The organism is Bacteroides sp. OM05-10AA, assembly GCF_003439055.1.
Taxonomy (GTDB): Bacteria; Bacteroidota; Bacteroidia; order Bacteroidales; family Bacteroidaceae; genus Bacteroides; species Bacteroides intestinigallinarum.
In genome coordinates, this window is sequence record NZ_QSUR01000037.1 from 1 (window position 1) to 57,671 (window position 57,671).

Below are 57,671 nucleotides of genomic sequence, written 5' to 3' on the forward strand. Positions count from 1 at the left end.
AAGATTTTGAGATAATTGATACGATGATTGAGTTGTGCAACAGGCACATGTGCTGACACCCGGGTGTCGGACAACTAATCTTCGCAATAAAAGAAAAGGCAGAATATACCGGAGTATTTCTGCCTTTTAATCATTATCAAAACTAAAAATCTGCATTAAAGAAATATGTGATTCAAAATCACTAAGTTTTATATAGTTAAGGTTTAGCGGAAGTCTTTCAACTCTTCCTGTAATTTCTGGCGCGTGAAGAAAATACGGCTTTTCACTGTACCCAACGGGAGGTTCAGTTTTTCCGCAATTTCACGGTATTTGAATCCTGAAACGTGCATCGCAAACGGAACTCTGTATTCTTTGGGGAGTTTGTTAACTACACGGTGCATCTCTTTCAGGTCGTATGCTCTTTCTGTATTTTCAGAACTTCCATCCTGTGGCAAATTCAGATGATAAAGATTATCAGTCTGGTCGATGAATGTCTGGTCGCGGACTACCTTGCGGTAGTTGTTTATGAATATATTGCGCATGATGGTATACATCCATCCTTTGAAATTTGTATCAGGGGTATATTTATCTTCATTATCTAATGCTTTTAATGATGTCTCCTGCAACAAATCGTTTGCTTCTTCACGGTCAGTTGTCAGTTTATAAGCGAAGCGTAGTAATTCATCTTGTACTCCTACTAAGTCTTTTCTGAAGCTTAAACTTTTCATAATGTGTTGCTTTTTAAAGGTGAATATTCGTTTGTTATTTTCGATGTTGCAAGTTTACATGAATTTTTGAAACCCGGTAGGGGAAAAACTGACGTTTTTTTACCCGAAAACTATCCGCGGATAGTTTTTAGGTCATTTTTGATAGTTTTTGGGTGGTGTTTTTTTATGTTCTGAACTTAAATCCTGCATTTTCTACCAAATTATTGCGATTAATAAAAAAGAACCGTTAATTTTGTGCCATCATTTTTATTTGAAAAGAATGACTGATGACTCTTTATTTTTGATCGATGTCGATAAGATACTTCGGACGAAGGCTCCGAAGCATTACAAGTACATCCCTAAGTTCGTGATTTCTTATCTGAAGAAAATTGTTCATCAGGATGAAATTAATGTATTCCTGAATGAGTCGAAGGATAAACTGGGAGTGGACTTTCTGGAGGCGTGTATGGATTTTCTGGATGCGAAAGTGGACGTGAAAGGCATTGAGAATTTGCCAAAGGATGGTCTGTACACTTTTGTTTCCAATCATCCGTTGGGCGGACAGGACGGTGTTGCGCTTGGTTATGTGTTAGGAAAGCACTATGAGGGAAAGGTGAAATACCTGGTGAATGATCTATTGATGAATCTACGCGGGTTGGCTCCCCTTTGCATACCTATTAATAAAACCGGCAAGCAGGCAAAGGACTTTCCGAAGATGGTGGAAGCCGGATTCCAGTCCGACGATCAGCTGATTATGTTTCCTGCCGGACTGTGTTCGCGCCGTCAGAATGGAGTGATTCGCGACCTGGAATGGAAAAAGACATTTGTAGTAAAGAGCATACAAGCAAAACGTGATGTAATACCCGTGCATTTTGGGGGCAGGAATTCTGACTTCTTTTACAATCTGGCAAATGTTTGCAAGGCACTGGGCATTAAGTTTAACATTGCTATGTTGTATCTTGCGGATGAAATGTTTAAGAATCGCCACAAAACTTTTACTGTCACTTTTGGCAAACCTATACCCTGGCAGACTTTTGATAAATCGAAAACTCCTGCGCAGTGGGCTGAATACGTAAAGGATATTGTTTATAAACTGTAACTGATAGAACAACTATAACAAGGAATATGGAAGAGATTATTAAACCGGTAAGCAAAGAACTGCTAAAAGCAGAATTGACGGAAGACAGACGCTTACGAATGACGAATAAGAGTAATAATCAGATTTATATTATTACTCATCAGAATGCTCCTAATGTGATGAGAGAGATTGGTCGTTTGCGTGAAATAGCTTTCCGTGCTGCTGGTGGAGGTACAGGTCTGTCAATGGATATTGATGAATACGACACGATGGAGCACCCCTACAAGCAGTTGATCGTATGGAATCCGGAAGCGGAAGAAATTCTGGGTGGTTACCGGTATTTGCTTGGTACGGACGTGCGTTTTGATGAAAAAGGTGCTCCGATTCTGGCTACTTCACATATGTTTCATTTCTCTGATGCCTTTATTAAGGAATATTTGCCACAGACAATTGAGTTGGGACGTTCGTTCGTTACGCTTGAATATCAGTCTACCCGTGCCGGAAGCAAAGGTTTGTTTGCCTTGGATAACTTGTGGGATGGATTGGGAGCGCTGACTGTAGTTATGCCGAATGTGAAATATTTCTTTGGAAAAGTGACCATGTATCCAAGCTATCATCGTCGTGGCCGTGATATGATTCTTCATTTCCTTAAGAAGCATTTTTATGACAAAGAGAAACTTGTCACCCCGATCGAGCCTCTGAAACTTGAAACTTCCGAGGCAGAGCTGAAATCTCTCTTCTGCAAGCATTCTTTCAAGGAAGACTATAAAATATTGAATTGTGAAATCCGTAAACTGGGATATAATATACCTCCGTTGGTAAATGCATATATGAGCCTAAGCCCTACGATGCGTATGTTCGGAACAGCTATCAATTATGAATTCGGCGATGTGGAAGAGACCGGTATTCTGATTGCTGTAGACGAAATTCTCGAAGATAAACGGATTCGACACATCCAGACGTTTATTGAAAGCCATCCGGATGCGTTGAGATTGTCTTCTTGTGAAGGGGAAGAAGTGTTTACTCCTAAAGTGGTTACACCGCAGGCAGACTGTTCCCGTTAATTTTACGATAAAGATCAAGAGCAAAGACGTCGGTCATTCCCGATATATAATCAAGTACCGCCTGTATTCTTTCATAGAGTACGGGCGCTTTTATATTGTATTGACTGGAAACCCGGTCGATCAGGAGTTGGGAATAAGTCTTTTCGGGTGAGGTTACGGCGTCTATCATCAATTCGAGCAGGGTGCTGATGATGCGGAATCCCGCCAGTTCAACATCCAGTACGTCCCGTGAACGGTAGATTTTATTGATAGATACTTCGACGCTGTGTTTATAGGCTGCTGCCGGACGCTCGGCTATGCGCTTGATTAGTGATCCTTCGAACGTGCCGGACAGGATTTCTTGTTCATGATCTAAAAAGACACGGGTACACTCCCGGATCAATAAACCGATGACGGAAGAACGCAGGTAAGCGATTTGTTCGTTGACATCGTTGACGATCAGGAATGTTTTCCGGAGATGTTCCTGACGCTCTTCGCTGAAATAGGCCATTAATAGCTCCTTAGTCTCTTCTGTGGTGAGAATCTTCAGTTTATATGCATCCTCAATATCCATCATCTGATAGCAAATGTCGTCTGCCGCTTCAACCAAATACACTAACGGGTGGCGTGCATACTTCAAAGGATGTTCGTTGAGCAATATCAGTCCTAATTCTGTTGCAATTTTGCGGAAGCTTTCTTCTTCGCTGACGAAAAAGCCAAACTTGGATTTTGTTCCTGCAAGGCTCGATGAAAAGGGGTATTTTACGATAGAAGCCAAAGTGGTGTATGTTAGAACGAATCCACCTTTACGACGTCCCTCGAACTGGTGTGTAAGTATCCGGAAGGCATTTGCATTTCCTTCAAAATGTGTCAAATCTTCCCATTCCATCGGAGAAAGTTGCTCTCCGTTGGGCTGTTTCTCTTTCAAGCGAACTCCTTTCCCTTCAGAGAAAAAAGTGGAAATGGCCTTTTCGCCTGAATGACCGAAAGGCGGATTACCCAAATCGTGTGCCAGGCAAGCAGCCGAAACGATAGAACCGATCTCCGGCAGGAAAGAATCCTGAAGTTCCGGATGACGTTCCAGAAGTGCTTTGGCAACATCGTCCCCGAGTGAACGGCCAACGCTGGCGACTTCGAGACTGTGCGTAAGTCGGTTGTGTACAAAAACGCTGCCCGGTAGAGGGAATACTTGCGTTTTGTTCTGTAATCTGCGGAAAGGAGCCGAAAAAATAAGACGGTCATAGTCCCGTTGGAATTCGGATCGGTTTTCCTGTCGTTCCTCATGGAATTCTTCCATTCCGAAACGTTTCGCTGATATTAATTGGTTCCAATTCATCATTTTTATTTACGATTTAACGATTTGCGATTTGATGATTGATGAATGTGTCAATTGACAGTTGGTACATTAGCACCTTGCCTTATTAGCACATTATTTATTATTTAACTGCAAACTTAACTATTTTTCAGTTCAAAATGTGTATTTTCGCTTGTTAAATCTGCTGTCCGAGATATTTGTCGTTAAAGATAAAATAGGTTCGGGGGTTTGACTGAATCGGCGGTAGACTTGATCTGTATTAACCTTTTTACTTCTTATTTATATGAAAAAACAGGTTACAGCCTTTATCTGTATAATCGTTTTCAATTTTGAAGCCATATTCGCTTCTACTGATTTCTCTTTTAAAAGGTATCAGGTGGAAGACGGACTTTCGCACAATACGACTTGGTGTTCGATTCAAGATAGCTATGGCTTTTTGTGGATTGGCACAAGTGATGGACTGAATTGTTATGATGGTTGTGGCAACAGGGTGTATCGGAATGCTTTGAATAATAAATATTCTTTGGGTAATAATTTCGTCAGTTCCCTTTTGGAAGAAGGGGAAAATATCTGGGTAGGAACAAATTCGGGACTTTATATCTATGACCGTTCTACTGACCGCTTTTCTTATTTTAATGAAACAACACGGTATGGCGTATTTGTCAGTAGTGAGGTGAAGAAAATCATAAAAACTCAAAGTGGTTTGATTTGGATTGCTACGTTGGGGCAAGGTGTGTTTATTTATGAACCAGTGACAGGTGTGCTGACACAGAATAGTATTCATACTTCTTTTGTTTGGGATATCTGTCAGAGTGCAGATTCCCGTATTTATGTTTCTTCAATGCAGGAAGGACTATTTTGTTTTGATGAGAAGGGAACCTTTCTGCAAAATTATCCGGTTCTGTCAGATTCAAACATAGGCAGTCAGAGAATCAATTGTCTCTATAGTATTAAGAATGAAATATGGTTTGGCGTAGGTACTAATTTATTAGGTTGTTATCAGGAAGGAAGCCCGGATTTGAAAATTTATGATGCGTCTGCACAGAATTTCGGTGCTATTCTCTGTTTGATGGATTATAACGAAAAAGAATTGTTAGTTGGTACGGATAATGGACTGTATCTGTTCAATCGCGACCTTAAAACATTTCGTAGAGGCGATTCTCCCTTTGGCTTGCGAGCATTGGGCGATCCAACTGTTAATGCAATGATGTGGGATGCCGAAGGTACACTTTGGGTGATGACTAACTCCGGCGGAGTGAGTTACATGACTAAGCAATTGAAGCGTTTTGATTACTATTCCCTTATCTCATTATCAGGTACATTAGAGCTTGGCAGGGAGATCGGCCCTCTTTGTGAAGACCAGAATGGAAATATCTGGGTGGGAACCCGGAACGGGTTATGTTTTTTCAATACACAAATTCATTCACTTTCGGAGTATACTTTAAAGAATGTGGATGCGAGATATGACATTCGTAGCTTGCTGCTAGATGGCGACCGCCTTTGGATAGGAACCTATGCGGAAGGGTTGCATGTGCTAAACCTGAAAACTGGAGCAGTAAAGAGTTATGTCCATTCTCGCGATATTCCCTATACAATTTGTAGTAATGATGTCTTGAGTCTCTTTAAAGACCGAAAAGGAGATGTTTTTGTTGGAACAAGTTGGGGGTTATGTCGTTACAATTCGCAATTGGATAATTTTGTGACAATCATTCATGTCGGCTCTATGGCTTCTGTAACTGATATTTATGAGGATATGTACAATAGTCTTTGGGTTGCGACCTCAAATAGTGGTGTCTTTCGTTATAATACAGTGAACGATCGTTGGGAACATTTTGAACATATACGTGAAGATACAACAACTATTACCAGTAATTCTGTGATTACATTGTTTGAAGATATGAAAGGAACAATGTGGTTTGGAACCAATGGAGGAGGATTATGCTCATTCTCCAAAGATACGGAGACTTTCATTGACTTCGACCCGGAAAATACATTGTTGCCTAATAAGGTAATTTTCTCTATAGAACAGGATCGGACCGGTGATTTTTGGATTTCCTGTAATGCCGGATTATGCCGCATTAATCCCGTGTCTCAAAAGAACTTTCATTTATTTACCGTAAATGATGGTTTGCAAGGTAATCAGTTTACTGCACAGTCTTCATTGAGATCGTCCACAGGGAAGCTCTATTTTGGAGGAATCAATGGTTTCAATGTATTTGAACCGGGGCGGTTTACGGATAATACCTATCTTCCCCCTGTTTATGTTACTGATATTAGTTTCCCTTATTTGACAAATGAACAAGAAGTGAAACGGCTGCTTCGTTTAGATAAGCCCTTCTATAAAGCGGATAAGATCCAATTACCCTATGCAAATAATAGTTTTACAGTACGTTTTGTAGCACTTAGTTATGAAGATCCACACAGAAATCGTTATACTTATATGTTGAAAGGTATTGATAAGGAGTGGATACATTCATCTAATAATACGGCCTCATACACCAATCTTCCAGCTGGGGAATATGAGTTTTTAGTTTGTGGCTCTAACAATGACCATCACTGGAATGAGAAAGCGGCTTCCTTATGGATTGTGATAACTCCGCCCTGGTGGCGGACTAGTGTCGCTTATTTTATGTATATACTATTATTTCTGTGTACAGCTTGCTATATTGGTTGGCGTTGGAATCTCTATGTCAAGCGTAAATATAAACGTCGTATGGAGGATTATCAGGTTGCCAAGGAAAAAGAGATGTATAAATCGAAAATCAATTTTTTTATCAGTCTGGTACATGAAATACGTACTCCTCTTAGTCTGATTCGGATCCCTCTGGAAAAGTTGAGGGAAGAGGAAAAAGAAGAAAGAAAAGAAAAATACCTTTCGGTGATGGATAAGAATGTAAATTATCTGTTGGGAATAACGAATCAGTTACTTGATTTTCAGAAGATGGAGAGTGGAGCATTGCAACTTAGCATGAAGGAGTGTAGTATTAATGCGTTGGTGAGTGATATATTCAATCAGTTCAATGGTTCTGCAGATTTGCAAGAGTTAACAATCTGTCTTAGTTTACCTCCTGAAGAAATTAGTATGATGATTGATTCGGAGAAAGTTAGTAAAATTTTGGTAAACTTGGTAGGAAATGCTATTAAATATGCAAAATCTCAAGTCGAGATGCGGCTAATATTATTGGGCGATAGGGTAAATATAATAGTGAGTGATGATGGCCCCGGAGTCCCTGAAGGTCAGCAAAATAAGATATTTCAGGCTTTCTATCAATTGCCGGATGATCCGGTGGCAACGTCTACAGGTACAGGGATTGGTTTGGCATTTGCCAGATCTTTGGCAGAAGCTCATCATGGAACTTTATCATTAGAAAATAGGATGGAAGGTGGTTCCTCATTTATATTGTCTTTGCCGTTGGAAACAGTAGTAACGGAAAGTATTCCGAATGAATTTGCTGAAATGCAGATGATAGATGTGGAAGGAAAAAAAATGCCGGATTCGGAGTTTGGAAATAAGAGATTCATTGTTTTGTTGGTGGAAGATAATGTCGAGTTATTAAATTTGACCAGAGAATCTCTAAGTGATTGGTTTAAAGTTTTTTCTGCCTGCAATGGAAAAGAAGCACTGGAAATACTTTCACGTGAGAGTATTGATGTCATTGTAAGTGATATTATGATGCCCGAAATGAATGGTCTTGAACTATGCAACTATATAAAATCAGATCTAGTTTACTCTCATATTCCCGTTATCTTGTTGACAGCGAAGACAACGTTAGACTCAAAAGCGGAAGGTTTTGAAAATGGTGCTGATGCATATATTGAGAAACCATTCTCTATTAAGCAGCTCCATAAACAAATTGAAAACTTATTAAAACTGCGACTGGCCTTCCATAAGTTGATGATTAATCTTTCTGGAAGTCCGACTTCTTCATTGGCGGATTTTGCTCTTTCACAAAAAGATGTAGAATTTATAGAGAGGGTAAATACGATTTTGTCGGAACTGCTTTCTGATGAGAGTTGTTCGATAGATTTGTTAGCAGAGCAGATGAATATGAGTCGTTCTAATTTTTCCCGGAAGATAAAAGCTCTGTCTGGTATGCCGCCTCATGATTATATAAAGAACTTTCGGTTGAATAAGTCGACTGAACTAATCATGAGTGGTATACGAATAGCTGAAGTTGCCGAACAGTTAGGGTTTACTACTTCTTCGTATTTTGCAAAGTGTTTTAAAGAAAAGTTTGGGGTATTACCGAAAGATTATAAAGGATAACAGCTAGTTCCTATCACTCATGGGGGTGCCAGACGGCTTTTGAAGCAAGGTGCTTTCCTTTTGGGGGATTCCTAAAATGGGAATTCCATTTTCATCCCATTCTATCTTTTGTATGCGTGTTGTCCGACCGTCCAAAACGAACATGTCACGAAGGGCGTTTCGAGCGTGGTAAAGTATATACCATTCTTTCTTGTCGGGTGAAGGTATGAAACACAGGCTACCGGGGCCATACACATGATTCTCTGGTGCTTGTTTGAATACAGGTTCCAGAGATTTCTTCCATGAATTCGGGTTGAGAAGATCGCTGTTAGCATCAGCTGTTAATAACCCTACACAATAATAAGGTGTCCAGTTACCGCTTGCAGAGTAATATATTAATAATTTGTCTTTGTTTTTGGAACGGAAAAATTGTGGAGCTTCATTCACATGAATAGGATAACCGGTTTTATTGCCATCTATACTGATCCATTGACATTCCCATTCGTATTCAGGTTTGGATATTAATATACGGTCTGAGGCTAGTGTCCATGGATTTTTCATTTCAGCGATATAGATACATTGGGTTTCTTGATAAATTCTTCTGGTTTCCCATCCGCACCAGATTAGATAACGTTTGCCATTATGCTCGAAAGGATTAGCATGAATAGCCAAGTTATTATTTTTATCGGTCGATATTCTTCCTTTCATGACAAACTCTCCTTTCATGGGATCGGGAGATTCATTTTCTAGCACATATATCTGACGATTGTCTATATTACCATCATCAGCAGCGCAATAGATATACCATTTATTGTCCATATAGTGTATCTCTGGTCCCCAAAGATGAGATATACCCGAGGCATTTTGGGGCGAATATACGTTTTTTTTTGCTGCTTTTGCCAGTTGTGTAATATCGTCAGTTTCCCATAATATGATACAGTCTGCTAAACTTTGAGTATAGTAATATTTTCCTTCATGAAAGATGGCCCATGGCTCGGATCCTCCACCTATGACAGGATTTGTGTAGAAAAGTGTAGAGTCAATGCCTGTTTGTTTATCAGTCTTTTTGCTTTGGCATGATAGACAAACGATAAGCAATATTAAAAATAAGCAATTTTGAAATTTCATAGTGCTTTCTTTACTAAGATACTTGCAAAGAAAGCACAAATTATTTAATTCTGGAGCTGTTTGATTGTTTTTTATTGTTTGTTAGTTAGAAATTAGCCTATAATTAATACTCTCATTTCTAAATTTGCATTTAATAAAACCTTTGGATCTATTGGCTATTAATTTTTTATTAACTAAATTTATTATTATGATGAACAGGAAAGGAAAAAGAATGAATGTTGTTAAGGCATTTTGTTTATTTACTTTGCTTGGGTGCTTCATTGGCTGTAAAGACGATGAAAAGAAGAAAGAGCAAGCTTTTAATAACGATTTGCCTATTGAAATTGTGGGTTTTGAACCTCAAGAAGTTACTTCGCGCACGCAACTCCTTATCTATGGAAAAAATTTCGGAAATGACCCCTCTTTGATTCACTTGAAATTAGGAGGTGTGGATACAAAAGTGGTGGGTTGTAACAATGAATGTCTATATTGTATGATTCCTCGTAATTCGAATAAGGGAACTATCGAGATTTCTATTGGTGATCAGACCGCTATGGCTAACGATCGATTTACTTATATCTCGAATACACAGGTTACTACATTGTGTGGCTATGTAGACGAGACTGGACGTTATGAAGTAAAAGACGGTTCGTTCGACGAATGTGGCTTGAAGTGCCCGGCTTGGCTAAGTATTGATCCTCAAAATCCGAACCATATTTATATGATTGAAGAGAATAATAGTATCCGTTTGATAGATGTGGAAGCGGAAAAAATGTCTACTGTTATAACGGTAGGGCAGATGAATATAACGAGTCCGCGTACTTTGAGTTGGAGTCTGACCGGTGATACTCTATTTGTGAATAACTGGGCAGATTCGGAAGCAGCTCCGGCTATTGTTATGCTTTTGAGAAAAGACGAATTTAAGAAGCCACATGTACTTCTTTCTGGTCGTAAATTTATTATTGCGGCAATTACCCATCCAAAAACTGGTGATATATACTTTACTCAAGAATCTAATGGTAGCGTTTATCAGTATAGTATATCAACGGGAGAGGTGAAACAAATGTTTACGGTAGGAGGATCTTGGATATGGATATATCCTTATTTTCATCCGTCGGGCGACTTTGCCTATATCGTTCGGCCGCGTGAAGGTACTATTTTAAAATCTAAGTTTGATAAAGAAACCAATCAGTTGGAAGATCCCTCTGTTTTTGCGGGAAACTGGCATTGGGGGCATAGAGAAGGGGTAGGAACCAATGCTAATATGGGAGTTTTGTGGCAAGGAGCTTTTGTGAAAAATGAGAAATATGCGAATCAACATAAGGAGGACATATATGACTTTTATGTAGCTGACGGAGAGTTATATGACACACATCCGGGTGATTTGATATGGCGGGTCACTCCTACAGCTGAAGTTATCCGCTATGCCGGTCGTGGAAGCACGGGCATGGATGGTAACCATTGGGGCTATGTGGACGGTGATTTGCTTAAGGAAGTTCGGTTCAATGGTCCGCACAGTATTGCATTCGATGAAGAAAATAAAATCTTTTATATAGGTGATCAGTTTAATCACCGTATTCGTCAGATTATTGTTGAATAATAAAATATCCTGTAAATTATGAAACAAAAACTATGGGCTATCATAGCTTTTCTATATTGTTTTATGTTAGGAATAACTGCCCAGCAGAATAACCAAAAACAAATTGTGGTGTCCGGGGTAGTGACCGATGTCAATAATGAACCGTTGATTGGTGCTAATGTGACGGTGAAGAATGTGCCGGGATTAGGTGCTATCACTAATATTGATGGAAAATATACCATTAAGATGCAACCCTACAACCGCTTGGTGTTCTCCTACATCGGTTATGAGACTCAAGAGATTTTAGTGAAAGAGGAACATACTGTCAATGTGGTGATGAAAGAGAATAAGGAGACAGCCTTGGATGAGGTAGTCATCACTGCTACCGGTGCGCAGAAGAAGTTGACAGTGACGGGTGCAGTTACTACCGTCAATGTAGACCGGTTGAAGGCGTCACCTTCGGGTAGCATTTCCAACTCACTGGCAGGAAACGTGGCGGGTGTGATAGCCCGTCAGACTACTGGCCAGCCGGGAAAGAATGTTTCTGAATTTTGGATTCGCGGTATCTCTACCTTTGGGGCTGGGGCAGGTGCATTAGTTCTGGTGGACGGATTTGAACGTGACATGAATGAACTGAACTATGAAGATATTGAATCGTTCACCGTGTTGAAAGATGCTTCCGAAACTGCCATTTACGGTTCGCGCGGTGCTAACGGTGTGGTATTGATTACCACTCGCCGTGGTAAGGTAGACAAGATTACCATTGATGCCAAGGTAGAGACCATGTACAACACCCGTACTTTTACGCCTGACTTTGTGGATGGCATTACCTACGCCTATATGGCGAACGAGGCACGCCGTACGCGCAATCTCGAACCTATCTACACCGGCAACGAGCTGCAAATCTTGAAACAGGGTCTCGACCCCGACTTGCTACCCAATGTAGACTGGATGGACGAATTGCTGAAGAAAGGCGCTATGAGTTATCGTGCCTCGTTGAATTTGAGTGGTGGTGGACAGAATGCACGCTATTTCGTTTCTGCCAGTTATCTCGATGAAGGCGGTATGTATAAGGTGGACAAGTCTTTGAAAGACTATAACACCAACAGTAACGCCAAACGTTGGAACTATCGTATGAATGCGGATATCAATATTACCAAGACTACCCTTTTGCAGGTGGGTATCGGTGGTGCGTTGAAAAAGATGAACGAATCGGGCTTGACTTCGGATCAAATTTGGACCAGTCTGTTGTTTCAGACTCCCACTAGTATGCCCAAAATGTATTCCAACGGTTACGTGCCAACTGATGCGGGTGGTAACCTTAATCCTTGGGTGGCATCTACTCAATGTGGATACAACGAACAGTGGTGGAACAATATTCAGACCAACGTCACTTTGAATCAAAAATTGGACTTCATCACCAAAGGACTGAATTTTGTGGGACGTTTCGGCTTTGATACAGATAACTACAATTATATCCGCCGTTTCAAATGTCCTGAGTTATGGAGTGCTGACCGTTATAGAAAGGATGACGGTTCCATCAACTTCACCCGCCAAAAGAAAGAGCAGGTGATGGATCAGACTTCAGGCAATAGTGGAGAGCGCAAAGAATATTTTGAAGCGGAACTTCAGTATGCCCGCAATTTCAAAGGACATATGCTGAACGGAACATTGAAATACTCGCAAGACTCCAAAGTGAGAACACAGGAAATCGGTAAAGAAATCGTCAATTCGCTTCCTTTCCGTCATCAAGGGTTGGCCGGTCGTATTGCCTACAACTGGAACTATCGTTATTTCTTGAACTTTAACTTTGGCTATACTGGTTCAGAAAACTTTGCTTCTGGTCATCAGTTTGGTTTCTTTCCCGCCTATTCGACTGCCTGGAACATCGCCGAAGAACCTTTTGTCAAGAAGAACCTGAAGTGGATGAATATGTTTAAAGTGCGCTATTCGTGGGGTAAAGTAGGCAACGATAAAATGTATGAGCCCAATGGTGTACAGATACGTTTCCCTTATCTCTACACAATAGGTTATGGCGGTGCCCCTGCTAATTTTTGGGGAGATCATAACGGATATTATTCTGCGTTTGGAGGATATAACTGGGCGGATTATGGTTATGGAAGTCCTGGTACTACTATTTTTCAAGGTTTGCGCTATACATCGTATGCTAACCCGGGTGTGACTTGGGAGATCGCCACCAAACATGATGTAGGTTTGGACATGAGCATCTTTGATGACAAATTCATGCTGACTGTGGATTATTTCCAGGAAAAGCGTAAAGGCATCTTTATGTATCGTAAATTCTTGCCTGCTACCGCCGGTATTGAGGGCGGGATGACCAATCCGAGAGCTAATGTGGGCGCAGTATCCTCTAAAGGTGTCGACGGTAACATGACCTACAAGCAACAAATTGGCAAAGTGCTTTTGACTGCACGTGCTAATGCCACGCTCTCAAAGAACGAAGTGAAGGAAAAAGATGAACAAGAGAACATTTATCCTTATAGGATGGAGCGTGGCTACCGTGTCAACCAGGCTAAGGGATTTGTTGCATTGGGCTTGTTCAAGGATTACGATGACATCCGTAATAGCCCCAAACAGACTTTTGGCAATTATATGCCGGGCGACATCAAGTATAAGGATGTCAATGGCGATGGTATCATCGACGATCAAGATCAAGTGGCTGTGGGGGCTACTACCGTACCCAACTTGGTATATGGTATAGGTGTCTCCGCACAGTGGAAAGGTTTGGATGTGAATGTCCATTTCCAAGGAGTCGGGAAGTCTTCTTTCTTTATTGATGGAGAGGGGGTGCGTCCTTTTGCTAGTGGCAACCGGGGTAATTTCTATCAGGAAGTAATAGGCGGACGTTGGATTTCAAAAGAAGAATCGGGTACAATAGCTACGGAAAATCCGCATGCCAAATATCCTCGCTTGAGCTATGGCTACAACGGCAACAACAACCGCAACTCATCTTACTGGTTGCGCAATGGGGCTTATCTGCGTTTGAAAACGCTGGAAGTGGGCTACACACTGCCCAAAAAGATCGTAAATAGAATCCACTTCAACAACATTCGTATCTACATGATTGGCACCAATCTGATTACGTGGTCGAAGTTCAAGATGTGGGATCCGGAAATGAACAGCAGTAATGGTGCAACCTATCCGTTGGCCAAGTCTGTCACTGTGGGATTAAATGTTAACTTATAACAAAATGAAAGATATGAAATGGTTATATAATATGGTTATCACGTTTTTTGCTGCTGGCTGTTTGACGGCATGTAGTGATTATTTGGAGGTAGATTCCAATTTCAAAGACCGCTTGACAATTGAAAAAGTATTTACTGATAAGGATTATACGGATGCGTGGCTTTCCAATACTTATTCTTATTTGCGAGGCCAAAATCAAGATGTGGGTGGAAAAGAGAGCGTGCCTACGAATTTTGCCGATGACATTTATTGGGCGGATTGGAATGATGCGGGAAATGGTAAATCTACCAATGGTAGTTATTATTCTTTTTTCAGAAATGTGGAATACAATGAAAATTGGTATCAGGATTCTTATAAAGCGAGTTATTTAGGAATCAACAAGGCCTGTGTTTTCTTGAATAATATCCACATGAACCAACAACTCACAGACGAAGAACGGGCTGATTATGCGGCACAGGCGCGTTTTGTCCGCGCCTATTACTATTGGTTGCTGTTACGCAAATACGGTCCAATCCCTTTGATTCCTGATGAAGGTGAAGACTATATGCAGGACTATGATGGCTTGGCTCGTCCGCGCAACACCTACGATGAGTGTGTGGAATACATCACTTCCGAATTGGTGAAAGCGGCACAAGATCTTCCGTTGGAACGTGGAGCCAACAACATCGCACGTCCCACCCGGGGTGCTGCTTTGGCTGCTCGTGCTAAAGTCCTCTTGTATGCCGCCAGTCCGCTAATGAATGGCAATACTGGCTCTTATGCGCAGCAAATGGTAGATGACAAAGGTAACAGACTTCTTGCTGCTGAATACGATGAATCGAAATGGGCTAAAGCTGCCGCTGCCGCCCGAGACGTAATGGAATTACCGGGAAATAATGATGGTCATCGCTACCAATTGTATGTAAAGAGCCGCATTACAAGTGGAACCGAAGATTATCCGGAAACAATAGAACCGTTTAAGGATAGAAATTTCTCGGAAAACAACTGGCCATACGGATATGCGGACATTGATCCGTTTGAGTCATATCGTTCCGTCTTCAATGGCGAACTCTCTGCTTCTGAAAATCCGGAGTTGATCTTTTCGCGTGTGGATAATATAGCTGTTAATAATACATCAGCAGGAATCACTTCACCGGATGCTATTGCAAATATGGTGCTTCACCAATTGCCTACACTGGCCGGAGGTTGGGGTGTTCACGGAATGACTCAAAAGCAGTGTGACGCGTATTATATGAATGATGGTACGGATTGTCCGGGTAAGGATAAAGAGATTGGAAGAGGAGATGGAAGCAGCCGGCTAACCGGTTACGTGACTTCTGATGATGTGGATGCCGGTCGTTTCAAACCGCTGCGTGCAGGTGTGTCTTTGCAATATGCTAACCGTGAGCCTCGTTTCTATGCGTCAGTTGGTTTTAATGGCAGTGTATGGAATATGACTTCATTCGGTGGCAAGCAAGGAGCTCCCCAGCCTAATCAGCAAGTCTGGTACTATCGAGGGACTTCAGAAGGATATAATGGTGGTAATCGTATATTTACAGGTATCGGCATCAAGAAATATGTGAATCCTTATGATGCCAAATATCAGAATGAGCTTTTGTACAGACAAAAAGCAGAACCGGCTATTCGTTATGCAGAAATTTTATTGATTTATGCCGAAGCGTTGAATGAATTGGGAGAGGGAGCAAGCTACGACATCCCTTCTTGGGATGGAAGTATTACCTATACAGTTAGACGTGATGTGGAAGAGATGAAGAAAGGTATTCAGCCTGTTCGTATTCGGGCCGGTGTTCCTGATTATTCACCTACAGAATATCAGAATCAGGATGTTTTCCGAAAGAAGCTGAAACGCGAACGTCAGATTGAGTTGATGGGCGAGAATCATCGTTATTATGATTTGAGACGCTGGAAGATAGACGCTCCTTTAGAGGAAGAAACGTTGATTTACGGATGTAATATGCTGATGGATGACGGTCATAAAGATCTATTCCATACACCTGTGGCTATTATGTCATTGCCTGTTCGCTTTGTGGAGAAAAGCTATTTCTGGCCATTTAGTCATGAACAGTTGCAACGTAACAAGCGTCTGACGCAAAACCCGGGATGGACTTATTATGATTAATCTTTATATGACAATGAATATGAAAGAAAAAATATATTATCTGTTATTTGCCGTGTTGATGGCTTTGTTTTGCACGGCTTGTAATGAAGAATGGACCGATGAACAATATGAGCATTATGTTTCGTTTAAGGCACCGATGGATTATACGAGAGGTGTAACTGATATTTATGTGAAATACAAGCTGAATGGTGCGGTGACTTATCAACTGCCGGTTATTATGAGTGGCTCTACATTGCCCGGACACGATACAGAAGTGCAGATAGCGATAGACTCGGACACGTTGAAAAGTATCAATTGGGAGTATTTTCACAATCGGACAGATCTATATTATAAGGAGCTTACCTCCGATTATTATGAGGTGGAGAACATGAATGTGGTAATTCCGGCAGATGATTGTATGGGATTGTTGAATGTCAATTTTAAATTAGGTGGGATAGACTTGGTAGATAAGTGGGTATTGCCGTTTACGATTAGAGAAAGTCCTACCGGCAGTTATACTCCTCATCCTAGAAAGAACTACAAGAAAGCATTGTTGCGTGTTGTTCCTTTTAATGAATATTCCGGTATTTATTCAACAACCACAATGGAAGTCGGTTTTACTGATTCAGGGAATAAAATGACTACTAATACGCGTACGGCATCTGTAGTGGACGAACATTCTGTTTTCTTCTATGCAGGCTTGATGAATGAAGAAGAACTGGAACGTGGAAAGTATAAGATAATCTTCAGGTTTAACGATGACGGGACGGTTACGCTTTCTGCACCTGATCCGGACATTCGTTTCAATCCGATAAAAAATCCAACTTGGAAATTGGCGGAAAAAATGGACGTTTCGTTGCCATATCTAAAACATAAAACGATTACTATAGAAGGATTTAAATATGAATTTGATGATGTCACATCTGTTCCTGGTACTCCTATAAGATATGTAGTTGAAGGGACTGTGAATATGGAACGTAAAATTAATATTCAGATTCCGGATGAAGATCAAGCAATCGAATGGTAATAATTTGTAAGTCGGAGTGATATGTATAAATGGATTATATTAATGTTGGGATTATTTGCGTCACTGACCGCTTGTGCCAAAGTTAAGTTATCTCCTTTATTTTCCGATAATATGGTACTTCAGCAAGAGGCTGAAGTACCTGTTTGGGGAAAAGCATCTCCAGAAATGCGAGTTATAGTGATTCCTTCATGGAGTGGGGAGAAATATGAGAATATAGCTGACAGGACGGGTAATTGGAAAGTAAACATCAAAACCCCAAAAGCCGGGGGACCTTATCATTTAGAAATAACGGATGGAGAAAAAGTAAGATTGGAGAATGTAATGATTGGTGAAGTATGGCTTTGTTCCGGTCAGTCGAATATGCAAATGCCAGTAGAAGGATGGGGCAAAGTGAAAAACTATCAACAAGAGGTGGCACAGGCCAATTACCCGGATATACGCTTGATGACTGTGAGTAATACTATTAGTCTAAGTCCGTCGCAGGAGTTTACTGCTGTCGGAGGAGGATGGCAAGTGTGTTCATCGGTTACTATCCGGGAGTTTTCAGCAACAGCCTATTTTTTCGGTAGGGAAATAGCACGCACGCAGCAGGTACCGGTAGGACTTATCTGTGCCCATTGGGGCGGTACTAATATAGAGTCGTGGATAAGTGCTCAAGCATTGGGCGAAGTTCCCGATTTTGTTGAGCAATTGAAGCTTATCCGAAGGTTGGGAAACAAGGATTGTGATTTACAGGCGGAGGAAGAACAAAGGCAGGCAAAGATTTTGTCGTTAGATAAAGGAATGAGAAATGGAAAGCCTTTTTGGAATACTCTTTCTCATAATGATGAAGGATGGATATCTCATTCTTTCCCCGGAAATATCGAAAAGACTTTTCCTGATTTTGATGGTATTGTTTGGGGGCGAAAGACGGTGGATATTCCAGAACAATGGGAGGGAAAACCGTTGAGTTTACACATGGGGTATGTGGATGACGAGGATATTACTTATTTTAACGGAATCGAGATAGGGAGCACGAAAGGATATACTCGTTCCCGTACTTATGAAATACCGGGTAATTTAGTAAAAGCGGGCAAAGCTGTAATTACTGTTCGTATCGTGGATACTGGAGGAGGGTGTGGCATCGGAGGTGAAATGAAGTTAAGCAAAGATGTCGGAGACTGGATTCTTATATCTGGTGAATGGAAGTGTAAAGTTGCCGCTCAATCTCATATTGACCCAGTGTTTGAGATGAATCCGAATGTGCAAACTGTGCTTTATAATGGGATGATTCATCCATTGGCACCTTACAAATTTCGTGGGGTTATTTGGTATCAGGGAGAGAATAATGTAGGGCGTGCTACACAATATAGGATATTGCTTCCATTACTTATTCAGAGCTGGCGTGAGGAATGGGGGAATGATTTTCCTTTCTACCTTGTGCAATTGGCTAATTATTTAGAGAGAGTAGATGAACCGGGAGACTCACAGTGGGCTGAATTACGAGAAGCGCAGCGTCAGACAGCTTTGTATTATGACAATGTAGGTATGGCCGTTACCATAGACATCGGCGATATGAATGATATTCATCCCAAAAACAAACAGGAAGTAGGGCATAGACTTGCCTTATTAGCACGTACCGATACCTATGGTGAGCGGATTGTTTGTAGTGGTCCGGTTTATCAGACCTACCGTGTGAAAGGAGACAGAGTTATCCTTTCTTTTGAGTGTGCAGACGGAGGATTAAAAACGTCTGATGGGGAAACTTTGACAGGGTTTGCCATAGCAGGGATAGACGGAAAATATCATTGGGCGGAAGCTGAAATTTGTGGAAATGAAATCATTGTATCATCGGAAATGGTAAAACATCCTTTGGCTGTTCGTTATGGATGGGGAGATAATCCTGCATGTAACTTAATTAACGGTGCAGGATTACCAGCCTCTTCATTTCAAACTTTACGTTAAACTTAAAAAACAAGAAAAATGAAGAAACTTAACTTTTTATTTTTAGGCTTATTATCTTTTATGCCAATCTGGGGATGTAACAATGATGATTCATTACCGGAGGCTGTTGTTGAAGTCAAGGAAGTGCATAATGAAGATATTGTATCAGTCATTGATTATGATATTAAGAATGATGGAACACAGATTGGTTCTCAACTTAATAATTTGGTCGGTCAGTCTTATGGGAAAACGCTTTATTTTCCTGCCGGAACTTATAACCTGACGGAGCCTATCGTTCTGCCATTGGAATATACCAAAAATGTAAACCTTATTTTTGATAAGAACGCAACGGTTAAAAGTGATGTCCATTTAGAGGCACTCATTAAAGTAGGCTACTCTGAAACCTATTTTACAGATGTTTCACTTCGGCGGTTTTCTTATATTGAAGGAGGAATCTTGGATTGTTATAATGCGGACAATGGGATTCTTATTAATGGCAGAAAACAGATGGTGCAGATACGTACGATGAGTTTAGTGCGAGGACGCAATACACATATACGAATACATGTTCCGGAAGGTGTTGGAACAGGGGGAAGTGGTAGCTCAGATACTAAAATCGACAATGTGACCATTCAAGGAATTTCATCGAATGACAATGTATATGGCATTTATATAGATCAGTCTTGTTGTGATTGTAAGATTTCTGATACTTTTATTTATAGTACAAAAGAGGCTATTGTGACGAAATCGGCTGGTCATATATTGAACAATGTACATATTCTCTCTTGGGATACTACTGGGGGGACTCATCTTGAGGATGGTAAGAATTATCGTTCAACAGTTGGAATACGTATAGCTAGTGGTGGATTCTTCGTTTTCAACCAAGTCTATTATGATACGATTGATAGAGGAATCGTTGTGAATGAGGGTTATAGTCCTGATTTGATGTTAGACCAACAAATTTCTTTTTCATATTTGAATAATTTTGGAACCAGCTTTATTCAGGCAGGAGGAAATAACTCGGATTTGAAGGTGAAGTTATCCAATTCTACTTTTACTATTTTGAATGATGATTTTAGAATTTTAGATTGTCCTGAAGTTTTAGTGGGATGGGACATTGCAGATAAATTTTCTTTCTTGAATTGTGTAGTTGCGAATCCGCAACGTTTGTATCCGTATGAAATGACTTTGATGCAGAAGCTTAGAGGAGTAAGTTCAGACGGAATTATATGGACGACTTTAGCTAATTGTGATACTAATTGGTATGTGTTGGGTGCTGTTATTTCTTCTCCGATGCGAAGTTCTTTAGAAATGGATTTTACCGATGATTTGACTGCTAAACTCAATTTTACGTTCAAGGGTGGTACTCCTTTTTTGCAAGGCTATGAATTGCAGGGGAAGGAAGCTGAGAATGTAGAACTTGGATATGCTGTCTCCGGTCAGTTCTGTGTATTATTATTCAGAGCAAAAAAGAATGCTTCTTTCAATCCGATCATCTATGATGTATTAGGCTCCGGACGGTTTATGCCGACTCCATATAAAGGTAAAAAGTATACGCCTGCTGATTATGGAGTGAGTGATTCGGATATTAAGATTTTATCTCGTAAGTGAGTGACTAAATAATAAAATGAATATATAATGACGTTGTAAATATGAAGCGTAAATATTTGTTGTTAAGTGCTTTATGTGTATTGCTGCTGTCTTCTTGTTCATCGTCTCTTAAAGAGGGTGATAAGGAAATGGATCAATATATTACAAATTTGATGGGAAAGATGACACTGCACGAAAAGTTGGGACAGTTGAATCTTCCTTCTGGTGGTGATTTGGTTACAGGCAATGTAAATAGTGAAGAGTTGGAAGGATTGGTTCGTAATCAGGAAATCGGTGGTTTTTTTAATGTGAAAGGAATAAGAAAGATTGTTGATTTGCAGCGTATAGCTATCGATTCGACCCGTTTGGGGATTCCTTTGTTGGTAGGGGCAGATGTTATTCACGGCTATGAAACCATTTTCCCGATTCCACTGGCACTTTCCTGTAGTTGGGACACGCTGGCTGTCGAACGTATGGCACGTATCTCCGCCGTTGAAGCCAGTGCGGATGGCATCAACTGGACATTCAGCCCGATGGTTGACATTTGCCGGGATGCCCGTTGGGGGCGTATTGCGGAAGGAAGCGGGGAAGATCCTTACCTGGGTTCTTTGATGGCTAAAGCGTATGTGCGTGGCTATCAGGGAAACAACCTGCAGGGAAACGATGAAATCCTTGCCTGTGTGAAACATTTCGCACTTTACGGAGCGTCCGAGTCGGGGCGTGATTACAATACAGTGGATATGAGCCGTTTGCGTATGTATAACGAATACCTGGCTCCTTATAAAGCTGCCGTTGATGCTGGTGTAGGCAGCGTTATGAGTTCTTTTAACATCGTTGACGGTATTCCAGCCACAGCCAACAAATGGTTACTGACCGACCTGCTCCGGAATGAATGGGGCTTCGGAGGGCTATTGGTAACAGATTACAATTCGATAGCCGAAATGTCCGCCCATGGTGTCGCCCCTCTGAAGGAAGCCTCCATTCGCGCTTTACAGGCAGGAACGGATATGGATATGGTTTCATGCGGATTCCTCAATACATTGGAGGAATCCTTGAAAGAAGGGAAGATAACGGAAGAACAGATTAATACGGCTTGTCGCCGTGTTCTGGAAGCCAAATATAAACTGGGACTGTTCTCCAATCCGTATAAATATTGCGATGCCCTGCGTGCCAAAGAGAAACTTTATACGCCTGAACACCGCTCTGTCGCACGTGCGATTGCAGCTGAAACATTTGTTCTGTTGAAGAATGATAACAACCTGCTTCCACTTAAGCAAAAAGGCAGAATTGCCCTGATCGGTCCGATGGCGGACGCACGTAATAATATGTGCGGTATGTGGAGCATGACATGTACGCCGTCCCGCCATGGAACATTGTTGGAAGGAATCCGTGCGGCAGCGGGTGACAAGGCTGAAATTCTGTATGCGAAAGGGAGCAACATATATTATGATGCGGAAACAGAAAAAGCTGCTACGGGCATTCGCCCGCTGGAACGTGGAGATAACCGGAAACTGTTGGACGAGGCTTTGCGCGTGGCTTCCCGTTCAGACGTCATTGTTGCCGCTTTGGGTGAATGTGCAGAAATGAGCGGTGAATCGGCTTCACGTACCAGTCTTGAGATACCCGATGCACAACAGGATTTATTGAAGGCTTTAGTGAAGACGGGTAAACCTGTCGTACTTCTTCTGTTCACGGGACGTCCTTTGGTCTTGAACTGGGAGGATACGAATGTTCATTCCATATTGAATGTCTGGTTTGGCGGTAGTGAAACAGGGGATGCGGTTGCCGATGTATTGTTTGGCAAGGTCACTCCAAGCGGCAAACTGACAACTACCTTCCCGCGTTCAGTGGGACAGCTGCCGTTATTCTACAATCATTTGAATACGGGTCGTCCTGATCCCGACAGTCGTATGTTCAACCGCTATGCCAGCAATTATCTGGATGAGAGCAATGAACCTCTGTATCCGTTCGGATATGGTTTGAGTTATACGGACTTTGTTTATGGTGAGTTGCAGATTAGCTCGGAAACCTTGCCTAAAAATGGTGAGTTGACTGTGTCTGTCACTGTAACAAACAAGGGGAACTACGATGGTTACGAAACGGTACAACTGTATCTTCGTGATATTTATGCGGAGATCGCCCGTCCGGTGAAAGAGCTGAAAGGTTTTGAACGCGTCTTCCTGAAGAGCGGGGAAAGCCGTGATGTTAAGTTTGTTATTACGGAAGATGACTTGAAATTCTATAATCCCGAATTAGACTATGTTTACGAACCCGGAGAATTTGATGTTATGGTAGGAACAAATTCACGTGATGTGCAGATTAAGCATTTTAAGGCAGATTGATTGTACGCAATTTTTTTTCTAAGATGTAAGTATCCTGATTATGACTGAACTAAACTCGCAGTCTTTGGCTATATAATTCGTTTATATAGCCAGAGGCTGCGAGTTTGTAATCAAAAATATCGTTGATCATTATTGAATTTGAAAGTGCTTGATTTATTTATTTTTGTTTACGATTTAGCCGTTTTACCATTCGCAAATTGGCTACAGGTACATTATTTAACTGCAAACTTAACTATTTTTCAGTTCAAAATGTGTATTTTCGCCCGTTAATATAGTAAACATGCATTTATGAATATTCAAGTAATCAATAAATCGAAGCATCCGCTTCCGGCTTATGCCACTGAATTGTCTGCAGGAATGGATATCCGCGCTAATCTTTCTGAACCTATCACACTGGAACCATTGCAACGTTGTCTGGTGCCGACAGGATTATATATCGCTCTTCCAAAAGGGTTTGAGGCGCAAGTTCGCCCGCGTAGCGGACTGGCGATAAAGAAGGGCATTACAGTACTCAATTCTCCGGGTACGATCGATGCGGATTATCGTGGAGAAGTTTGTATCATTTTAGTTAACCTCTCATCCGAAGCATTTGTGATTGAAGATGGAGAACGTATTGCACAGATGGTGATAGCAAAACACGAACAGCCTGTATGGCAGGAAGTGGAAGTGTTGGATGAAACAGAACGGGGAGCCGGTGGTTTCGGACATACCGGAGTGTGATGAATATATAATCGAGAAAATAGAATGAAGATAAAAATAGGATGGCTGTTCGTGACGGTATTAATGCTCACTTCGTGTGGGGGAATCCGGTCTGTGCGTACAGCGAAAACAGCAGCGAAGGCAGATGCATCCTTTTTGATGAAGGTACCGTTTATTTCTGCTGAAAAGCAACGTAAATATGACTACTTCTTTTTGGAAGCCATGCGGATGAAAGAAAAGAATGAGTATGATGCGGCTTTTGGTTTGTTGCAGCATTGTCTGGATATCAACCCCAATGCTTCTTCTGCGCTTTATGAAATATCGCAATATTATATGTTCCTCCGCCAGGTGCCGCAAGGTCAGGCTGCTTTGGAGCAAGCGGTTGCTTTTGCACCTGATAACTATTGGTATAGCCAGGGATTGGTCAGTCTGTACCAGCAACAAAATGAATTGGATAAGGCTGCGGCTTTGCTTGAGAAGATGGTCGCCCGTTTCCCGTCGAAACAGGACCCTTTGTTCAGCCTTCTTGATATTTATAGTCGGCAGGAGAAGTATAATGATGTCATTTCTACATTGAATCGTTTAGAGAAACGTCTGGGTAAGAATGAGCAGCTGTCTATGGAGAAATTCCGGATTTATCTTCAGATGAAAGATGATAAGAAGGCATTTCAGGAAATAGAAAGTCTGGTACAGGAATATCCGATGGATATGCGTTATCAGGTGATACTGGGAGATGTATATCTTCAGAATGGGAAAAAGCAGGAAGCTTATGATGCATACCAGAAGGTACTGGCTGTAGAGCCTGATAACCCGATGGCGCTTTTCTCGATGGCTTCTTACTATGAACAGACCGGTCAGAAAGAATTGTATCAACAGCAACTGGATACGTTGTTATTGAACAAGAAGGTGACTTCTGATACTAAAATCAGTGTCATGAGACAGGTGATTGCGGAAAATGAACAGTCGTCCGTTAAAGACAGTACTCAAGTGATTGCGTTGTTTGACCGGATGATGAAACAGGATATGGACGATCCGCAGATACCGATGCTTTATTCTCAATACCTGTTATCGAAGAATATGGAACAGGAGGCTGTGCCGGTATTGGAGCAGGTGGTTGATCTGGATCCTACCAATAAGGCTGCCCGTTTGATGCTGGTTAGTGCGGCGGTGAAAAAGGAAGATTATAAGCAAATTATCAAGGTCTGCGAACCGGGCATTGAAGCCACTCCGGATGCGTTGGAGCTTTATTATTATCTGGCTATCGCTTATCATCAGGCAGAGCAGGGAGATAGTGTGTTGAGTGTTTGTAATAGAGCATTGGAACATATAACTCCCGATACGAGGAAAGAAGTCGTTTCAGATTTTTATTCTATCATGGGGGATATTTATCATACCAAGAAACAGATGACGGAGGCTTATGCTGCCTACGATTCGGCTTTGGTATATAATCCTTCCAATATTGGCGCATTAAATAATTATGCTTATTATCTGTCTGTGGAACGTCGTGACTTGGATAAGGCGGAAGAAATGAGTTATAAAACGGTGAAAGCCGAACCTAACAATTCGACCTATCTCGACACTTATGCCTGGATTCTTTTCGAAAAGGGAAACTATGCCGAAGCCCGTATCTATATTGATAATGCGATGAAGAACGACGGTGAGAAAAGTGATGTGATTGTGGAGCATTGCGGAGATATTTATTTTATGACCGGTGACGTGGAAGGTGCGTTGAATTATTGGAAGAAGGCACTGGAAATGGGTAGCGAGTCGAAGATGTTGAAACAGAAAATAGAAAAGAAGAAATATATTGCGGAATGAAAAGAATAGTTTATCTATTGTTGTTGGTGGTAGTGTTGGCAGGCTGTAAGAGTTCGAAGCATTTAGCGACCTCGGAAACTAAGACTTCGACAAAGACGCAGACCTCCAGTTATTTGGCTTCCAAACTTCAAATGACCATTCCCAGTAAGAAGGGAAGTATGTCTGTAGGGGGAACCATGAAAATGAAAACTCATGAGCGGGTACAAATCTCCTTATTGATGCCTATTCTGCGTACGGAAGTGGCACGTATAGAAGTGACTCCTGACGAAGTGCTGCTTGTAGACCGGATGAATAAACGCTTCGTTCGTGCAACGAAGGCTGAATTGAAGAATGTATTATCGAAGAATGTGGAGTTCTCCCGTTTGGAAAAGATATTGATGGATGCTTCTCTTCCTGGCGGAAAGACAGAACTGACAGGAAAGGATATAGGAATCCCCTCATTGGAAAAGGCTAAAGTTCAACTTTATGAGTTTTCAACACAGGAGTTTTCAATGACTCCGACGGAACTGACGTCTAAGTATAACCAAGTTCCTCTGGAAGAATTAGTAAAAATGCTGGTAGCTTTATTATGATGAAACGTTTCTTTGTTATTCTAATCAGTTGCCTTTGGTTGGCAGTTCCTCTTTTCGCTCAATCGAACAAGTTGATTCGTGAGCTGGAAAGTAAACGCGGTACGCTGCAAAAACAGATTGCCGAATCGGAATCTATATTGAAGGATACAAAGAAAGATGTGGGAAGTCAGTTGAACAGCCTGGCTGTGTTGACGGGACAGATTGAAGAGCGGAAGCGTTATATCATGGCTATAAACAATGATGTGGAGGTTATCCAGCGTGAATTGGCGTCATTGGAACGTCAGTTGCGCGGGTTGGAGAAGGATTTGAAAGATAAAAAGAAGAAATATGAAGCTTCTGTTCAGTACTTGTATAAGAATAAGTCGATAGAGGAGAAGCTGATGTTTATTTTTTCGGCAAAGAACTTGGGACAGACTTACCGGCGTATGCGCTACGTCCGTGAATATGCTACTTATCAACGTCTGCAAGGGGAGGAAATCCTAAAAAAACAAGAGCAGATACGCAAGAAGAAAGCGGAACGGCAACAGGTGAAAGCTGCCAAGGAGAACCTGTTGCAGGAACGCGAGAGCGAAAAGGTCAAGCTGGAGGAACAGGAAAAGGAGAAGCGTACGTTGGTGACTAATCTGCAAAAGAAACAGAAAGGATTGCAGAATGAGATTAATAAAAAACGCAGGGAAGCCAATCAGCTGAATGCTCGTATTGATAAATTAATTGCGGAAGAGATAGAGCGTGCCCGTAAGCGTGCACAGGAAGAAGCCCGTCGTGAAGCCGCTGCGCGTAAGAAAGAGGAAAGTAAGGAGGGGAAATCCACTGCAACGGAAACGGCTGCGAAATCGAAACCTCTTGATGCTTATACCATAAGTAAGGAGGATCGGGAATTATCGGGTAACTTTGCCGCGAATCGCGGAAAACTGCCCATGCCTATATCCGGAGCTTATATCATAACCAGCCGTTACGGGCAATATGCCGTAGAGGGCTTACGTAACGTGAAACTGGATAACAAGGGTATTGATATTCAGGGAAGGCCGGGTGCACAGGCACGTGCTATTTTTGATGGAAAGGTGGCGGCTGTATTCCAGTTGAACGGATTATTTAATGTTCTCATTCGTCATGGTGATTATATTTCTGTTTATTGCAATCTCTCTTCAGCTTCCGTTAAGGCTGGCGATTCGGTGAGTACGAAGCAATCTATCGGTCAGGTCTTTTCTGACGGTGCGGATAATGGGCGGACGGTATTACATTTCCAGTTGCGTAGGGAGAAAGAGAAGCTGAACCCTGAACCTTGGCTGAATCGATAATTGAATTACAAAAATTATAAAGACAGAAAATAGTCTTATCTGAATTGCAACTTTGGGACAGGGATTTTTTATTTATGATCCGAATACAGAGGTGATGACTTAAAATGGTGGTCAGCTTCTTTTGTGTGGAATCTTTAGAAGAAGGTACATATCATCTTTATAAGGTAACTAAATAACTAATTCAGTAAGAAATAGATAGACTACTGTTCTATTTTCCCAATGGTAGAATACCTCATACTTCCTATTTGTCCATCTTTACCCAGTGTTTCCGCTTGAATAATCAATGGAGTGGAATATTGATTATTATAACATTCAATCACCGTTTTTCCATTTTCATCTGTTTGTACGGATGGGTTCCAATATAACGTTCGTCTTTTATCTACTTTGTCCATGTACAGCTCCTTGGTCGGATAGGTAGGAGAATAATATTCCAATGGATGGGTATATCCCTGGATAACGGTTTGCCGGGTACCTGGTACGGCACTTTGACTTTTGTTCAATACATCGCGTCTGGGCAGCGGAATCAGGTAGAAGATACTATATCTATCCAGTTTGCTTATATCGACTCCCGTGCTATCGGTCACTTCAGACATCTTTGTATTTTGGATAATGTCGTCATCAATGCCTCCGGTGCCTTTGCTAATGATGATAGAAGCCAATCCGTCCACTTCGGTCAGCATCATTTGAGTTTCTGTTTCAGATAAAATGTGATTGTCCATAATATAGCAGATCGGTTTCTGACGATAGGTATGCTTGTCATTGGTTCGATCCCAATAAAATTGCGGACTCAACTTTTCCATTAATTCAGGAATGGTAGTGATAATCTTTCCGTTATCGCGTAATGCATCCACCGAACGGCGTACATCGTAATAAGCATCAATGCTCTTCTCGCTGATTTTAGTAGTCATGTTGCTTCCTTGCCGGCGTTTACTTTTTATTTCCACCTCATCCAAGACATAAAGTCCTTCTACTTTCCGGATGGAATCCATGTATAGAGAATCAAAACTCTCGGCTTTGTGTTGCCAGTAGGCTAGGTCTTTCCATTCCGGATGAAGTTCTTTATAGCCGTAAGCCCGGGGAGCAGGGGAGAAATTACGGTCGATCAGGATCGAAGTATCCTTATTGCGTTCTTTACCGACTTTTCGGGTTTGGATCACTGCTTCGGTCGTTCCTTCAAAATCTTCCACCGGAATGGTGAAACGGCCGTTTTCATCGGTCACCGTTCCTCCGGTTATGAATTGATCGTCCTTCTTCACTATCACGCTAAGCGCAATATCTTTCAGTTTGTTTTTGAGAATTGTTGATTTCACCTGACCGTTTAGTGCCAATTGTGCTTCTGGTAATTGAAGCGGAGCAAAAGGGGTGATAGAGATGGCTTGGCTCATGTCATATTTACGCCATCCGTGCACCATCAATAAAACATCCAGCTCGGTTTGCTTCCGCGGAGACGGGGACGCAAAGTAATAACCGGGTTGATGGATATATCCTTTTAAATCGGAGGTTAACAGCAAATCCGTGAAAATATTGTTGTCATACTCCAGATAATCCGACCGGACACCATCCCGGATGCTGACCGACAATTCTCCGGATACAGGTTCTCCTTTAGCGTTCTTTACTTGCAATTTGCAACGAATGGGAGCGTAGGGAGCGTACACCTCTTTCAGTCCTTCCGCCGATATTTGCAGGGGAGCACGCGGATTAGCAAAGACAAAACGTTCACACAATGTATTACCTGCCCGGTTGATGAGGCTGACCTGCAGTACACCTGCCGGTAGTTTACGGGTGGGCAGAATAAACTCCTGCGGAGCATCCGCCCGGCAACTAATCAGCTGATGAATATAAGGACGCCCCTGATGACTGATAAATACAGCCAATGTGTCTTGAGGAGTAGCGGCATTACTGGATACTCTCACCAAGAGGGCACCGGCATTACTGACAGTGCTCAAAACATATCCGTTAGGCAATGCCTGTGGAAGTGTGAATTCATATTTCTTTCCTTGAAAATTGACTTTAGCAATCGCAGGTTGAGCGGAAGGAGTATATTCAAAATGTCCCATTCCATCGTGCAAAGTTTCGAAAGAGGTAATCTCTGTTCCTTCTTTGGTATAGATTGTTCCCGTTAATTCGATATTTCTCTCATTTTTACTCTCCGCCTTGAAAGCGACCTGCGAAGTTACTCCTTGTACTAATTGCCCTCCTTCGGGGAAAAAACGAACATTTAACTTCTCTTTTGTTTCCACCGGGCGGTTTTCCATCGACGAGCTTAGTTCGTAAGTTGTGATACTGCGTTCCAATTTGTCACTATTAGAAAGCTGATAAATAGGAAAAGTGCGCGAAAAATACTGTGGCTCATTAAAAGCAAGCATCCAGCGCGTATAGGCCCGTATCTCATAGTAACCGGATAGCATTGAATGGGGAAGAATGAATTGTCCATTTCCTTCTCCCTGTGTAAGCTTGATGATTTGTTTATCTGCTATATGTCCCGTCTGGTCTACTAACTCCACGTATAAAGGGCGGCTGATCAGACTGAAAGTTTGTTTTTCGGCAAGGGTGACATAGGCCTTGAACCAAATTGTGTCACCGACATAATAACTCGTGTTATCAAAATGTAAATAGGTTTTCTCCCGCGGAAAGTTGTTGGCGAATGTTTGTGCCTGATTCATATATTGTTGGAATACAACTTTAGCAGGAGGTACTTCTCCCCATATTGTTATTAATGATAAGCAAAAAGAAAGGAGAAGAATAATTCGCTTGTTTTTCATTTCAATAGGTTTTTAACTGAAGTGCAAAGTTAGAAAAAATGGATCTAAAAACAGAAAACATATTGTTCAATAAAGGATAAAAACTATTCATATCCAAAACAAAAGTTCACGAAAGGATTGTATGTTTATTGGGGGTCACATATATCTGATTCTGTCCTGTATTGATTAGCATTTTTCCTTTCTTTTGCATAAAAATTTTCTATTTTTGTTTTCCGGATAATTGATAATACTATGTATGGTAAAGAAGAAAAGGAGTACGCTTGACCCAATTTTTTAACATTTCAAACTCTTGCCTGTCCGGACCAGTTTAATGACAGGATTATATCAGCACCAGGCAGGTATAAAAAACAGCACCCTGAATATAGACCTTCAGAGGTGCTGTTTTTAAATTCAACAAGGAAAAGAGTATTATTTTATTCTTTATTCAGAGAATTACAGATTTTCTGGTTGATTTCTCTAATTTTAGCTTCATTCATCTTGATTACTTTACGGTCGTAAGTGAGTAAACCGTTGATTTCACCTTCTACGTCTGTTGTCTGAGTATATACGGCAGCAGAGAATCCTTTCTGGATCAATTCCAACAGATGTCTGCCATATTTAATGTATTCGTTTGTTACTTCGTCCGATGTATTGAACTTCACATACCCCCAGTTTTTCTTGTCATTCACCCAAGTATTTCCTTCTACTACAAGGCCGATACCTCCGTACTCACCCAATACGGTAGCACGTCTCGGATCGTAAAGGAACATGTTTGGTCCCGGATAGTGGTGAAGGTCGAGAATATCGCCACAAGTGTAGTGATTACCACCACTGGCAGGATTTACCAGTCGGCTAGGATCGTATTCTTTGGTCCATGCTACGATTTCCGGAGTTTTGAATTGTCCCCATGCTTCGTTGAAAGGTACCCATACAGCGATGCTTGGATAAGAGTACAGACAGTCGATGATTTCTTTCCACTCTTTACGGTAGTTAGCTTCGGAAGACGCAGAACGAATCACTTCTGTACCGTTGAAATAGTTGTGTGTTTGCCACTGTGGGCTAGGACCACCGTTCGGCATGTCTTGCCATACGATCAATCCCAACTGGTCGCAATGAGTGTACCAGCGTGCAGGTTCTACTTTAACATGTTTACGCACCATGTTGTAACCGAAGTCTTTTGTTTTCTTCAAGTCGTAAACCAATGCTTCGTCTGTCGGTGCAGTATATAAACCATCAGGCCACCATCCCTGGTCGAGCGGACCGAACTGGAAATAGTCTTTGTTGTTCAATTGCAGGCGAGTGATACCATTCTGATCTTTGCGGATAGAATATTTACGCATAGCAGTATAGCTCTTTATCTGGTCGATTGCTTTTCCGTCTTTATATAGGGTCACTTCCATATTGTAAAGGAAAGGAGAGTCCGGAGACCATAGTTTGGCATTAGCAGGCATTGCCAGTTCAACGGGAACTCCGTTCAACGCTGCACCTTTGGCTACAAGGTTCTTGCCATCGAATACTTTTACTTCTACTTTGTCTGCAGAAGTCGTGTTGGCAGCAACTTCTACCTTAACAGAGTTATTATCAATATCAGGAGTAGTTTTCAGATTAGCAATGTATTGTGTTGCCACCGGTTCCAGCCACACTGTTTGCCAGATACCTGTAACCGGAGTGTACCAAATGCCATGAGGGTTTGCTATTTGCTTTCCTCTGGGTTGTTCGCCACGATCTGAAGGGTCCCATACCTTTACTACCAGGTCATTATTTCCTTTATTAAGTACGGAAGTGATGTCGAAGTAGAAAGAAGTAAATCCGCCTGTATGTTCACCTACCTTTACGTCATTCACCCAAACCTCTGCTTTCCAGTCTACTGCTCCGAAATGCAACAGGACTTGTTTGCCACGCCAGTTGGAAGGGACGTCGAAAGTGCGTTGGTACCACAGTTCCTCTTTCTCGTTTATCATTTTTCCTACGCCTGATAAAGACGATTCTACTGCAAAAGGAACAAGAATATCACCTTGGTAAGCGGCAGGTGCTGGAGCCCCCTTTGGGGTGATTGCATATTTCCAAAGCCCGTTCAGGTTTTTCCAGTCACTACGTTCCATAATAGGACGCGGATATTCCGGCAATACGTTTTTAGGATCAAGCTGTTCTCCCCACGATGTCTTGATTTTGTCACTGGCAGGTTTCCATTGAGCAAAAGTCGAACTGCATAGAGCCAATGCGAGTAGCATTGTTAGAAAATTCTTTTTCATGTTCATGGTATACATTATAGTTAGTTATTGAATTGATATCCCATAAGAAGGAATATTGCAAAGAAAATAGAATTAAAAGAGAATAAAGAAAATTTGCCGTTCAAAAAACAGCAAAATCTCTTCTTTTTTTATATAGAGTCCCATATAAAGTTACTTTTGATGATAAATACTGGAAATAGTGGTCAGTTTTTATTCTTTGTTGAATAATTGTTTTTGTTATTTGTCAACAGTTTTTGTTCCAGATGGTTTGAGACGTTTTTTTCCGACTCTGTTTTCTTCTTGGATTGGCAAGATGCACAAATAATGACTAAAAGTACAGTTGGTAATGGTAATCCTCTTTTTATTTTATAATGACACTGTAAAGAAAGCACAAAATCTTGATAAATCCTCTTTTTTTTGCAGATTGGTTAGTATTTATCCTTAATTGGTTCGTTATTATTGAATTTTCTATTTGTTTTTTCTCATCTTTGTAGCACGAACTTTAAAATTGATATTATATGAAACTAAAACATCTTATTCTTTTCAGTGTTATTTGTTGTTCCCAGTCTGTATTTGGGCAAAAAGCCGGTCAGCAACCAAAGACAAGCGGCAATCCTGTATTTCCGGGCTGGTATGCCGATCCGGAAGGAATTGTGTTTGGAGATGAATACTGGATTTACCCTACGTATTCAGCACCTTATGACGAACAAACCTTCATGGATGCCTTCTCCTCTAAAGACCTGGTGAACTGGACAAAACACCCAAAAGTGTTATCGAAAGAGAATATAAGTTGGTTTAGACGTGCTTTATGGGCACCTGCTGTGATTCATGCGAATGACAAATATTATATATTCTTCGGTGCGAATGATATTCAAAGTAATAACGAACTGGGAGGTATTGGTGTAGCTGTGGCCGACAATCCTGCCGGACCATTTAAGGATGCATTGGGCAAACCTCTGATTGATAAATTTGTAAATGGTGCACAGCCGATCGATCAGTTTGTTTACAAAGATGATGACGGACAGTATTATATGTATTATGGTGGCTGGAGGCATTGCAATATGGTGAAGCTGGCTCCGGACTTGTTGAGTATCGTACCATTTGAGGATGGTACCATCTATAAGGAAGTAACTCCCGAAAAATATGTAGAGGGGCCTTTCATGTTGAAACGTAACGGTAAATACTATTTTATGTGGTCGGAAGGCGGTTGGACCGGACCGGATTATTGCGTAGCCTATGCGATTGCCGACTCACCATTCGGACCTTTTAAAAGAGAAGCAAAAATTTTACAGCTCGATCCCAACGTTGGGACGGGGGCCGGTCATCATTCTGTTGTGAAAGGTCCGGGAGCGGACGAATGGTATATTGTTTATCATCGCCATCCATTGGGTGAAACGGATGGAAACGCTCGTGTGACCTGCATTGACCGTATGTACTTTGATAAGGACGGAAAAATAAAACCTATAAAGATGACTTTCGAGGGAGTAGAGGCCAGCCCATTGAAGTGAAATCAGAAAAGTTCAGCCCATCGGTAATTAATATTTTAATAAAGATGGGCTTTTTTGATTTATTGTTTTATTTTTGTCCTTATAAATTCAATATACTTATTATAATGAAACCAGATATGCGCACTCTCTCTGATTCCCTTTTGTGGAAAAGGTTTCTCGAAGGAGACTCGAGTGCGTATACCCAAATATATAATCAAACAGTACAAGATCTGTTCCGATTCGGATTATTATATACTTCAGATAAAGAATTAATTAAAGACTGCATACATGATGTGTTTGTGAAGATTCACATGAATCGTGCAAAGTTAGCTCCAACAGATAATATTACAGCCTATTTGACGGTAGCATTGAAAAACACTCTTTTTAATGCGCTGAAAAAAACAACAGATTCCCTCCCGTTTGATAAAATAGGTGAGAGGGAAGATACGGTTGACGACTCTCCTTCCACTCCGGAAACTATATATATTAATAATGAACAGGAAAAACTAGTTCAGACAACCGTACATTCTATGATGTCTGTATTGACGGACAGACAGCGCGAAATTATTTATTATCGGTATATCAAAGAGATGAGTATCGATGAAATCAGTGAGGTGACAGACATGAATAATCAGTCTGTTTCTAATTCTATTCAACGGGCTTTGGGACGTATCCGGGACTTATTTAAGAGAAAATAAGAGAGAATAACCAGCCCATTTTTCCTGCCTATCAAAAAAAAGTGGAAAAAACTTCGAAAAAGGTGAGTATAAAATGAAAGTACAACTGTTATTCATACGTAAAGACAATGAAAATAATGAACTCTGAACAAAAACATGCAGATTTTTCCCTATATACTTTTGAAGAATTTCTTCAGAATGATTTCTTTATTTCTTCCATGAACTATCCTACGGAAGAAACACAGAAGTTCTGGGATGAATTTGAACAGATGAATCCTTCTAATATCGATGAATATATAGCTGCAAAAAGATATTTGGAAGTTTTTTCGAAAGAGAAGGACGAGGTACTTTCCAATCAGGAAACGGATGATTTATGGACTCGTATCCAAGCGACTAATATAAATAAGGAGAAAGCGCGCCGCAAAAACTATTTCTTAATAGGATTGAGCGCGGCTGCCAGTGTGGCTATTCTTGTGGGAAGCTTCTTCTTTTTGAAGAACTATTCTTCGGCTCTGGACCCGGACATTGCTACATTTGCTGTGAATACGAAAGCCGATTTGCCTTTGACGGAAGAAACTCTGTTGATTTTGGCAGAAGATAATGTTGTGAGTTTGAAGGAAAAAGAAACAGAGATTACGTATGATTCCGTAGAAATCAAAACGAATCAGGAAAGTATACAAAAGGAGAAATCGGCAACTTATAACCAATTGGTTATTCCACGCGGAAAACGTTCGGTATTGACGTTTGCTGATGGATCTAAAGTCTGGGTGAATGCCGGTACGAGAGTGATTTATCCGGTGGAGTTTGAACAAGACAAACGTGAAATCTATGTGGATGGAGAAATTTACATAGAAGTAGCCAGAGATGAAAACCGTCCTTTCTACGTGCGGACTAAAGATATGAATGTCAGAGTGCTTGGTACTAAATTTAATGTAACGGCGTATGAGTCGGAAGCGATAAGGAGTGTAGTGCTGGCACAAGGATGCGTTCAGGTGGAGACAGAGCGGACTCCAAAAGCCATTCTGGCTCCTAATCAGATGTTCAGTTCTGCCGATGGAAAGGAAAATATAACACAAGTAGATGTGGAAGAGGCTATATCATGGGTGAACGGGCTCTATTATTTCCAAAGTGCTGATTTGGGAATTGTTTTGAAACGTCTGTCTACCTATTATGGCATTAACGTAGAATTTGACCCAGCGCTAAGTAAAATAAAATGTTCCGGAAAAATCGATTTGAAAGACAACTTTGAAACAGTAATTAATGGATTAACCTTTGTTGCACCAATCTCTTATGCCTATGATGAACAATATAAAACGTATCGAGTCGTAAAGAAATAGATATGAAAAAATAAGATAAAGAATAAATCTAATTCCTGAATTTTATGGTAATTTTTGTAGAGAGTGGATGATACACGCTATCATCTAGCTGGGACGTGTGTGCCCAAGAATGTTTAGACACAGAAATAATATTATGAGAAATTTTTAACATGTTTAATATGAAAAATGCAATTAGAGAACGGAAGAGTAAGGTTCTCGGGCTATTCCTTTGTTTTTTACTTCTCGGAATAGACTACTCTTTCGCAAGTTACAACAATTATTCTCAATTTAAGACCCTCTCGGTCAGCGTTAATAACTCGACGTTGAGAGAAGTGCTTAAAACGATAGAGAAAAGTAGTCAATTTGTTTTCTTCTACTTAGATGATGCTGTGAACTTAGATCGCAAGGTGTCTATCGACAGTAAGAATAAGAAGATAGAAGAAATTCTTTCTGAACTTTTCGAGGGTACTTCATGTACTTATCGGATTTCTGACAGACAAATCTTTATTTCCGGAAAAGCACCGGCTCCTAATGAACAGCAACAGAATAAACGGAAAATAACGGGACGTGTTACTGATGTAAAAGGAGAACCGCTTATTGGAGTGAACGTTACCGTGGATGGAGATGCGAACGGTTCGATTACCAATATGGATGGTTTGTATGAGATATTCGTAACCAAGAAAAGCGTAGTGCTTAAATTTACTTATATCGGCTTCAAAACTTCAGAAATACGGACGAATGCTTCTACCAATATTTACGATGTGGCTTTGGAAGAACAGGTGAACGAGTTGGAAGAGACTGTGATTGTTGGTTATGGTACCCAGCGTAAAATAAGTAATATCGGTGCACAGTCTTCTATGAAGATGGAGGATATTAAAACACCTTCTGCCAGTTTAACTACAACGTTGGCAGGTCGTTTGGCCGGTGTTGTAGCCGTGCAACGTACGGGAGAACCGGGTAAAGATGCCGCTGATATCTGGATTCGTGGTATTTCTACTCCCAACACTTCTTCTCCGCTGGTATTGGTGGATGGAGTGGAACGTTCGTTCAACGACATCGATCCGGAAGACATTGAATCGTTGACAACACTGAAAGATGCATCGGCAACGGCTGTGTATGGTGTGCGAGGCGCTAATGGTGTGATTCTGATTAAAACCAAACCGGGAAAGGTGGGGAAACCGACAGTGAGCGCGGATTATTATGAATCGTTTACCCGTTTCACGAAGATGGTTGATTTGGCAGACGGTATCACTTATATGAATGCAGCTAACGAGGCAATGCGTAATGACGGTATTGCTACAAAATATACGGAAGACCAAATTCGTAATACGATTGCCGGCAAAGATCCTTATTTGTATCCGAACGTAGATTGGTTGAAGGAAATCTTTAATGATTGGGGACACAATCGCCGTGTGAATGTAAATGTGCGGGGTGGTAGTGAAAAGGTCGCTTATTATGCGTCAGTCAGCTACTTCAATGAAACAGGTATGACGGTGACTGATAAGAATATCAACACCTATGATTCCAAAATGAAATATAGCCGTTATAACTTTACCACTAATCTAAATATTGATGTGACTCCTACTACTAAAGTGGAGATCGGTGCGCAAGGTTATTTGGGAGAAGGAAACTATCCGGCTATCTCTTCTGCTGATTTGTATAATGCGGCAATGTCAATTTCACCGGTTGAATATCCAAAGATGTTCTTTGTCAACGGAGAAGCCTATGTGCCGGGAACTTCAACTAACAACAATTTTAATAACCCTTATTCACAAGCTACCCGTCGTGGATATGATAACCTGACGAAAAATCAGATCTATTCTAATCTACGTATCACACAGGATTTGGATATGCTTACTAAAGGGCTGAAATTGACTGCCATGTACGCGTTCGACGTGTACAATGAGATACATGTACATCAGGACCGTGCAGAGTCTACTTATAACTTCCTGGATACCAGTGTTCCTTACGATATGGACGGACAACCCATTTTGCAACGTATTTATGAAGGAAGTAACGTGTTGAGCTATACACAGGAAACAAGTGGTAATAAGAAAACTTACCTGGAAGCTTCCCTGAATTATGACCGGACGTTCAATGACGATCATCGTGTCAGTGCACTGTTCCTGTTCAACCAGCAATCCAAGCTGTTGTATCCGAAAGGAACACTGGAAGATGCGATTCCTTATCGTATGATGGGTATTGCCGGTCGTGCTACTTATTCATGGAAAGACCGTTATTTTGCAGAATTCAACATCGGTTATAACGGTGCCGAGAACTTCTCGCCCAAACATCGTTTCGGAACTTTCCCTGCATTTGGTGTGGGTTGGGTTATCTCAAACGAGAAATTCTGGCAACCGCTGTCAAAAGCTGTTTCTTTCCTGAAGATACGCTATACGGATGGTAAAGTAGGTAATAGTGAAGTTTCCGACCGTCGTTTTATGTATCTGGACCAGATGAAAGAGAATGGCGATTATGGTTATAAATTCGGACCGAATGGTACCAAATGGTCTGGTTATGAAACAGTGAATATGGCTGTTGACTTGATTTGGGAAGAATCTCGTAAGCAAGACTTGGGTATTGATATTAAACTGTTTAATGACGACCTGTCTATTGTATTCGACTTGTTTAAGGAACGTCGTGAAAACATCCTGTTGAAGCGTGAGCATTCTATACCTTCATTCCTGGGATACAATACATCTGCTCCTTATGGAAATATTGGTATCATAGAAAATAAAGGGTTCGATGGAACGATAGAGTATAACAAGCGTATTAATAAAGACTGGGTACTTGCGCTTCGTGGTAATATCACCTTTAATAAGGATAAATGGATTCAGGGAGAACTGCCGGAACAGAAATACGAATGGATGAACCAGTATGGACGTAACATCAATGGAGTGAAAGGATATGTGGCCGAAGGACTGTTCACTCAAGCTGAAATAGATGATATGGCACGTTGGGAATCGTTGTCGGATGCCAATAAAGCAATCACTCCCAAACCATTTGCTTCACAGTTTGGCACTGTAAAGGCGGGAGATATCAAATACAAGGATTTGAACAATGATGGTCAGATTGATGCGTACGACCAGACTTACATTTCCCGTGGGGATGTGCCGACAACTGTTTATGGTTTCGGATTTACCGTAGGTTGGAAAGACCTGTCAGTAGGTATGATGTTCCAGGGCGTAGCAGGAGCCGAACGTGTTTTGAACGGTAGCAGTATTAATCCGTTTAACGGCGGTGGTGGTAGCGGTAACCTCTACTCTAACATTGGTGACCGTTGGACAGAGGAAAATCCGGATCAGAATGCCTTTTATCCGCGTCTGTCTTATGGAAGTGAAACAACCAGTAGTATTAATAACTTTCAGAAGAGTACCTGGTGGGTACGTAACATGAACTTCCTGCGTCTGAAGACATTGCAGGTATCTTATAACCTGCCGAAACCTTGGGTGAATAAAGTTCATCTGAAGAATGCGGCCGTATATGTAATGGGAACTAACCTGTTCACCTTGAGTCGTTTCAAATTGTGGGATCCGGAGTTGAATACCGATAATGGTGCTTCTTATCCAAATACGACCTCTTATTCAGTTGGTATTAATTTCACATTCTAAACAAAAAGATAATGAAAAAATATAATTATATAATCGTTAGTTTGCTGGCGTGTCTCTTGACGACATCTTGTAATGACTATTTTGACCAGGTGCCTGATGACCGTTTGTCACTCAAAGAGATTTTCACAACCAGAGATGGAGCCTTGCGGTATCTTTCGAACGTATACACATTCTTACCGGATGAATTTAACCAACGTCAGGTACATGAAACCAGTCTGTACCGTACTCCCGGTCCCTGGACCGGCTCTAGCGACGAAGCAGAATGGCCAGACAATAAAGGGAAACTGATAAATAACAACTCTATTGATGCTACCGAAGGAACGATGGTATTATATCGCTGGAAGAGCTGGTTTTCAGGTATCCATGAAGCTGCAGTATTTACAGAAAATGTAGATCAGGCACCGTTGACTGTTACGGAAAGAAATCAATGGAAAGCAGAAGCTAGAGCTTTACGGGCTATCTACTATTTTTATTTAGTGCGTACTTATGGCCCGGTTCCTTTACTTGAAAAGGACTTTGCGATGGATACTCCGAGTGACGAGTTGCAACTCCCGCGTAATACGGTAGATGAGTGTTTCGATTTTATCGTATCAGAACTGAAAGGTGCGCAAAACGACGGTTTGCTGGATGATGCTTCTACCGATAAGGTGTCCGGATATGGTCGTATTGACAAAGCGATTGCACAGGCATTTATCATCGAGGCATTGACTTATCGTGCCAGCTGGTTGTTTAATGGAGAAAGTACCTATTATTCTGATTTGGCTAATAATGATGGAACAAAACTATTTCCCAGCAGACCGGATGAAGCTACCAAACGTGCCAACTGGCAGAGAGTGATTGATGAATGTAACACATTCTTCTCTAATTATGGCAGCCGTTATCATCTGATGTATACCAATAAGGACGGTGTTTCTGTTTCCGGCCCGGATTCCGAAGGATTCAGCCCGACGGAATCTTATCGTCGTGCAGTGAGAACCCTGTTTTCTGAAATGGGTAACAATAAAGAGATGATTTTCTATCGTCTGGATAATGCAGCCGGGACCATGCAGTATGACCGTATGCCGAATAGATCCGGCAATACGAGTAACTATAGAGGGGGCAGCTTGTTGGGAGCAACACAGGAGATGGTAGATGCTTATTTCATGTCAAATGGGGAATCTCCTATTTCAGGTTATAGTGCCGATGGTATCACTCCGGTTATCAATGGAAAATCTAATTATGTGGAAGAAGGAGTTTCAACAACAGAATACAAAGGAACAGACGGTATATTATATGCACCAGTAGGAACCAGAATGATGTATGTCAATCGTGAACCTCGTTTCTATGCAGACATCACCTTTAGCAATTCAAAATGGTTTGAGGGGACAGAAGGCGGTTATGTAGTAGATTTCACTTATAGTGGAAGTTGTGGTAAGGAACAGGGTAGCAATGACTATACTCCTACAGGCTATCTGGTACGTAAATGTATGGATTCCGGCGATCGTAACCAAAACTTGGTTTGTGTACTCTTGCGTCTGACTAATATTTATTTTGACTATATCGAAGCACTGGCACATGTTAATCCGACTCATGAAGATATCTGGACTTATATGAATATGATTCGTAAGCGCGCAGGTATTCCGGGATATGGTGAGACAGTCAATCTGTCTAAACCGACTACAACGCATGAGGTCATGGAACTGATCCGCAAGGAGAAACGCGTCGAATTGAGTTTCGAAAACTGCCGTTATTTTGATGTACGTCGCTGGGGATTGGCAAATGAATACTTCAACAAGGCAATTCATGGAATGAATGTCAATTATGACGGAAATGAATTCTTCAAACGTACGGAGATTGTAAAACGTATTTTTGACCGTCAGTATTTCTTCCCGATACCACAGGGTGAGATTGATATTAATAAGAACTTGGTTCAGAATACAGGATTCTAAATACTGATTATAAAATAGAAATTATGATGAAACAATATATTTTCTCTGCAGTTTGTCTCATGTCCGGTGTCTTTTGTATGTCCTCTTGCAATGAGGATAAGCAGGCAAAGCCGTATACGCCGGATTATGAGATTGTCCCGGAGTATACCAATGCAGATACCTGGACTGCCTATGAGGCATTTAATGATTACTTGCTGGACCCCGATAAGAATATTTATAAAACAAGTACCGCTTATACTGCTGCTGTAGACCGTAATAACGGAGCTGCCGCTATCTGGTGCCAACCTATCTACTGGGACATGGCGATGAATGCTTATAAACTTGCAAAAGCGGAAGGGGATACGGAAAGAGAAAACAAATACAAGCAGTTGTGCGATGATTTGTTTGCCGGAAATAAAGCGCATTATGCAAACTTTGATTTTGACGATAATAATGAGAACACCGGCTGGTTTATCTATGATGATATCCAATGGTGGACCATTACTTTAGCGCGTGCTTATGAATTGTTTAAAGTAGACGAGTATCGCAGTCTGGCAGAAGCAAGTTTTGCACGTGTGTGGTATGGCTCGGAAAAGGTCGGTGATACGGGTTCGTATGCAGATCCTGAAAAGAATTTGGGTGGAGGTATGTTCTGGCAATGGCAGCCTATCAGCAATCCGAATGAGAATGTAGCCAGCGACGGCAAGATGGCTTGTATCAACTTCCCCACTGTAGTGGCTGCATTGACTCTCTACAACAATGTTCCTGCTGACCGTGTGGCAGATCCGAGTCCGGAAAGCTGGAGTAATGAGTACGGTAACTTTACCCGTCCGCATTATGAAACAAAAGATGCTTATCTGGCAAAAGGAAAAGAAATCTATGAATGGGCTGTGAAGAATCTGGTGGACAGCAATACTGGAGAAGTAGCCGACAGTAAGCATGGCGAAGGAAATCCGGCATGGTCAGACCATGTGTACAATCAGGCCACTTTTATCGGAGCTTCGCTATTGCTCTATAAAGCTACCGGAGAGAAAACATATTTGGATAATGCGGTTCTGGGAGCCGACTATACGATGAATACCATGTCTGCAACCTACGATTTATTGCCGTTTGAGAGTGGAGTGGAACAGGGTATTTATACCGCTATCTTTGCGGAATACATGGCTATGCTGGTAAACGATTGTGGTCAGACACAGTACTTACCATTTTTGAAGCGTAATATTAATTATGGCTGGGCTAATCGCGATCAGACACGTAATCTGTGTGGTGGCGAATACCATAAGGCGCAGATAGAAGGTGCTACTATCGACAGCTACAGTGCGTCCGGAATACCGGCATTGATGTTATTGTTTCCGGCAGATAAATAATTGTAACCCATAAAAAAGAAGAATAATGAATACGAAATATTCAAATTGGAAAATGTGGTATTATGTGTTATGCATGGTACTGACACTTCAATTGGCGGCTTGTTCTGAAGAAACACATGACGAGTATACTGCAGCTCCTGAAATAGAGGATGCCTATATCGACCAACTGGATGCATTGATTGCTGACATGACCGATTTGCAGCAAAATTCGGAATACGGAGATAAAAAGGGACAGTATTCCACCGAAAGTCGGGCTATTCTGACAGATGCGATAGATGATGCTAATCGTGCAGTACTTCTAATCAAATATCAGAAACCTGCTCCGTCAGAAAGTGAGAAACAACGCTATGTGGCAGAAGCCGAGGCAGCTATAGAACAGTTTGAAAGCACGATCCGTACAGAAGATGCTGAAACTACGCCGGCTGAACTGTTTGTGGATGGACGTGGAGATGGTGGTTCTTACATTGATTTCGGACGTAGCGAAGAATATGTGAATTTCGGAACCGAAGGAAATCAAGCCTTTACTGTCGAGTTCTGGGTGAAAGTAACCAAAGGTGGTGGAAAAGACCAGAATGTGTTCCTCTCTACCTACATGGGCGGTGATGGATGGCGCAATGGCTGGATGATGTATTGGCGCAAAGACGATGGTGGAATTTATCGTGCAACTTGGGGTGAAACAGGAGGAAATATTTGTGAACCGTCATTAAAGGCACCGGAAGATGGAGAATGGCAACACTTCCTGTTTGTGTACAGCGACAAAGGTTTGCCGGGTAGTCCGGAATATCGTGCGAAGTTGTATGTGAATGGAGAAATGAAAACAACCGAGGGAAGTGTTGGCAGCAGATTCTATAATTCCAGCAACTATGCCAGCTATAACACACCAATGACTGCTTTCGGACGGTATATGCGTACCAGTGATAATCTGTTTGAAGAAGGTTTTGCCGGCTATATGAAGAAAATCCGTATCTGGAAAAGTGCAAAGGATAACGAATATATCCAGAGCTCTTATAATGGGACGGCTGAAGTGACTGGTAAAGAAGAAGACTTGGCGGCAGCATGGGATTTCACCACCAAACCTTCCGGTTCGGGTAATGAAGTAATAGACCTGACAGGCCGTCATACTGCTAAGATTATCGGTACTTACGAGTGGCAACGTATTGTTGAATAATAATGTAAAAACGATGAAAAACATGAAATGTTTAACTAATAAATGGAGAGAGGGAGCAATGCTTCTCTCTTTCCTCCTGATTTCTTGTCTGGCAGGGATATTTACCGCTTGTGATGATATTGAAGACGAGTATATAACAGATACACAATTGAGTATCCTGCAAGAGAACCGTACATCATTAAACTATTTATTGAAAAATTCAACCTACGGAACTGCTCCCGGCACCTATCCCGAAACCGGAAAGGATGTATTGAATGCTGCCATTGCCGAGTTGGATGCCTTGATTGAGCGGGTAGAAGGCGGGGAAGAACTGGATGAAACAACTCTGGAAGCTGCTGTAGCAGAGGTAAATAAGGCTATTGATGAGTTTAAGAATTCAAAATACTATAATCTGTCTCCGGAAGCACAACAATATATTAATAATTTGCTGGCTAAAGCGGATGAAATACTTACAATCGTTAATGATGACACGAAGTGGGGAAATCATCAGGGCCAATATCCGGTTGATAATAAATCAGTTTTGGAGAGCGCTGCTCAAGACCTGGAAAGTCTGGCTGAAAGAATCAAATCCGGTTCCATTACAGATATGACGCAGGAAATCTATGATGAGGCTATTGCTGCCGCCGATAAGAAAGTGGAAGAAGTAGAAGACTCTGCATGGCCGGATAACAGCCAGATTACCTGGAATCTGTTTGTAGATGGAAATGCAGGTTCATATATAGATTTTGGTTATAGCGAGGATTATGTGAAGTTTGGAGAGGATGATAATCAAGCATTCACGATAGAACTTTGGGTGAACATTAAAGAATATTGTAATAAAGATGGAGAAGATAACTGTACTTTTCTTTCTACGATGACAAACGATCCTTATTGGAGCGGATGGCGTGCACAGGATCGCACTAAGGGATTGTTGAGAACGATGGTTGCCCATTGGCAAGATGATAATCATTCAAATCCTCAAGAGTGGGAGCCGGGATGGAAGAAATCGGACAACTGGACCAAAGATCGTTGGACACATTATGCATTCTTGTTCAGGGATAAGGGGTTGCCGGGATTTGACACTCCGACAGATGTGAAATGTTATTCCATGATTGATGGTACGAGACAAGGTGAAATCATCCGTGTGGGTGAATCTTGGAGAACATATATCAATAAACAATCCATAGCTAATCAGATTCACATGACTGGATTCTGTATGATGGACAATAGTGGAAATCGTAATGAATGGTTCTCCGGTTACATAAAGAAGATACGTATCTGGAAAACAAACCGGACAGAAAATCAGGTATATGCTTCTTATATGGGAAATGAAGAAGGTATAAATGCCGATAATGCGGATTTGGTAGATGCTTGGGATTTTGAAGTGAAAGGCGATCAGCCTACTCAAAGTGCTACCAGGACAATAACAGGTGTGAAAGGTCATACGGCAACATTAGTTGGTGATAACTGGCAATGGGTTGAATCTACAGCTATTTCAGATAACAAATAATTGTTTACCAGGATGAGTTTTCAATAGGTAGATTAAATATTCCCCTTATCTCTGTCGTAAGGCAGAATGAGGGGAAATTATTCTCCAATAACCCTTTATTAATCCTATATTTTTATTGCAGAAAAGCGTTTTGGTCTGTATTTGTTCTTTATTGAATAAATATTATTGTTTTTTTTCAGCTATTTCTGCAATCTTTGTAACAGGAAAAATACTATAAACTTATAAACTATCATGAAAAGCAAAATTCTTTTGGCTCTGACACTACTATTGGGAGCATCAACTACTATATGGGCAGTCGGCAATTTAGGAAAAGCAAACCAGAAGAAGCACGCATATACTAACGAAGATGTATGGGCAGCTTACGAAGGATTTAACAATACCCTACTAGACTCTAGTAAATATATTTATAAAACAAGTTCCTCTTATCCAAGCGCTGTTGACCGCGGTAATGGAGCGGCGGCTATCTGGTGTCAGCCTATTTATTGGGACATGGCGATGAATGCTTATAAACTGGCAAAGGCACAGAAAGACAAAAAGAAGACTCGTGAGTATAAAGCACTTTGCGAGAAAATCTTTGCAGGAAACAAAGCACAATATTGCCAGTTTGATTTTGATGATAACAACGAAAACACCGGCTGGTTCATCTATGATGATATCATGTGGTGGACTATCAGTCTGGCGCGTGCATACGAGCTTTTTGGAGTGGATGAATATCTGAAACTCTCGGAAGCCAGTTTCAAACGTGTGTGGTATGGTTCGGAAAAGGTGGGTGATACCGGTTCGTATGACAAAGAAAACGGAGGTATGTTCTGGCAATGGCAACCTATTCGGAATCCGAAACCGAATAAATTCGGTGATGGAAAGATGGCATGTATTAACTTTCCGACAGTGGTGGCAGCATTAACCCTCTACAATAACGTGCCTGAAAACAGAAAAGAATCGACCAGCAAACGGCCGGATTATCAGACGAAGGCTCAGTATCTTGCCAAAGGCAAAGAAATCTACGAATGGGGAGTGGAAAATCTGCTGGATAAAGAAACTGGAAAGATCGCTGATAGCCGTCATGGAAATGGCAATCCCGCGTGGAAAGCGCATGTCTACAACCAGGCAACCTTTATCGGTGCATCCATATTGCTTTATAAGGCAACTGGAGAGAAACGTTATCTGGACAATGCTATTCTGGCAGCAGACTATACAGTGAAAGATATGTCAGCAGAACATAAAGTGCTACCTTTCGAAAGTGGTATTGAACAGGGAATCTATACTGCCATCTTTGCTGAATACATGGCATGGTTAGTATATGATTGCGGACAAACCCAATATCTTCCGTTCCTGAAACATACCATCAAAACAGGTTGGGCAAACAGAGATGAGACGCGAAATGTGTGTGGAGGCGAATACTATAAGAAGTTGCCGGCAGGTGCGGAAATAGATAGCTACTCTGCTTCCGGTATACCGGCATTGATGCTTTTATTCCCGGCTAAGAAGTAAATAGAAAACGACACAGAACCACGTGAAAATGAATAATAAACAACTACTGATTATATTCAGCCTTTTATTAACCGGTAATAATGTTTCCTTTGCTCAAACTCAAGCGGTTAACGGCAAGGAAGCGAAAACAACTTTTCAAACAGCCGAACCTTGGAAACCGGAAACAGATGTGCGTGCCGATGCTACGATGGTATATGGCACACTCGATAAAAAGGGCGTTTCTTTTGAACAGCGTGTTCAGTCGTGGAGAGACAAGGGATATCAGACACAATTTATGACTGGAGTGGCATGGGGAGATTATCAAGACTATTTCCTCGGCAAATGGGATGGAATAGACGGTCACCTGAAAGAAGGTCAACGGGATCGTAACGGAAACGAGATAGCTCACGGACACTTGATACCCTACATTGTACCTACCGAAAGTTTTATTCGTTATATGCAGGAAACGCAGATAAAGCGGGTGATTGATGCCGGAATTACTTCTATCTATCTGGAGGAACCGGAATTCTGGATGCGTGGCGGATATAGCGAAGCCTTCAAGTCTGAATGGCAGAAATATTATAATTTCCCCTGGAGACCTCAACATGAATCTCCCGAGAATACTTACCTTTCCAATAAGTTGAAATATCACCTCTACTATCATGCACTGGATAAGATATTTACTTATGCCAAAGAATACGGTAAATCGAAAGGGCTGGATGTGAAATGCTATGTGCCCACTCACTCTTTGATTAACTACACTTCCTGGCAAATTGTAAGCCCGGAAGCCAGTCTGGCTTCATTGGACTGTGTAGACGGCTACATAGCACAGGTATGGACGGGTACTGCCCGTGAACCGAATTTCTATAACGGTGTAAAGAAAGAACGTGTATTCGAGAATGCCTTTCTCGAATATGGCTGCATGAAATCCATGACCGCTCCTTTGAACCGCAAAATGTATTTCCTGACCGATCCGATTGAAGACCGTGCCAAAGACTGGCTGGACTATAAGATAAATTATCAGGCCACTTTTGCTGCACAACTAATGTACCCGATGGTAGATACTTATGAAGTGATGCCCTGGCCGGACCGTATTTATCAGGGATTATACCGGATAGCCGGAACCGATCAGAAAGAACGCATCCCACGCTCATACTCCACGCAAATGCAGGTGATGATTAATACACTGAATGATATTCGCACCTCTGACAAGCAGATCAACGGTACGCACGGCATTGGGGTATTAATGGCAAATTCGCTGATGTTCCAGCGCTTCCCGGATCATAACGGATATGACGATCCGCAATTCTCCAGCTTCTATGGACAAACTTTGCCATTATTAAAAAGAGGAATTCCGGTGGAACTGGTACACATGGAGAATACTCCGTTTCAAGAAACTTTCAAAGGACTTCAGGTACTCGTAATGTCCTACTCGAACATGAAACCAATGAAGCCGGAATACCATAACTATTTGGCAGACTGGGTTAAAAAGGGAGGGACACTGGTGTATTGCGGAGAAGATGTCGATCCTTATCAAATGGTTTTGGAATGGTGGAATACAGAAGGAAACACCTACAAAGCCCCTTCGGAACATCTGTTTGAGGCAATGGGCTTGTCCCGCACTCCCGGTGATGGAACATACCGTTCCGGCAAAGGCACTGTGATTGTCATGCGCGAAGACCCGAAGCATTTTGTATTGAAGAACGGAAACGACCGCAAATACTTTGAAACGATTGCATCCGCCTATCTGAACCAAACAGGTAAAAAGATAGAAATCAAAAACAATTTTGTAGTAGAACGGGGGCCTTATACAATCGCGGCAGTAATGGATGAAAGTTCTTCTAAAGAGCCTTTGCAACTGTCGGGACTGTATATCGATTTATTCGACAAAGACCTGCCGGTACTGACCGTGAAACAGATTAATCCCGGTGAACAGGGATATTTGTATGACTTGAGTAAAGTATCCGGTAAGGTGAAAGCAAAGGTACTTTGCGGAGCTTCTCGTATTTACGATGAGAAGGTAGGGAAGCAGAGCTACTCATTTGTAGCTAAGAGTCCGTTACATACGACGAATGTATCAAGAATCCTCTTACCGCGCAAGCCCGGGAAAGTTCTGGTAAACGGAAAGACGGAACAGCCGGAATGGGATGAATCTTCAAAAACTCTTTTATTGAGTTTCGAGAACGATCCTGCCGGAGTGAATGTATCCATAGAATGGTAAAATAGATTAAATAAAACAGGTGATTTAAATTATGAAACAACAACTGATGATGCTGTTGCTGGGAACAGCTTCTGTACTTTGTAGCTGTGAGACCCAGATAGAACAGCACGAGAAAAATGAATTACGTGCTCCGGCATACCCGCTGGTGACGATTGACCCTTACACCAGTGCATGGTCTACTACTGACAATCTGTATGATGGCTCCGTGAAACATTGGACTGGTAAGGACTTCCCTTTGCTGGGAGTTGCTAAAGTAGACGGACAAACTTACCGTTTCATGGGAACGGAAGAACTGGAACTACGTCCTTTGGTAAAGACATCCGAACAAGGTAGCTGGACAGGAAAGTATACCACTCAACAGCCTGCTGACGGATGGCAGAATGCCGGATTCAATGATAAAGCATGGAAAGAAGGCGAAGCTGCTTTCGGAACCATGGAGAATGAACATACAGCCAAGACCCAGTGGGGTGAAGAATTTATCTGGGTACGCCGGGTAGCTGATATTCAGGAAGACTTGACAGGAAAGAATGTATATCTGGAATTCTCTCACGACGATGATGCTATCATCTATATCAACGGCATCAAAGTGGTAGATACAGGTAATGCTTGCAAAAAGAACGAGAGAGTGAAGCTGCCCGAAGAAGTGGTAGCTTCTTTGAAACCGGGTGAGAACCTGATTGCCGGCTATTGCCGTAATCGTGTAGGAAACGGATTACTGGATTTCGGATTGTTGGTAGAACTGGACGGTTATCGTTCTTTCCATCAAACAGCACAACAAACATCTGCAGACGTACAACCTATGCAGACTTATTATACCTTTACTTGCGGTCCGGTAGATTTGAAACTGACATTTACCGCTCCTATGTTTATGGATAATCTGGATTTGTTGTCACGTCCGGTCAACTATATTTCTTATGAAGTAGCTTCCAATGACGGCAAGAAACATCAGGTTGAATTGTATTTCGAAGCATCTCCGCAATGGGCAATCGACCAACCTCACCAGGAATCTGTGGCCGACAGCTTTACTGACGGCGACTTGTTATTCCTTCGTACCGGAAGCCGTAATCAGGAAATCCTGAAGAAGAAAGGCGACGATGTACGTATCGATTGGGGACATTTCTATCTGGCTGCTGAAAAAGAAAACAGCACATCTGCAATCGGCGATGGCAGAGAACTGCGTAAGAGCTTTGTAGCTAATAAGTTGGAAGCTCCTACCACGAATGGTTATGATAAACTGGCTTTGGTACGCTCATTAGGCGAAACACAAAAAGCTGATGGGCATTTATTGATCGGATACGATGATATTTATTCTATCCAATACTTTGGCGATAACCTGCGTCCTTACTGGAACCGTCAGGGTAATGAAACGATTGTATCCCAATTCCAAAAAGCAGAAAAAGAATACAAGACGCAGATGAAGAACTGTGCCGCTTTCGACAAGAAAATGATGGAAGAAGCGATTGCTGCCGGTGGACGTAAATATGCCGAACTTTGTGCATTGGCCTATCGTCAGGCATTGGCTGCTCATAAATTGGTAGAAGCTCCGAACGGTGACCTCGTATTCCTTTCTAAAGAAAACTTCAGTAATGGTTCTATCGGAACAGTTGACCTGACTTATCCGGGAGCTCCGTTGCTTTTGTACTATAACCCGGAACTGGTGAAAGCTACCATGAACCATATTTTCTATTATAGCGAAAGCGGAAAATGGGAAAAACCGTTTGCTGCGCATGATATAGGTACTTATCCATTGGCTAACGGCCAGACTTATGGCGGTGACATGCCAATAGAAGAATCAGGTAATATGGTAGTGTTGGCTGCTGCTATTGCAAAGGTGGAAGGTAATGCAGAATATGCACAGAAACATTGGGAAACACTGACTACATGGACAGACTATCTGGTAGAGTACGGACTGGATCCGGCCAACCAACTTTGTACCGATGACTTTGCAGGTCACTTCGCACACAATGCCAACCTTTCTATCAAAGCGATCATGGGTGTTGCTTCTTATGGCTATCTGGCAGATATGCTGGGCAAAAAAGAGGTGGCTGAAAAGTACACACAGAAAGCAAAAGAAATGGCTGCCGAATGGGTGAAAATGGCGGATGATGGCGACCACTATCGTCTGACATTTGACAAACCGGGAACATGGAGCCAGAAATATAACTTGGTGTGGGATAAACTGTTGAATCTGCAAATCTTCCCTAAAAATGTTGCAGAAACGGAAATAGCTTACTATCTTTCGAAGCAAAATAAATATGGTCTTCCGTTGGATAACCGTGAAACATACACAAAAACCGACTGGATCATGTGGACCGCTACATTGGCTGACGACAAAGCTACCTTTGAGAAATTTATTGAACCGGTATATCTGTTTATGAACGTAACACCTAACCGCGTTCCGATGTCCGACTGGGTATTTACGGATGAACCGAATCAGAGAGGCTTCCAGGCACGTTCCGTTGTAGGTGGATATTTTATCAAGATGCTTGAAGGAAAACTGATTAAATAAAACAAGAATACCATGAAGAAACTAGCTCTATTCGCTTTTACGTTACTTAGTGCATGGAGTATGACTGCAAAAACAATTACCGGCCCAGTGGACTATGTTAGTCCGCTGGTTGGTACGCAGTCGAAGCACGCACTATCTACCGGAAATACTTACCCCGCCATTGCGCTACCCTGGGGAATGAACTTTTGGGTTCCGCAGACTGGTAAAATGGGCGATGGATGGGCCTATACGTATGACGCTGACAAGATCAGAGGATTCAAACAAACCCATCAGCCAAGTCCCTGGATTAATGATTACGGTCAATTTGCTATCATGCCGGTCACCGGTGAAGCAGTATTCAATCAGGACCAGCGTGCCAGTTGGTTCTCTCACAAAGCTGAAACGGCTACCCCTTATTACTATAAGGTATATCTTGCCGACCATGATGTAGTGACGGAGATTGCTCCGACAGAGAGAGCCGCTGCTTTCCGTTTCACTTTCCCCGAAAACGACCACTCTTATGTAGTGGTAGACGCCTTCGATAAAGGCTCGTTTGTGAAAGTGATCCCTTCGGAGAACAAGATCATCGGCTATACTACTAAAAACAGCGGTGGTGTTCCTGCCAACTTTAAAAACTACTTTGTACTGGTATTCGACAAACCGTTTACTTATACGGCTGCCGTAGCCAGTGGTGTGATTGACACCAACAAACTGGAAGCGACAGACAATCATGCCGGTGCACTGATCGGTTTCAAAACCCGCAAGGGCGAACAGGTGAATGTGCGTGTAGCTTCTTCTTTCATCAGCCCCGAACAGGCTGAACTGAACCTGAAAGAGCTGGGTACGGACAACATTGAACAGATTGCAGCGAAAGGCCGCAAGGTATGGAACGACGTTCTGGGACGTATCGAAGTGAAAGACGATGATATCGACCATTTGCGTACATTCTACTCCTGCTTGTATCGTTCGGTATTGTTCCCCAGAAGCTTCTATGAGATAGATGCCAAAGGAGACGTTATGCACTACAGCCCTTATAACGGTGAAGTACTTCCGGGCTATATGTTTACCGACACCGGCTTCTGGGATACATTCCGTTGTCTTTTCCCATTCCTCAACCTGATGTATCCATCCATGAATACGAAGATGCAGGAAGGATTAGTGAACACCTACAAGGAAAGCGGATTCCTGCCGGAATGGGCGAGCCCCGGCCATAGAGGTTGTATGGTTGGAAACAACTCTGCTTCCATAGTTGCCGACGCTTACCTGAAAGGATTGAAAGGATACGATATTGAGACGTTGTGGGAAGCCGTGAAACACGGAGCGAATGCTGTGCATCCGAAAGTGGGTTCTACCGGACGATTAGGACATGAGTATTATAACAAGTTGGGATACGTTCCTTATAATGTAGGTATTAATGAAAATGCAGCCCGCACACTGGAGTATGCTTATGATGACTGGTGTATCTACCAACTCGGCAAAGCCTTGAAGAAACCGAAAAAAGAGATTGAAATCTTTGCCAAGCGTGCAATGAACTATAAGAATCTGTATGACCCCGAACACAAACTGATGCGTGGCAAGAATGAAGACGGCACCTTCCAGTCTCCGTTCAACCCGTTGAAATGGGGAGATGCTTTCACAGAAGGTAACAGCTGGCATTACACCTGGTCGGTATTCCACGATCCTCAAGGTCTGATCGACCTGATGGGTGGTAAAGACGGCTTCAACCAGATGATGGATTCCGTATTTATTCTGCCTCCGATATTCGATGAGAGCTATTACAGAGCCGTTATCCATGAAATCCGTGAAATGCAGATTATGAACATGGGCAACTATGCACATGGCAACCAGCCGATCCAGCATATGCTTTATATGTACAACTATTCCGGCCAACCCTGGAAAGCGCAGCACTGGATTCGTGAAGTGATGGACAAACTTTATACCCCTGCTCCCGACGGTTATTGCGGTGATGAGGACAACGGCCAGACTTCTGCCTGGTATGTATTCTCGGCAATGGGCTTCTATCCGGTATGCCCCGGTACGGATGAGTATGTCCTAGGTACTCCTTACTTCAAAGAGATGAAACTGCATCTGGAAAACGGAAAGACAGTAACCATCTCCGCCCCGAATAACGGAGACGACAAGCGTTACATTTCATCAATGACACTGAACGGCAAGGAATACACCAAAAACTACCTGACTCATCAGGACCTGATGAATGGCGCTACCATTTCTTTCAAGATGGATGCCAAACCCAATCAGCAACGTGGTACGAAAGAAAGCGATTTCCCTTACTCTTTCTCTAATGAATTTAAAAAGAAGAAGTAATCATGAAAAAACAAATCAAATATATCAGTGCAGGTATGCTGGCGGGTATGCTTCTCTGCGGTGGCCAGCTGCAAGCTTCCAACCGTATGACGGAAATGCATGTATGTCCGGCAGATGCCATTCAGAAAGATAACCGCCCGGAAATATCCAACCGCCTGTTCCGTTCGAATGCAGTGGAAAAGGAGATTCTCCGTGTACAGAAGCTTCTGAAGAATGCGAAGCTGGCATGGATGTTTACCAACTGTTTCCCGAATACCCTGGACACTACCGTACATTTCCGTAAGGGAAGCGATGGCAAACCGGATACATTCGTGTACACGGGAGATATTCATGCCATGTGGCTGCGCGACTCCGGTGCACAGGTATGGCCTTATGTGCAACTGGCTAATTCGGACCCCGAACTGAAAGAAATGCTGGCAGGAGTGATCCTCCGCCAGTTCAAATGTATCAATATCGACCCGTATGCCAATGCGTTTAATGACGGTGCCATTCCTAACGGTCACTGGATGAGCGACCTTACGGATATGAAACCGGAATTGCACGAACGCAAATGGGAGATCGACTCCCTGTGTTATCCGTTGCGTCTGGCTTACCACTACTGGAAGACTACCGGAGATGCAAGCATATTCACCGAAGAATGGATTCAGGCAATCACTAACGTACTGAAAACCTTCAAGGAACAGCAACGTAAAGAAGGAGTAGGCCCTTATAAATTCCAGCGTAAAACAGAACGTGCACTGGATACTGTGAGCAATGACGGCCTTGGAGCACCGGTGAAACCTGTCGGTTTGATTGTTTCCAGCTTCCGTCCTTCGGACGATGCCACCACTCTTCAATTCCTGGTTCCTTCCAATTTCTTTGCCGTGTCTTCTTTGCGTAAGGCTGCCGAGATTCTGGAGAAAGTAAATAAGAAAACAGCCTTGTCTAAAGAATGTAAAGACCTGGCGCAGGAAGTAGAAACAGCTTTGAAGAAATACGCGGTATATAATCATCCTAAATACGGTAAAATCTATGCATTCGAGGTGGATGGTTTTGGAAATCATCATCTGATGGACGATGCCAACGTGCCGAGCCTGCTTGCGATGCCTTATCTGGGCGATGTGAATGTGAACGATCCGATTTATCAGAACACCCGTCGCTTTGTATGGAGCGAAGACAATCCTTACTTCTTTAAAGGCAAGGCAGGTGAAGGAATCGGCGGACCGCACATCGGTTATGATATGGTATGGCCGATGAGTATTATGATGAAAGCCTTTACCAGTCAGAATGATGCCGAAATCAAGACCTGCATCAAGATGCTGATGGATACGGATGCCGACACGGGCTTTATGCACGAATCTTTCCATAAGGATAATCCGAAGAAGTTTACCCGTGCATGGTTCGCTTGGCAGAATACTCTTTTCGGTGAACTGATCTTGAAGTTGGTTAATGAAGGAAAGGTAGATTTATTGAATAGTATACAATAATATGCTGACATACTAAATTAGACGTGGATAACGCGGATGATGCGGCTCTTTCTCTGATGTAAAATGAGAAAAAACGCGTTATCCGCGTCGTCTGCATCTGAAAATGAATATCTAAAAACAAGTTGTATCATGAAAAATTTATGTGTATGGGCAGTTGCCGCCCTTTTAATGGCATCTTGTACGCCGAAAGCCGAAAAGACTACGGATTCCGGTTTATTGCAGAGTAATTTCCAGACGGAAGTGGATGGAAAGAAAACTGATTTGTTTACTTTGCGCAACAAGAACAACATGGAAGTTTGTATCACGAACTTTGGTGGACGTATTGTTTCAGTGATGGTCCCCGATAAAGACGGACAGATGCGCGATGTCGTGCTCGGTTTCGATTCTATTCAGGATTATATCAGTAAACCGTCGGATTTCGGCGCAACTATCGGACGTTATGCCAACCGTATCAATCAGGGTAAATTTACATTGGATGGTGTGGAATATCAGCTTCCTCGTAACAATTATGGCCATTGCCTGCACGGTGGTCCGCAAGGATTCCAGTATCGTGTGTTTGATGCTGTTCAACCCAATCCGCAGGAACTGCAACTGACCTATTTGGCAGAAGACGGTGAAGAAGGTTTCCCTGGAAATATCACTTGTAAAGTGGTAATGAAACTCACAGATGATAACGCTATCGACATTCAATACGAGGCAGAAACAGACAAGCCGACTATTGTGAATATGACCAATCACTCTTATTTCAACCTAGAAGGAGACGCAGGCAACAACGCCGGGCACCTGTTGATGGTTGATGCGGATTATTACACTCCGGTAGACAGCACCTTTATGACTACGGGTGAAATTGTTACAGTAGAAGGTACTCCAATGGACTTCCGTACCCCGACTCCGGTAGGCGAGCGTATCAATGACTATGATTTCGTACAACTGAAAAACGGCAACGGCTACGACCACAACTGGGTATTGAATACAAAAGGTGACGTAACTCGTAAATGCGCTTCTCTGAAATCACCGAAGACAGGTATCGTACTCGATGTTTATACCAACGAACCGGGTATTCAGGTATATGCCGGAAACTTCCTCGATGGCTCACTGACAGGAAAGAAAGGTATCACTTACAACCAACGTGCTTCCGTATGTCTTGAAACGCAGAAATATCCGGATACACCGAACAAACCCGAATGGCCGTCGGCTGTACTTCGTCCGGGTGAGAAATATACAAGTCAATGTATTTTTAAATTCTCTGTAGATAAGTAAGCAATAAAACAGGCTCCTGCTTTTGAAGAACGGATTGTCTGATCAGGGATTATCCGTTCTGTGTTTCGAATGTTATGTGGCGTCCCATTAAGGTCCGCTGGATAATGAGGAGTTTCTGGAATCAGTAGAATAGACGATATTATGGAGATAATCAAGACTAAAGTTTTTTTTGTATCGATAGTGTTTGGGATAGCGGTTGCAGCTTGCGCATCTGCACCCTCCAGTGGTACGGTGACAGTAGTGGATCGACCGGACATACAGTCTACCAATACCAATTATACAGGGTATCGCGCTCCGCTTCGTCCATTGAATTTTATAAAGTTGCCGGTAGGCAGTATTCAACCTGAAGGTTGGGTGAAGAAGTATCTCGAATTGCAGCGTGACGGTCTGACCGGACACTTGGGAGAGATCAGTGCCTGGCTGGAAAAAGATAATAATGCTTGGTTGACAACCGGTGGTGACCACGGCTGGGAAGAAGTTCCCTATTGGCTCAAAGGCTACGGCAATCTGGCATATATCCTGAACGACCCGAAGATGATTGAGGAAACCAAGTATTGGATTGAAGGCGTATTTGCCAGCCGCCAGCCGGATGGTTACTTCGGTCCTGTCAACGAACGCAACGGGAAACGTGAACTTTGGGCACAAATGATTATGCTCTGGTGTCTGCAATCCTATTACGAGTATTCTCAAGATCAGCGTGTCATTGACCTGATGACGAACTACTTTAAATGGCAGATGACTGTTCCCGATGACCAGCTTCTGGAAGATTACTGGGAGAAAAGCCGCGGTGGTGATAATATCATCAGTATCTATTGGCTT

At 42.1% G+C, this 57,671-nt stretch carries 34 protein-coding genes (1 of these 34 running past the window's edge); 29 read left to right on the top strand and 5 right to left on the bottom strand.

Features of this window, described 5'->3' with window-relative positions; genetic code table 11:
• Positions 1-203: 203 nt before the first annotated feature.
• Positions 204-707 (bottom strand): RNA polymerase sigma factor, encoded by a 504-nt coding sequence (locus DXB58_RS22410; protein ID WP_004298201.1) that lies wholly within the window; start codon positions 705-707, stop codon positions 204-206.
• A gap of 259 nt (positions 708-966) precedes the next feature.
• Between DXB58_RS22410 and DXB58_RS22415 the strand changes: the two genes are divergently transcribed.
• Both DXB58_RS22415 and DXB58_RS22420 read left to right on the top strand, forming a co-directional pair.
• Positions 967-1,785: a 1-acyl-sn-glycerol-3-phosphate acyltransferase gene (locus DXB58_RS22415; RefSeq protein WP_022200120.1), complete on the top strand. Its 819-nt coding sequence runs from the start codon at positions 967-969 to the stop codon at positions 1,783-1,785.
• 26 nt (positions 1,786-1,811) lie between these two features.
• A complete protein-coding gene (locus tag DXB58_RS22420) occupies positions 1,812-2,828 on the top strand; it encodes a GNAT family N-acetyltransferase (RefSeq protein WP_122138315.1) in 1,017 nt (338 codons plus the stop codon).
• Here the strand turns inward: DXB58_RS22420 and DXB58_RS22425 are convergent.
• Positions 2,800-4,146: a deoxyguanosinetriphosphate triphosphohydrolase gene (locus DXB58_RS22425; protein WP_117932363.1), complete on the bottom strand. Its 1,347-nt coding sequence runs from the start codon at positions 4,144-4,146 to the stop codon at positions 2,800-2,802. The genes DXB58_RS22420 and DXB58_RS22425 overlap by 29 nt on opposite strands.
• Positions 4,147-4,405: 259 nt before the next feature.
• Between DXB58_RS22425 and DXB58_RS22430 the strand changes: the two genes are divergently transcribed.
• A complete protein-coding gene (locus DXB58_RS22430) occupies positions 4,406-8,389 on the top strand; it encodes a two-component regulator propeller domain-containing protein (protein ID WP_122138316.1) in 3,984 nt (1,327 codons plus the stop codon).
• Positions 8,390-8,392: 3 nt separating this feature from the next.
• On the opposite strand, the gene DXB58_RS22435 is transcribed toward DXB58_RS22430, so the two are convergent.
• Positions 8,393-9,496, bottom strand: coding sequence for a family 43 glycosylhydrolase (locus DXB58_RS22435; RefSeq protein WP_122138317.1), 1,104 nt, complete (start codon positions 9,494-9,496; stop codon positions 8,393-8,395).
• A 187-nt stretch (positions 9,497-9,683) separates the two neighbouring features.
• Here DXB58_RS22435 and DXB58_RS22440 point away from each other — a divergent pair, with 187 nt between their 5' ends.
• The 11 genes from DXB58_RS22440 (at position 9,684) to DXB58_RS22490 (ending at position 27,628) form a co-directional block, all read left to right on the top strand.
• Positions 9,684-11,075, top strand: coding sequence for an IPT/TIG domain-containing protein (locus DXB58_RS22440; protein WP_117932534.1), 1,392 nt, complete (start codon positions 9,684-9,686; stop codon positions 11,073-11,075).
• A gap of 18 nt (positions 11,076-11,093) precedes the next feature.
• On the top strand, positions 11,094-14,261 hold the full coding sequence (locus tag DXB58_RS22445; RefSeq protein ID WP_122138318.1) for a TonB-dependent receptor: 3,168 nt from the start codon (positions 11,094-11,096) through the stop codon (positions 14,259-14,261).
• A gap of 13 nt (positions 14,262-14,274) precedes the next feature.
• The gene (locus DXB58_RS22450; RefSeq protein ID WP_117932532.1) at positions 14,275-16,380 is read left to right on the top strand and encodes a RagB/SusD family nutrient uptake outer membrane protein; all 2,106 of its coding nucleotides are present in this window, start codon (positions 14,275-14,277) and stop codon (positions 16,378-16,380) included.
• Positions 16,381-16,399: 19 nt separating this feature from the next.
• Positions 16,400-17,386: a DUF4973 domain-containing protein gene (locus tag DXB58_RS22455; RefSeq protein WP_117932530.1), complete on the top strand. Its 987-nt coding sequence runs from the start codon at positions 16,400-16,402 to the stop codon at positions 17,384-17,386.
• A gap of 42 nt (positions 17,387-17,428) precedes the next feature.
• Positions 17,429-19,330 (top strand): sialate O-acetylesterase, encoded by a 1,902-nt coding sequence (locus DXB58_RS22460; protein ID WP_233527346.1) that lies wholly within the window; start codon positions 17,429-17,431, stop codon positions 19,328-19,330.
• Between the two features lie 18 nt (positions 19,331-19,348).
• Positions 19,349-20,920 (top strand): hypothetical protein, encoded by a 1,572-nt coding sequence (locus DXB58_RS22465; protein WP_117932355.1) that lies wholly within the window; start codon positions 19,349-19,351, stop codon positions 20,918-20,920.
• A gap of 41 nt (positions 20,921-20,961) precedes the next feature.
• The gene (gene bglX / locus DXB58_RS22470; RefSeq protein WP_122138319.1) at positions 20,962-23,241 is read left to right on the top strand and encodes a beta-glucosidase BglX; all 2,280 of its coding nucleotides are present in this window, start codon (positions 20,962-20,964) and stop codon (positions 23,239-23,241) included.
• 288 nt (positions 23,242-23,529) lie between these two features.
• Positions 23,530-23,961 (top strand): dUTP diphosphatase, encoded by a 432-nt coding sequence (dut, locus tag DXB58_RS22475; protein WP_117932351.1) that lies wholly within the window; start codon positions 23,530-23,532, stop codon positions 23,959-23,961.
• A 24-nt stretch (positions 23,962-23,985) separates the two neighbouring features.
• The gene (locus DXB58_RS22480; protein ID WP_117932349.1) at positions 23,986-25,758 is read left to right on the top strand and encodes a tetratricopeptide repeat protein; all 1,773 of its coding nucleotides are present in this window, start codon (positions 23,986-23,988) and stop codon (positions 25,756-25,758) included.
• Entirely contained in the window at positions 25,755-26,330 is a 576-nt protein-coding gene (locus DXB58_RS22485) for a DUF4292 domain-containing protein (RefSeq protein WP_117932347.1), read from the top strand. Before DXB58_RS22480 ends, DXB58_RS22485 begins: the two co-directional genes overlap by 4 nt.
• The gene (locus tag DXB58_RS22490; protein ID WP_122138320.1) at positions 26,327-27,628 is read left to right on the top strand and encodes a murein hydrolase activator EnvC; all 1,302 of its coding nucleotides are present in this window, start codon (positions 26,327-26,329) and stop codon (positions 27,626-27,628) included. The genes DXB58_RS22485 and DXB58_RS22490 overlap by 4 nt, the downstream gene beginning before the upstream one ends.
• A gap of 200 nt (positions 27,629-27,828) precedes the next feature.
• Here the strand turns inward: DXB58_RS22490 and DXB58_RS22495 are convergent, their stop codons facing one another.
• The gene (locus DXB58_RS22495) at positions 27,829-30,390 is read right to left on the bottom strand and encodes a hypothetical protein (RefSeq protein WP_122138321.1); all 2,562 of its coding nucleotides are present in this window, start codon (positions 30,388-30,390) and stop codon (positions 27,829-27,831) included.
• Between the two features lie 413 nt (positions 30,391-30,803).
• Positions 30,804-32,621 (bottom strand): glycoside hydrolase family 2 protein, encoded by a 1,818-nt coding sequence (locus DXB58_RS22500; protein ID WP_122138334.1) that lies wholly within the window; start codon positions 32,619-32,621, stop codon positions 30,804-30,806.
• Between the two features lie 497 nt (positions 32,622-33,118).
• On the opposite strand from DXB58_RS22500, the gene DXB58_RS22505 reads away from it, so the two are divergent.
• The 15 genes from DXB58_RS22505 to DXB58_RS22575 form a co-directional block, all read left to right on the top strand.
• Positions 33,119-34,108: a glycoside hydrolase family 43 protein gene (locus DXB58_RS22505; protein WP_122138322.1), complete on the top strand. Its 990-nt coding sequence runs from the start codon at positions 33,119-33,121 to the stop codon at positions 34,106-34,108.
• 104 nt (positions 34,109-34,212) lie between these two features.
• Positions 34,213-34,785, top strand: a complete 573-nt coding sequence (locus tag DXB58_RS22510; protein WP_122138335.1) for an RNA polymerase sigma factor — start codon at positions 34,213-34,215, stop codon at positions 34,783-34,785.
• Positions 34,786-34,892: 107 nt separating this feature from the next.
• Positions 34,893-36,101 carry a FecR family protein gene (locus DXB58_RS22515; RefSeq protein ID WP_199488008.1) on the top strand — a complete coding sequence of 403 codons (1,209 nt, stop codon included), beginning with the start codon at positions 34,893-34,895 and terminating at the stop codon, positions 36,099-36,101.
• A 158-nt stretch (positions 36,102-36,259) separates the two neighbouring features.
• On the top strand, positions 36,260-39,691 hold the full coding sequence (locus DXB58_RS22520; RefSeq protein WP_122138337.1) for a TonB-dependent receptor: 3,432 nt from the start codon (positions 36,260-36,262) through the stop codon (positions 39,689-39,691).
• Positions 39,692-39,702: 11 nt separating this feature from the next.
• Complete coding sequence (locus DXB58_RS22525; RefSeq protein WP_122138323.1) at positions 39,703-41,619, top strand: RagB/SusD family nutrient uptake outer membrane protein; 1,917 nt, start codon at positions 39,703-39,705, stop codon at positions 41,617-41,619.
• 23 nt (positions 41,620-41,642) lie between these two features.
• Positions 41,643-42,965 carry a glycoside hydrolase family 76 protein gene (locus tag DXB58_RS22530; RefSeq protein ID WP_122138324.1) on the top strand — a complete coding sequence of 441 codons (1,323 nt, stop codon included), beginning with the start codon at positions 41,643-41,645 and terminating at the stop codon, positions 42,963-42,965.
• Between the two features lie 25 nt (positions 42,966-42,990).
• Positions 42,991-44,133, top strand: coding sequence for a DUF4972 domain-containing protein (locus tag DXB58_RS22535; protein ID WP_122138325.1), 1,143 nt, complete (start codon positions 42,991-42,993; stop codon positions 44,131-44,133).
• 22 nt (positions 44,134-44,155) lie between these two features.
• Positions 44,156-45,622, top strand: a complete 1,467-nt coding sequence (locus tag DXB58_RS22540; RefSeq protein WP_122138338.1) for a DUF4972 domain-containing protein — start codon at positions 44,156-44,158, stop codon at positions 45,620-45,622.
• A gap of 231 nt (positions 45,623-45,853) precedes the next feature.
• Positions 45,854-47,113, top strand: coding sequence for a glycoside hydrolase family 76 protein (locus DXB58_RS22545; protein WP_122138326.1), 1,260 nt, complete (start codon positions 45,854-45,856; stop codon positions 47,111-47,113).
• Positions 47,114-47,141: 28 nt separating this feature from the next.
• Entirely contained in the window at positions 47,142-49,313 is a 2,172-nt protein-coding gene (locus DXB58_RS22550; protein WP_122138327.1) for a hypothetical protein, read from the top strand.
• A 31-nt stretch (positions 49,314-49,344) separates the two neighbouring features.
• Complete coding sequence (locus DXB58_RS22555) at positions 49,345-51,822, top strand: glutaminase domain-containing protein (RefSeq protein WP_122138328.1); 2,478 nt, start codon at positions 49,345-49,347, stop codon at positions 51,820-51,822.
• Between the two features lie 12 nt (positions 51,823-51,834).
• Positions 51,835-54,126: a GH92 family glycosyl hydrolase gene (locus tag DXB58_RS22560; RefSeq protein ID WP_122138329.1), complete on the top strand. Its 2,292-nt coding sequence runs from the start codon at positions 51,835-51,837 to the stop codon at positions 54,124-54,126.
• A 47-nt stretch (positions 54,127-54,173) separates the two neighbouring features.
• The gene (locus tag DXB58_RS22565; RefSeq protein WP_369907204.1) at positions 54,174-55,592 is read left to right on the top strand and encodes a glycoside hydrolase family 125 protein; all 1,419 of its coding nucleotides are present in this window, start codon (positions 54,174-54,176) and stop codon (positions 55,590-55,592) included.
• A gap of 129 nt (positions 55,593-55,721) precedes the next feature.
• Positions 55,722-56,852, top strand: a complete 1,131-nt coding sequence (locus DXB58_RS22570) for an aldose epimerase family protein (protein ID WP_122138331.1) — start codon at positions 55,722-55,724, stop codon at positions 56,850-56,852.
• 141 nt (positions 56,853-56,993) lie between these two features.
• On the top strand, positions 56,994-57,671 hold the beginning of the coding sequence (locus DXB58_RS22575; RefSeq protein ID WP_122138332.1) for a beta-L-arabinofuranosidase domain-containing protein. It continues 1,377 nt past the right edge of the window; only the first 678 of its 2,055 coding nucleotides appear in the window; the start codon lies at positions 56,994-56,996; the stop codon falls past the right edge of the window.

What these genes read in the sequence shown, in the direction of transcription:
- DXB58_RS22410 (WP_004298201.1), bottom strand. Translation starts at nt 707, where the DNA reads ATGAAAAGTTTAAGCTTCAGAAAAGACTTAGTAGGAGTACAAGATGAA.
- DXB58_RS22415 (WP_022200120.1), top strand. Translation starts at nt 967, where the DNA reads ATGACTGATGACTCTTTATTTTTGATCGATGTCGATAAGATACTTCGG.
- DXB58_RS22420 (WP_122138315.1), top strand. Translation starts at nt 1,812, where the DNA reads ATGGAAGAGATTATTAAACCGGTAAGCAAAGAACTGCTAAAAGCAGAA.
- DXB58_RS22425 (WP_117932363.1), bottom strand. Translation starts at nt 4,146, where the DNA reads ATGATGAATTGGAACCAATTAATATCAGCGAAACGTTTCGGAATGGAA.
- DXB58_RS22430 (WP_122138316.1), top strand. Translation starts at nt 4,406, where the DNA reads ATGAAAAAACAGGTTACAGCCTTTATCTGTATAATCGTTTTCAATTTT.
- DXB58_RS22435 (WP_122138317.1), bottom strand. Translation starts at nt 9,496, where the DNA reads ATGAAATTTCAAAATTGCTTATTTTTAATATTGCTTATCGTTTGTCTA.
- DXB58_RS22440 (WP_117932534.1), top strand. Translation starts at nt 9,684, where the DNA reads ATGATGAACAGGAAAGGAAAAAGAATGAATGTTGTTAAGGCATTTTGT.
- DXB58_RS22445 (WP_122138318.1), top strand. Translation starts at nt 11,094, where the DNA reads ATGAAACAAAAACTATGGGCTATCATAGCTTTTCTATATTGTTTTATG.
- DXB58_RS22450 (WP_117932532.1), top strand. Translation starts at nt 14,275, where the DNA reads ATGAAATGGTTATATAATATGGTTATCACGTTTTTTGCTGCTGGCTGT.
- DXB58_RS22455 (WP_117932530.1), top strand. Translation starts at nt 16,400, where the DNA reads ATGAAAGAAAAAATATATTATCTGTTATTTGCCGTGTTGATGGCTTTG.
- DXB58_RS22460 (WP_233527346.1), top strand. Translation starts at nt 17,429, where the DNA reads ATGTTGGGATTATTTGCGTCACTGACCGCTTGTGCCAAAGTTAAGTTA.
- DXB58_RS22465 (WP_117932355.1), top strand. Translation starts at nt 19,349, where the DNA reads ATGAAGAAACTTAACTTTTTATTTTTAGGCTTATTATCTTTTATGCCA.
- bglX (WP_122138319.1), top strand. Translation starts at nt 20,962, where the DNA reads ATGAAGCGTAAATATTTGTTGTTAAGTGCTTTATGTGTATTGCTGCTG.
- dut (WP_117932351.1), top strand. Translation starts at nt 23,530, where the DNA reads ATGAATATTCAAGTAATCAATAAATCGAAGCATCCGCTTCCGGCTTAT.
- DXB58_RS22480 (WP_117932349.1), top strand. Translation starts at nt 23,986, where the DNA reads ATGAAGATAAAAATAGGATGGCTGTTCGTGACGGTATTAATGCTCACT.
- DXB58_RS22485 (WP_117932347.1), top strand. Translation starts at nt 25,755, where the DNA reads ATGAAAAGAATAGTTTATCTATTGTTGTTGGTGGTAGTGTTGGCAGGC.
- DXB58_RS22490 (WP_122138320.1), top strand. Translation starts at nt 26,327, where the DNA reads ATGATGAAACGTTTCTTTGTTATTCTAATCAGTTGCCTTTGGTTGGCA.
- DXB58_RS22495 (WP_122138321.1), bottom strand. Translation starts at nt 30,390, where the DNA reads ATGAAAAACAAGCGAATTATTCTTCTCCTTTCTTTTTGCTTATCATTA.
- DXB58_RS22500 (WP_122138334.1), bottom strand. Translation starts at nt 32,621, where the DNA reads ATGAAAAAGAATTTTCTAACAATGCTACTCGCATTGGCTCTATGCAGT.
- DXB58_RS22505 (WP_122138322.1), top strand. Translation starts at nt 33,119, where the DNA reads ATGAAACTAAAACATCTTATTCTTTTCAGTGTTATTTGTTGTTCCCAG.
- DXB58_RS22510 (WP_122138335.1), top strand. Translation starts at nt 34,213, where the DNA reads ATGAAACCAGATATGCGCACTCTCTCTGATTCCCTTTTGTGGAAAAGG.
- DXB58_RS22515 (WP_199488008.1), top strand. Translation starts at nt 34,893, where the DNA reads ATGAAAATAATGAACTCTGAACAAAAACATGCAGATTTTTCCCTATAT.
- DXB58_RS22520 (WP_122138337.1), top strand. Translation starts at nt 36,260, where the DNA reads ATGAAAAATGCAATTAGAGAACGGAAGAGTAAGGTTCTCGGGCTATTC.
- DXB58_RS22525 (WP_122138323.1), top strand. Translation starts at nt 39,703, where the DNA reads ATGAAAAAATATAATTATATAATCGTTAGTTTGCTGGCGTGTCTCTTG.
- DXB58_RS22530 (WP_122138324.1), top strand. Translation starts at nt 41,643, where the DNA reads ATGATGAAACAATATATTTTCTCTGCAGTTTGTCTCATGTCCGGTGTC.
- DXB58_RS22535 (WP_122138325.1), top strand. Translation starts at nt 42,991, where the DNA reads ATGAATACGAAATATTCAAATTGGAAAATGTGGTATTATGTGTTATGC.
- DXB58_RS22540 (WP_122138338.1), top strand. Translation starts at nt 44,156, where the DNA reads ATGAAATGTTTAACTAATAAATGGAGAGAGGGAGCAATGCTTCTCTCT.
- DXB58_RS22545 (WP_122138326.1), top strand. Translation starts at nt 45,854, where the DNA reads ATGAAAAGCAAAATTCTTTTGGCTCTGACACTACTATTGGGAGCATCA.
- DXB58_RS22550 (WP_122138327.1), top strand. Translation starts at nt 47,142, where the DNA reads ATGAATAATAAACAACTACTGATTATATTCAGCCTTTTATTAACCGGT.
- DXB58_RS22555 (WP_122138328.1), top strand. Translation starts at nt 49,345, where the DNA reads ATGAAACAACAACTGATGATGCTGTTGCTGGGAACAGCTTCTGTACTT.
- DXB58_RS22560 (WP_122138329.1), top strand. Translation starts at nt 51,835, where the DNA reads ATGAAGAAACTAGCTCTATTCGCTTTTACGTTACTTAGTGCATGGAGT.
- DXB58_RS22565 (WP_369907204.1), top strand. Translation starts at nt 54,174, where the DNA reads ATGCTTCTCTGCGGTGGCCAGCTGCAAGCTTCCAACCGTATGACGGAA.
- DXB58_RS22570 (WP_122138331.1), top strand. Translation starts at nt 55,722, where the DNA reads ATGAAAAATTTATGTGTATGGGCAGTTGCCGCCCTTTTAATGGCATCT.